56 protein-coding genes (2 of these 56 cut by a window edge) are annotated in these 56,354 nt (G+C 59.4%); 31 read left to right on the forward strand and 25 right to left on the reverse strand.

Translation table 11 applies throughout. The annotated features are described in order from the left end of the window. Positions 1 to 643, reverse strand: partial view of a fimbrial protein gene (locus ATE40_RS04855; RefSeq protein WP_060421857.1) — the 5' portion only. 176 nt of this gene lie to the left of the window's left edge; only the first 643 of its 819 coding nucleotides appear in the window; its start codon is at positions 641 to 643; its stop codon lies off the left edge, out of view. A 233-nt stretch (positions 644 to 876) separates the two neighbouring features. Next, a complete protein-coding gene (locus ATE40_RS04860; RefSeq protein ID WP_019454607.1) occupies positions 877 to 1,206 on the reverse strand; it encodes a hypothetical protein in 330 nt (109 codons plus the stop codon). A 665-nt stretch (positions 1,207 to 1,871) separates the two neighbouring features. Between ATE40_RS04860 and ATE40_RS04865 the strand changes: the two genes are divergently transcribed. The 9 genes from ATE40_RS04865 (at position 1,872) to ATE40_RS04905 (ending at position 10,250) form a co-directional block, all read left to right on the forward strand. Beyond that, positions 1,872 to 2,393 (forward strand): fimbrial protein, encoded by a 522-nt coding sequence (locus tag ATE40_RS04865; protein WP_019454606.1) that lies wholly within the window; start codon positions 1,872 to 1,874, stop codon positions 2,391 to 2,393. Between the two features lie 78 nt (positions 2,394 to 2,471). Next, on the forward strand, positions 2,472 to 3,008 hold the full coding sequence (locus tag ATE40_RS04870) for a fimbrial protein (protein ID WP_019454605.1): 537 nt from the start codon (positions 2,472 to 2,474) through the stop codon (positions 3,006 to 3,008). A 46-nt stretch (positions 3,009 to 3,054) separates the two neighbouring features. After that, positions 3,055 to 5,589, forward strand: a complete 2,535-nt coding sequence (locus ATE40_RS04875; RefSeq protein ID WP_084799120.1) for an outer membrane usher protein — start codon at positions 3,055 to 3,057, stop codon at positions 5,587 to 5,589. Between the two features lie 81 nt (positions 5,590 to 5,670). Then, entirely contained in the window at positions 5,671 to 6,435 is a 765-nt protein-coding gene (locus tag ATE40_RS04880; protein ID WP_063919096.1) for a fimbria/pilus periplasmic chaperone, read from the forward strand. 74 nt (positions 6,436 to 6,509) lie between these two features. Next, complete coding sequence (locus ATE40_RS04885) at positions 6,510 to 7,148, forward strand: fimbrial protein (protein ID WP_019454602.1); 639 nt, start codon at positions 6,510 to 6,512, stop codon at positions 7,146 to 7,148. A 50-nt stretch (positions 7,149 to 7,198) separates the two neighbouring features. After that, positions 7,199 to 7,753 (forward strand): fimbrial protein, encoded by a 555-nt coding sequence (locus ATE40_RS04890; protein ID WP_063919097.1) that lies wholly within the window; start codon positions 7,199 to 7,201, stop codon positions 7,751 to 7,753. Between the two features lie 24 nt (positions 7,754 to 7,777). Then, the gene (locus ATE40_RS04895; RefSeq protein WP_019454600.1) at positions 7,778 to 8,200 is read left to right on the forward strand and encodes a hypothetical protein; all 423 of its coding nucleotides are present in this window, start codon (positions 7,778 to 7,780) and stop codon (positions 8,198 to 8,200) included. Next, positions 8,197 to 9,588, forward strand: coding sequence for an FKBP-type peptidyl-prolyl cis-trans isomerase N-terminal domain-containing protein (locus ATE40_RS04900; RefSeq protein WP_019454599.1), 1,392 nt, complete (start codon positions 8,197 to 8,199; stop codon positions 9,586 to 9,588). Before ATE40_RS04895 ends, ATE40_RS04900 begins: the two co-directional genes overlap by 4 nt. Beyond that, positions 9,585 to 10,250: a response regulator transcription factor gene (locus tag ATE40_RS04905; RefSeq protein WP_063919098.1), complete on the forward strand. Its 666-nt coding sequence runs from the start codon at positions 9,585 to 9,587 to the stop codon at positions 10,248 to 10,250. Before ATE40_RS04900 ends, ATE40_RS04905 begins: the two co-directional genes overlap by 4 nt. 55 nt (positions 10,251 to 10,305) lie before the next feature. Here the strand turns inward: ATE40_RS04905 and ATE40_RS04910 are convergent, their stop codons facing one another. From ATE40_RS04910 to deoC, 4 genes are all read right to left on the reverse strand, one after another. Further along, on the reverse strand, positions 10,306 to 11,673 hold the full coding sequence (locus ATE40_RS04910; protein ID WP_063919099.1) for an L-serine ammonia-lyase: 1,368 nt from the start codon (positions 11,671 to 11,673) through the stop codon (positions 10,306 to 10,308). Between the two features lie 93 nt (positions 11,674 to 11,766). After that, a complete protein-coding gene (locus ATE40_RS04915) occupies positions 11,767 to 13,065 on the reverse strand; it encodes an HAAAP family serine/threonine permease (RefSeq protein ID WP_004938697.1) in 1,299 nt (432 codons plus the stop codon). 980 nt (positions 13,066 to 14,045) lie between these two features. Then, positions 14,046 to 14,810, reverse strand: a complete 765-nt coding sequence (gene deoR, locus ATE40_RS04920; RefSeq protein ID WP_019454597.1) for a DNA-binding transcriptional repressor DeoR — start codon at positions 14,808 to 14,810, stop codon at positions 14,046 to 14,048. Between the two features lie 152 nt (positions 14,811 to 14,962). Then, positions 14,963 to 15,643: a deoxyribose-phosphate aldolase gene (gene deoC / locus ATE40_RS04925; RefSeq protein WP_019454596.1), complete on the reverse strand. Its 681-nt coding sequence runs from the start codon at positions 15,641 to 15,643 to the stop codon at positions 14,963 to 14,965. A gap of 216 nt (positions 15,644 to 15,859) precedes the next feature. On the opposite strand from deoC, the gene ATE40_RS04930 reads away from it, so the two are divergent. Next, complete coding sequence (locus tag ATE40_RS04930; protein WP_019454595.1) at positions 15,860 to 16,696, forward strand: aldose epimerase family protein; 837 nt, start codon at positions 15,860 to 15,862, stop codon at positions 16,694 to 16,696. A 39-nt stretch (positions 16,697 to 16,735) separates the two neighbouring features. On the opposite strand, the gene ybjG is transcribed toward ATE40_RS04930, so the two are convergent. Further along, the gene (gene ybjG, locus ATE40_RS04935; protein WP_025159691.1) at positions 16,736 to 17,341 is read right to left on the reverse strand and encodes an undecaprenyl-diphosphate phosphatase; all 606 of its coding nucleotides are present in this window, start codon (positions 17,339 to 17,341) and stop codon (positions 16,736 to 16,738) included. A 5-nt stretch (positions 17,342 to 17,346) separates the two neighbouring features. Beyond that, positions 17,347 to 18,081, reverse strand: coding sequence for a phosphatase PAP2 family protein (locus tag ATE40_RS04940; protein WP_063919100.1), 735 nt, complete (start codon positions 18,079 to 18,081; stop codon positions 17,347 to 17,349). A gap of 145 nt (positions 18,082 to 18,226) precedes the next feature. Here ATE40_RS04940 and ATE40_RS04945 point away from each other — a divergent pair, with 145 nt between their 5' ends. The 6 genes from ATE40_RS04945 (at position 18,227) to ATE40_RS24985 (ending at position 23,613) form a co-directional block, all read left to right on the forward strand. Continuing rightward, positions 18,227 to 19,072, forward strand: a complete 846-nt coding sequence (locus tag ATE40_RS04945; RefSeq protein WP_063919101.1) for a 5'-methylthioadenosine/S-adenosylhomocysteine nucleosidase — start codon at positions 18,227 to 18,229, stop codon at positions 19,070 to 19,072. Positions 19,073 to 19,213: 141 nt separating this feature from the next. Further along, entirely contained in the window at positions 19,214 to 19,726 is a 513-nt protein-coding gene (gene eco / locus ATE40_RS04950) for a serine protease inhibitor ecotin (protein ID WP_004938683.1), read from the forward strand. Positions 19,727 to 20,140: 414 nt separating this feature from the next. After that, the gene (locus ATE40_RS04955) at positions 20,141 to 21,622 is read left to right on the forward strand and encodes a Tle-like phospholipase domain-containing protein (protein WP_063919102.1); all 1,482 of its coding nucleotides are present in this window, start codon (positions 20,141 to 20,143) and stop codon (positions 21,620 to 21,622) included. Further along, the gene (locus ATE40_RS04960) at positions 21,619 to 22,392 is read left to right on the forward strand and encodes an ankyrin repeat domain-containing protein (RefSeq protein WP_063919103.1); all 774 of its coding nucleotides are present in this window, start codon (positions 21,619 to 21,621) and stop codon (positions 22,390 to 22,392) included. The genes ATE40_RS04955 and ATE40_RS04960 overlap by 4 nt, the downstream gene beginning before the upstream one ends. Positions 22,393 to 22,481: 89 nt before the next feature. Next, positions 22,482 to 23,225, forward strand: a complete 744-nt coding sequence (locus tag ATE40_RS04965; protein WP_063919104.1) for an ankyrin repeat domain-containing protein — start codon at positions 22,482 to 22,484, stop codon at positions 23,223 to 23,225. Positions 23,226 to 23,478: 253 nt separating this feature from the next. Continuing rightward, positions 23,479 to 23,613 (forward strand): hypothetical protein, encoded by a 135-nt coding sequence (locus ATE40_RS24985; RefSeq protein ID WP_258165302.1) that lies wholly within the window; start codon positions 23,479 to 23,481, stop codon positions 23,611 to 23,613. Positions 23,614 to 23,701: 88 nt separating this feature from the next. On the opposite strand, the gene ATE40_RS04970 is transcribed toward ATE40_RS24985, so the two are convergent. Further along, positions 23,702 to 25,390, reverse strand: coding sequence for an aspartate:alanine antiporter (locus ATE40_RS04970; RefSeq protein WP_004938680.1), 1,689 nt, complete (start codon positions 25,388 to 25,390; stop codon positions 23,702 to 23,704). A gap of 294 nt (positions 25,391 to 25,684) precedes the next feature. Here ATE40_RS04970 and ATE40_RS04975 point away from each other — a divergent pair, with 294 nt between their 5' ends. After that, positions 25,685 to 26,074, forward strand: a complete 390-nt coding sequence (locus ATE40_RS04975) for an inner membrane protein YbjM (protein WP_063919105.1) — start codon at positions 25,685 to 25,687, stop codon at positions 26,072 to 26,074. Positions 26,075 to 26,113: 39 nt separating this feature from the next. Here the strand turns inward: ATE40_RS04975 and ATE40_RS04980 are convergent, their stop codons facing one another. Next, a complete protein-coding gene (locus tag ATE40_RS04980) occupies positions 26,114 to 26,377 on the reverse strand; it encodes a GrxA family glutaredoxin (RefSeq protein WP_004938676.1) in 264 nt (87 codons plus the stop codon). Between the two features lie 231 nt (positions 26,378 to 26,608). Here ATE40_RS04980 and ATE40_RS04985 point away from each other — a divergent pair, with 231 nt between their 5' ends. The 9 genes from ATE40_RS04985 (at position 26,609) to rlmC (ending at position 34,883) form a co-directional block, all read left to right on the forward strand. Then, entirely contained in the window at positions 26,609 to 26,923 is a 315-nt protein-coding gene (locus tag ATE40_RS04985) for a YbjC family protein (RefSeq protein WP_063919106.1), read from the forward strand. Positions 26,924 to 26,979: 56 nt separating this feature from the next. Further along, entirely contained in the window at positions 26,980 to 27,882 is a 903-nt protein-coding gene (gene rimK / locus ATE40_RS04990) for a 30S ribosomal protein S6--L-glutamate ligase (protein ID WP_063919107.1), read from the forward strand. 135 nt (positions 27,883 to 28,017) lie between these two features. Continuing rightward, positions 28,018 to 28,497 (forward strand): type III secretion system chaperone family protein, encoded by a 480-nt coding sequence (locus ATE40_RS04995; protein ID WP_019454584.1) that lies wholly within the window; start codon positions 28,018 to 28,020, stop codon positions 28,495 to 28,497. 407 nt (positions 28,498 to 28,904) lie between these two features. After that, complete coding sequence (gene potF / locus ATE40_RS05000; RefSeq protein ID WP_019454583.1) at positions 28,905 to 30,014, forward strand: spermidine/putrescine ABC transporter substrate-binding protein PotF; 1,110 nt, start codon at positions 28,905 to 28,907, stop codon at positions 30,012 to 30,014. A gap of 122 nt (positions 30,015 to 30,136) precedes the next feature. Beyond that, a complete protein-coding gene (gene potG / locus ATE40_RS05005; protein WP_063919108.1) occupies positions 30,137 to 31,270 on the forward strand; it encodes a putrescine ABC transporter ATP-binding subunit PotG in 1,134 nt (377 codons plus the stop codon). A gap of 24 nt (positions 31,271 to 31,294) precedes the next feature. After that, the gene (gene potH, locus ATE40_RS05010) at positions 31,295 to 32,257 is read left to right on the forward strand and encodes a putrescine ABC transporter permease PotH (protein ID WP_019454581.1); all 963 of its coding nucleotides are present in this window, start codon (positions 31,295 to 31,297) and stop codon (positions 32,255 to 32,257) included. After that, positions 32,254 to 33,099, forward strand: coding sequence for a putrescine ABC transporter permease PotI (gene potI / locus ATE40_RS05015; RefSeq protein WP_019454580.1), 846 nt, complete (start codon positions 32,254 to 32,256; stop codon positions 33,097 to 33,099). Before potH ends, potI begins: the two co-directional genes overlap by 4 nt. Positions 33,100 to 33,203: 104 nt before the next feature. Further along, entirely contained in the window at positions 33,204 to 33,683 is a 480-nt protein-coding gene (locus ATE40_RS05020) for a YbjO family protein (RefSeq protein ID WP_025159686.1), read from the forward strand. Between the two features lie 69 nt (positions 33,684 to 33,752). Further along, complete coding sequence (gene rlmC, locus ATE40_RS05025) at positions 33,753 to 34,883, forward strand: 23S rRNA (uracil(747)-C(5))-methyltransferase RlmC (protein ID WP_025159685.1); 1,131 nt, start codon at positions 33,753 to 33,755, stop codon at positions 34,881 to 34,883. A gap of 31 nt (positions 34,884 to 34,914) precedes the next feature. On the opposite strand, the gene artJ (ATE40_RS05030) is transcribed toward rlmC, so the two are convergent. The 6 genes from artJ (ATE40_RS05030) to ATE40_RS05055 form a co-directional block, all read right to left on the reverse strand. Next, the gene (gene artJ / locus ATE40_RS05030; RefSeq protein WP_015377297.1) at positions 34,915 to 35,649 is read right to left on the reverse strand and encodes an arginine ABC transporter substrate-binding protein; all 735 of its coding nucleotides are present in this window, start codon (positions 35,647 to 35,649) and stop codon (positions 34,915 to 34,917) included. A 198-nt stretch (positions 35,650 to 35,847) separates the two neighbouring features. Then, on the reverse strand, positions 35,848 to 36,516 hold the full coding sequence (gene artM, locus ATE40_RS05035) for an arginine ABC transporter permease ArtM (RefSeq protein ID WP_019454577.1): 669 nt from the start codon (positions 36,514 to 36,516) through the stop codon (positions 35,848 to 35,850). Further along, positions 36,516 to 37,232: an arginine ABC transporter permease ArtQ gene (gene artQ, locus ATE40_RS05040; protein WP_025159684.1), complete on the reverse strand. Its 717-nt coding sequence runs from the start codon at positions 37,230 to 37,232 to the stop codon at positions 36,516 to 36,518. The genes artM and artQ overlap by 1 nt, the downstream gene beginning before the upstream one ends. A 9-nt stretch (positions 37,233 to 37,241) precedes the next feature. Next, on the reverse strand, positions 37,242 to 37,973 hold the full coding sequence (artJ, locus tag ATE40_RS05045) for an arginine ABC transporter substrate-binding protein (protein WP_063919109.1): 732 nt from the start codon (positions 37,971 to 37,973) through the stop codon (positions 37,242 to 37,244). Between the two features lie 32 nt (positions 37,974 to 38,005). Continuing rightward, positions 38,006 to 38,734 carry an arginine ABC transporter ATP-binding protein ArtP gene (artP, locus tag ATE40_RS05050; RefSeq protein WP_139285539.1) on the reverse strand — a complete coding sequence of 243 codons (729 nt, stop codon included), beginning with the start codon at positions 38,732 to 38,734 and terminating at the stop codon, positions 38,006 to 38,008. Positions 38,735 to 38,996: 262 nt separating this feature from the next. Next, entirely contained in the window at positions 38,997 to 39,539 is a 543-nt protein-coding gene (locus ATE40_RS05055) for a lipoprotein (RefSeq protein ID WP_019454574.1), read from the reverse strand. Between the two features lie 159 nt (positions 39,540 to 39,698). On the opposite strand from ATE40_RS05055, the gene ATE40_RS05060 reads away from it, so the two are divergent. After that, positions 39,699 to 40,022: a heavy metal-binding domain-containing protein gene (locus ATE40_RS05060; protein ID WP_004928400.1), complete on the forward strand. Its 324-nt coding sequence runs from the start codon at positions 39,699 to 39,701 to the stop codon at positions 40,020 to 40,022. Positions 40,023 to 40,071: 49 nt separating this feature from the next. Here the strand turns inward: ATE40_RS05060 and ATE40_RS05065 are convergent, their stop codons facing one another. After that, on the reverse strand, positions 40,072 to 41,598 hold the full coding sequence (locus ATE40_RS05065; RefSeq protein WP_063919111.1) for a DUF3300 domain-containing protein: 1,527 nt from the start codon (positions 41,596 to 41,598) through the stop codon (positions 40,072 to 40,074). Positions 41,599 to 41,785: 187 nt separating this feature from the next. Between ATE40_RS05065 and ATE40_RS05070 the strand changes: the two genes are divergently transcribed. Beyond that, positions 41,786 to 42,622: an N-acetylmuramoyl-L-alanine amidase gene (locus tag ATE40_RS05070; RefSeq protein ID WP_063919112.1), complete on the forward strand. Its 837-nt coding sequence runs from the start codon at positions 41,786 to 41,788 to the stop codon at positions 42,620 to 42,622. Here ATE40_RS05070 and ATE40_RS05075 read toward each other — a convergent pair whose 3' ends face one another. Next, positions 42,623 to 43,633 carry an NAD-dependent epimerase/dehydratase family protein gene (locus ATE40_RS05075; protein ID WP_004928393.1) on the reverse strand — a complete coding sequence of 337 codons (1,011 nt, stop codon included), beginning with the start codon at positions 43,631 to 43,633 and terminating at the stop codon, positions 42,623 to 42,625. Positions 43,634 to 43,791: 158 nt separating this feature from the next. Next, complete coding sequence (locus ATE40_RS05080; protein ID WP_063919113.1) at positions 43,792 to 45,231, reverse strand: DUF2867 domain-containing protein; 1,440 nt, start codon at positions 45,229 to 45,231, stop codon at positions 43,792 to 43,794. Positions 45,232 to 45,381: 150 nt separating this feature from the next. Between ATE40_RS05080 and ATE40_RS05085 the strand changes: the two genes are divergently transcribed. After that, positions 45,382 to 45,729, forward strand: coding sequence for a DUF1294 domain-containing protein (locus tag ATE40_RS05085; RefSeq protein ID WP_019454570.1), 348 nt, complete (start codon positions 45,382 to 45,384; stop codon positions 45,727 to 45,729). 28 nt (positions 45,730 to 45,757) lie between these two features. On the opposite strand, the gene ltaE is transcribed toward ATE40_RS05085, so the two are convergent. The 5 genes from ltaE to ATE40_RS05110 all read right to left on the reverse strand — a co-directional run bounded on the left by ltaE (position 45,758) and on the right by ATE40_RS05110 (position 52,554). Next, positions 45,758 to 46,774 (reverse strand): low-specificity L-threonine aldolase, encoded by a 1,017-nt coding sequence (gene ltaE / locus ATE40_RS05090; protein ID WP_063919114.1) that lies wholly within the window; start codon positions 46,772 to 46,774, stop codon positions 45,758 to 45,760. A 75-nt stretch (positions 46,775 to 46,849) separates the two neighbouring features. Further along, positions 46,850 to 48,571, reverse strand: a complete 1,722-nt coding sequence (gene poxB, locus ATE40_RS05095; protein WP_063919115.1) for a ubiquinone-dependent pyruvate dehydrogenase — start codon at positions 48,569 to 48,571, stop codon at positions 46,850 to 46,852. Positions 48,572 to 48,770: 199 nt separating this feature from the next. Continuing rightward, complete coding sequence (hcr, locus tag ATE40_RS05100; RefSeq protein ID WP_025159682.1) at positions 48,771 to 49,772, reverse strand: NADH oxidoreductase; 1,002 nt, start codon at positions 49,770 to 49,772, stop codon at positions 48,771 to 48,773. Between the two features lie 55 nt (positions 49,773 to 49,827). Beyond that, positions 49,828 to 51,477: a hydroxylamine reductase gene (gene hcp / locus ATE40_RS05105; RefSeq protein ID WP_063919116.1), complete on the reverse strand. Its 1,650-nt coding sequence runs from the start codon at positions 51,475 to 51,477 to the stop codon at positions 49,828 to 49,830. A gap of 180 nt (positions 51,478 to 51,657) precedes the next feature. Next, on the reverse strand, positions 51,658 to 52,554 hold the full coding sequence (locus tag ATE40_RS05110) for a LysO family transporter (protein WP_019454565.1): 897 nt from the start codon (positions 52,552 to 52,554) through the stop codon (positions 51,658 to 51,660). A gap of 187 nt (positions 52,555 to 52,741) precedes the next feature. Between ATE40_RS05110 and ATE40_RS05115 the strand changes: the two genes are divergently transcribed. Beyond that, the gene (locus tag ATE40_RS05115) at positions 52,742 to 54,400 is read left to right on the forward strand and encodes an ATP-dependent endonuclease (protein WP_019454564.1); all 1,659 of its coding nucleotides are present in this window, start codon (positions 52,742 to 52,744) and stop codon (positions 54,398 to 54,400) included. A gap of 14 nt (positions 54,401 to 54,414) precedes the next feature. Here ATE40_RS05115 and ATE40_RS05120 read toward each other — a convergent pair whose 3' ends face one another. Next, positions 54,415 to 55,368 carry a VirK/YbjX family protein gene (locus ATE40_RS05120; protein WP_019454563.1) on the reverse strand — a complete coding sequence of 318 codons (954 nt, stop codon included), beginning with the start codon at positions 55,366 to 55,368 and terminating at the stop codon, positions 54,415 to 54,417. Positions 55,369 to 55,562: 194 nt separating this feature from the next. On the opposite strand from ATE40_RS05120, the gene macA reads away from it, so the two are divergent. Further along, on the forward strand, positions 55,563 to 56,354 hold the 5' portion of the coding sequence (gene macA, locus ATE40_RS05125) for a macrolide transporter subunit MacA (protein WP_063919117.1). It continues 324 nt past the right edge of the window; 792 of the gene's 1,116 nt are visible here — the first part of the coding sequence; its start codon is at positions 55,563 to 55,565; the stop codon falls past the right edge of the window.

Genomic DNA, 56,354 nt, shown 5'->3' on the forward strand with positions numbered 1-56,354 from the left:
CCACGCCGACGTTGGGGTTGCTGGTCTTGATAAAATCGCTGGAGAAACCGCTGGCGTCGCTGACCATGCGGATCAGAATATCCTGCGTCGCGCTCTGATCGTCGCATTGGTAGCTGAGCGCTTTGTCCTGTTTTATCTGGGCATCGCTGGCGCTCTGGGTCAGAAAGTCCTGGCGGATCTGGCCGAAGTCGACGTTAATTTGCTGACCGTTGTTGATGGTGCAGCTGGTGGTGACGAAGTAAGCGTCATTGTCGGCGATCAGGCGCCAGCGATAAACGCCGCACTGTGGGCAGCCAGGCTGATCGTTGGTCTGAATAAAGTTGATTTGGCCGATGACGTCGCCCTTATTCACCTTGATGTCCGGCGTTGGGAAACGGTTCAACACGATATAGACCCGGATGGCGACCGACTGGGTCTGTAACCCGGTAAGGCTGAGTACGCTGATACCTGATGGCACCGGAGAGTTGTAATCGCTGCCGTTGATGGTGGTACCGCTGCCGATGGTGCCAAAAATCGCACTGTTCATCGACAGCGCCGGACTGTCGGTTTTGAGATAGTCATACCAGCTCGCGACGTCGTTTTTACAGGTGACCTGGCTGACGTTGACGATTTCGTTTTTGCCATAAGAAAGCTGTGGCCCGATGCGTACCCGGACGTCAACCGGCGTGGTCGAGCCCCCGGGTGGAATCAGTCCGCCATCGGACGTGCGGCAGGTAAATGCGTTGGCATTGCCAAGCAGCAGGAAGAAAGATAATGCCAGGCAGCAGCGTAAAAATAGCAGGGCTGTTTTTATCACGATAATATCCCAATATATATAAATAGTGTGCGGCGTTACTCCGCAATGAAATATTGCCAATCAGGCCGGCTACGCCATATTTATTCCGTTAAAGAAGAATGGGGTGTATCTCTGTTGGATCTGTCGTCGTTATCACCGCTCAACAATGCGGTGGGATACCACCTCAATGAGTTGTTGATGGAACCGTCCGTCACAATCACTTTTTGCCGGGCGACAAGATCCAGCAGCAGCCGCCGAGCCCGGTAAACACCGACGTTGACGGCATTGGCCAGTTGCCGCGTCGACAGCCATTGCTGCTGTGGCGGCAGCCCGGCGACGGGGCACTTGCGGGGTGACTGTGCGAATAATGTTTGCAGCAGATCATGCTGCAATTGCCGTATTTCCTTTTGTTTCGGAGATAACGCTTCCATAGCACTTCCTCTGTATTCCGATTGCCGTATTCCTAAGAAAAAACAAACTTTCGCTGCCTACCAACAACGAGGTAAAACGCGAACAAAGAAAATTCCTATCTATTTATCAGGATTGAAAAAAAAGGCGTTGCCCGCCCCGTTTTTACCTATGCCTAGGCAGGGGTGGCGTCACGCTGAAACCTAAAATTTTGGTTTATTATATTCACAAAGCGCCACTTTGCGATCTGATTACTTGGGAATCAGAGAAAAACAGGATATTGCTCTATAAAAGTATCTTTTACGATCTATGAGCCTAAAAATAACAGTAAATTAACTTCAATTAGGAAATAAATTGCGAATGTTCGCCTTGATCAAAAAAAGCCTTTTTTTGCTGAGAGGCATTTGCCAGAATATTCATCGCCGAACAAGAAGGGCGGATTAGAAAGTATTGGCCTCGACTTGTTGTGATTTCGTTTATTTTTGAATGGCGATCTCATTAATGAGTGGGCTGCTGCGAACTTGCCGTTATCGACGAGTTTATTGTCGGTTTCCTTGGGTTTTGGCAGTTAACCAACCAGCAAGATGCTAAAGAATCAGGGCTGCGCACATATAAGCGCGAGCGGGTTTCCTGTTGCTCTTTTTCTTGATTGGAATATGCATTTTTTCTTATAAGGAATATAGGTTCTATGAAACTTAACAAAATCATGATGGCTGCAGTGATTGCATTTGGCGCAAGTTCTTTTGCACAGGCAGCCGATCAGGGACACGGTAAGGTCACCTTCACGGGCTCTATTATTGATGCGCCATGCTCTATTGCGCCTGAGTCGATCGATCAGACCGTAGATCTGGGCCAGGTTTCCAACGTGGCGTTGAAAAACGGCGGCAAATCCAACCCGCGTCCGTTTGAAATCAAACTGGAGCAGTGCGACATCACCACGCTGAAAACCGTTAAAACCACCTTCAGCGGCGTAGCGTCGTCTACCGACAAGGATCTGCTGGGTATCGCGGGCACCGCCAGCGGCGCCGGCGTCGCTATCACTTACGGTGGTCAGCCGATCAAACTGGGTGAGGCAACGACCGCGCAAACCCTGAACACCGGCAACAACACCCTGCATTTCGCTGCCTACCTGCAGGGCGAAGGCGCTTCCGCCGCCATCGTTCCGGGCGACTTCACTGCCGTAGCCGATTTCACCCTGGCTTATCAGTAAGTGAGTCTGAAGGCTTAATCAACCAGGCATGGGGTGCGCCGCATGCCTGGTGAATCTCCCTGTCAAAGGAATGTCGCGATGTTTTTACCAAGGAATCGAGCGGGTGCCGTTCTTTTGGCGTCGTTGGCGTTTGCGCCCGGCTATGCAACTTCCGCCGCGCAGGGGTGGGGCAAAGTCAACATGCACGGCGCCATTATCGACACCGCCTGCGCCATTGCCGCCGGCAGCCGCGATCAGACGATCGATATGGACACTATTCCTCTCGGGCAGATCATTCGTGACGGCCAGGGGATGACCAAACCTTTCAGTATCGAATTGGTCAATTGCATTTTGGAACGGCCGGAAAACAAGCCTGATTGGAAATTCTTTCAGGTCACATTTGATGGTTATGCGGAAGGCGCTCTGTTTGGCGTACAGGGCGATGCGCGCGGCATCGCATTAAAGATAAAAGACAGCAGCGGCACGGTGGTTATTCCAGGGAAACCTTTGCCGATGGAGGGAGTAATACCGGGAAACCGAGTGCTGAATTATTCCATGACGTTGATGCCGAATCACCAGCCGTTGAAGGTGGGAGCGTATTTTTCCACAGTGCGTTTTAAGCTGGATTATTTTTGATTTTTTCTCGTACTGACGGTTAATTCGTTATTGAAAGGACTTTATTATGCTTTCACCGGCAGGGAAGTTATTTCGTCTTCAGGCCTTGGGGCTTTGCGTTGCCCTTTCTCTGGGAAATCCCATCGCGTTGGTTTATGCCGCCGACGTTATTCAATTCAATACCGACGTATTGGACATCAACGATCGTAAAAATATCGATCTGAGCCAATTCACGCGCAGCGGCTACATCATGCCGGGCGTTTATACCATGGTGGTGCACGTCAATAAGAACGATCTGGCGGAACAGCCGGTGACGTTTATGGCGCCCGAGAACGATCCTAAAGGCAGCGAAGCCTGTCTTTCGCCGGAGCTGGTCAACCAACTGGGGCTGAAAGAAAAGCTGCTGGGCTCGCTGAACTGGACGCACGGCGGCCGCTGTCTCGATGCCTCCAGCTTGTCTGGCATGGAGGCGCGCGGCGATCTTGCCAGCTCCTCGCTGTATCTCAACATTCCTCAGGCCTATCTGGAGTACAGCTCGGAAAACTGGGATCCGCCTTCGCGTTGGGATGACGGTATTCCCGGGCTGCTGTTTGACTATAACGTCAACGCCCAAACGCAAAAACATCAGAAAGGCGGCAGCAGTTACAGCCTGAGCGGCAACGGCACCGGCGGCGCCAACCTGGGTGCCTGGCGTCTGCGCGCCGACTGGCAGGCCAACCTTAACCATCAGACCGGCTCATCTGAGCCGACCGACAAACAGTTCGACTGGAGCCGCTATTACGCCTACCGGGCGATCCCGGCGCTGCGTTCGCGGTTGACGATGGGTGAGGATTACCTGAACTCCGACATTTTCGACAGCTTGCGCTTTACCGGTGTCAGTCTGCGATCCGACGACAGCATGTTGCCGCCCAACCTGCGCGGCTATGCGCCGGAAGTGACGGGCGTGGCGAAGACCAACGCCAAGGTAGTGGTCAGCCAGCAGGGGCGCGTGCTGTATGAAACGCAGGTGGCGGCGGGGCCGTTCCGCATTCAGGACATCAACGATGCGGTTTCCGGCGAGCTGGACGTGCGCGTCGAAGAGCAAGACGGCAGCGTGCAGGAGTTCAAGATGAACACCGCCAACATCCCTTATCTGACGCGGCCGGGTACGGTGCGCTACAAGCTGGCGACGGGCAAGCCCTCGGAGTGGGGCCACCATCTGCGCGGGCCGATGTTCGGCACCGGCGAGTTCTCCTGGGGGATCAGCAACGGCTGGTCGCTGTACGGCGGGGGCATCGCCGGCGGCGATTACAACGCACTGTCGCTGGGGATTGGGCGCGATCTGATGGCGCTGGGGGCGCTGTCGTTCGACGCCACGCAGTCACGTGCGCGTTTGCCGCAGGATGGCACGTTGACCGGCGGTTCGTACCGGCTGAGCTATTCGAAGAACTTCGATGAATACGACAGCCAGGTCACCTTCGCCGGTTACCGCTTCTCCCAGGAAGACTTCATGAGCATGGGAGACTACCTGGATGCGCGTTACGAGGGCGGCCGCAGCGGCAAGAGCAAGGAGATGTACACCATCACCTTCAACAAGCAGTTCCGCGAGCTGGGGCTCAGTACCTATCTCAACTACAGCCACCAAACCTACTGGGATCGGGCGCCGAACGATCGTTACAACCTGATGGTATCGCGCTACTTCGACATCGGCGATTTCAAGAACGTCAGCGTGTCGCTGTCGGCCTATCGCAATCGCTACAACGAGCGCAACGACGACGGGATGTATCTGTCGCTGTCGCTGCCCTGGGGCAGCGCGGGCACGCTCAGTTACAACATGACGCTCGATCGCGAAGAGAACGCCCACCGGGTCGGTTACTACAACCGGGTCGATGAACACAACAACTATCAGATCAGCGCGGGCGCCGCACGCAGCGGGGCGACGGCCAGCGGTTATTACAGCCATCAGGGTGACATGGCGCAGATCAACGCCAACGCCAGCTATCAGGCCGGTCGCTACAGCGCCGTCGGCATCGGCGCGCAGGGCGGCCTGACGATGGCGGCGGAAGGGGCGGTGCTGCACCGCGTCAATACGCCGGGCGGCACGCGCCTGCTGCTCGATACCGAAGGCGTCGCCGGCGTACCGGTGCGCGGCTACGGCAGTACGGTGCTGACCAACCGTTACGGCAAGGCGGTGGTGGCGGATGTAAACAGCTACTACCGCAACAAGGCCAGCATCGATCTCAACAGCCTGAGCGACAACGTCGAGGCGACGCGCTCCGTGGTGCAGGCCACGTTGACCGAGGGGGCCATCGGCTACCGCAAGTTCGAGGTAATTGCCGGCGAGAAGGCGATGGCGATCGTCAAACTGGCGGATGGCAGCGAACCGCCGTTCGGCGCCACGGTGCTGAATGCCCGCAAACAGGAGACCGGCATCATCAATGACGGCGGCAGCGTTTACCTGTCCGGCCTCAACCCCGGCGAGCGCATGAGTGTGCACTGGAACGGCGCGGCGCAGTGTGAAATCCAGCTGCCGGCGCCGCTGCCGGCCGAAATGCTGATGAACACGTTGCTGCTGCCTTGCCGTCCTCTCGCCGGCAACAAGCCGGCGGCTGACGCCAACTGACATACACCCGGCGGAGTGCGCTCCGCCGCTAAACCGCCGGGGCGGGCTTGTCCGCCGCCGGCCGACTGGAACCGTGAAGACATGATGAATCTGACTATGACCAGAAAAACCGTTTTCCTTGTGGGCCCGCTCGCCGCCGCGTTGATGGCCGGCGTGGTCAGCCTGCCCGCTCAGGCGGCTATTGCGCTGGATCGCACGCGTGTGATTTTCGACGGCGACCTGAAAACGGTCAGTCTCAACATCAGTAACCAGAACAAACAGTTGCCGTATTTGGCGCAGGGATGGATCGAAGACGATCGCGGCAACAAGATCCAAAGCCCCTTCACCGTGCTGCCTCCGGTGCAACGGGTAGAGCCGGGCAAACCGAGCCAGGTGAAGATCCAATCGTTGCCGGCGGCGCGTCAGCTGCCGCAGGACCGGGAGACGCTGTATTACTTCAACCTGCGGGAAATCCCGCCGCGCAGCAATAAGCCGAACACGCTGCAGATAGCGTTGCAGACCCGCATCAAAATGTTTTATCGCCCGGCGGCGCTCGCCCCGAAGAAGAATGCGGCGCCGTGGCAGGAGCAGCTGACGCTGACCCGGCAGGGTGACAAGTATGTGGTGAATAACCCGACCCCTTATTACGTGACGATCGTTGAGGCGAGCGCCGGCAAGGGCGGCAAAGGGGCGGCCGGCTTTGAACCGTTGATGGTGGCGCCGAAGGCCAGCGCCCCGCTGAACGTGCCTGCCGCGAGCCTCGGCAACGGTCCGTCGCTGGCGTACATCAACGATTACGGCGGGCGGCCGCAGTTGAACTTCCGCTGCGCCGGCAGTGCCTGCCAGGTCGTGCCGGTCGCCAAATGACGAGCCGCGCGCAAGCAGGGAAGACCGAGTCATGAACACAGCGGAGTGAACGAATCATGCAACGAAAGATCCCCATGCTGTTGGGAAAGGCCTATGAACGTCATCAGCGACGCACTATCGGCCTGACGGTGTTGGCCGCGCTGATGGTACCGCTGACGGCGGGCACGATGCTGATGCTGATGCCGCCGGCCCGCGCGGTGGACAACTGGGACGTGGAGGGCGCGAACGGCACGCTCCACGTTTACGGTGCCTTGACGGAAAGCGCCTGCAGTCTGGAAATGACCACCGCTCGTCAGGAAGTGTGGCTGGGGGAGACGGGAACGGCGCACTTCCAGCGCCCGGGCGATCGCGGCACGCCGGTGGCGTTCGAGTTGACGCTGAAAGACTGTCTGCGCGCGCCGGCGAGCAGCCGTGACGCCTGGACTGGGGTGTTGGCCTGGAGCGGCAGCCAGCCTGCGGTATCCGTGGCGTTTGCCGCGCCGACGGATGACGACGCGCCGGGGTTGATCAGGGTTGCCGGCGTCACCGGGTTGGGGTTGCAGCTGGCGGATGCCAGCGGCCTGCCGGTGCGCCTTGGTGCACGTAACAAACCGGTATTGCTGACGCCAGGGCAGAACACCCTGACGTATACGGTGACGCCGGTACGCACCCCGGCGACGCTGAGCGCCGGCGCCTACCGCGCGGCGATCGATTTCCGCCTTTATTACGATTAATACGCCGCTTGCGCCGGACCGGCGCAAGCATAACCAAAGGGAGTGGCGTTATGCGCGCGACAGAGACGAACCGGCGCCGGAGCGCGCTGTTGGGGGCCAGCATGGTCATGGCGGCCAGCGTGATGGCTCAGCCGGCGGCCGCGGCGGAAAACATGCGCTTTCACGGTACGCTGGTGGCTGAGCCGTGCGTCATTCAGCCGGGAGATGAGGATATCCAACTGGATTTCGGCACCATCGTCGACAAATACCTGTATCTGAACACCCGCACCCATAGCCAAACCTTCGCGTTGCACCTGACCGAGTGCGATCTCAGCCTGGGCAATACGGTAGCCATCACGTTTACCGGCACCGAGAACATCAAGCTGCCCGGCCTGTTGGCGCTGGATGCCGGCAGCCTGGCCTCGGGGATCGGCATCGGGCTGGAGGACAGCAGCGGCAAGGCGCTGCCGCTCAATCGCGCCAGCGATAAATTCCGCCTGAATGCCGGCAACACCACGCTTACGCTGCAGGCCTATGTGCAGGGGGAGCCGGAAGCCATCCAAACGAAGTCCATCGGCCGCGGCACCTTCAGCGCGGTGGCCACTTTTACGTTGGAATACGAATAAGCGTCTACAAGGACAAAAAACGCAATGATGATTAAGCCCCTCAATCGCGCCCTGCGCCTGGGTTTGCTGTGCCTATTGGCGCTGAGCGCCGCCGCCTGTCAAAGCCAAAAGTCGGGCAAGCCCGCCGTGAACGCCAAAAATCAGACTGTGCAAGCGCCGTCGGAAGAGGCTTTGCGCAAGCAGCGTGAGGCCGAGCAGCTGCAGCAGTGCCAGCAGCAACTGGGCGCATTGCGCGCGATCGACGAGAAACAGTATCAGCGCTATAAGCAGGCCTTCGACAGCCTGATGAGCGGCGCTTCGCAGTACGCCAGCCTGCGCGCCCGGGTAAACGGCGACACGCAGGAGACGGTGGATGCGCTGTATCGCTACAAGGTCAGCTATCTGTGCGCCGGGGTGAATCAGGCGGTGTTGAGTGGCTTGGCGGATCGCGGGGAGCAGGTTAAATGAGGCTGCGTCTGCTGGGCTGCGCCGTTTTGCTATTCACCGGCGTCGCGCAGGCGGACGACGGCGTGCCGGCGCTGCTGCAGTTTGCCGAGCAGTATCAACGGCAGAACACCGAACCGGCGAGCGAAGAAAAAGCGGCGCCGGCCGAACGCGAATCGGGGCAAAAAAAGCGTGAACCCGCGAAGCGCCCGTCGGACAACAATAAGCCAGCCTCACCGGCTAAAGCTTTTACGCTGAGCCAGGAATCATTGGTGCGCGATCAACAGCTGGCGCGCCAGCGAATGGAACTGACGATGCTGCGTCAGGAACTCGCTGCGCTGCGGGAGAGGCAAGCGACGCCATCCACCGCGACGCTGCCCGACACGTCATTGCTTCGGCAGTGGATCGCCGGGTTGGGCGCCGCCTGGCGCGGCTCACCCGATGCGCAGCGCGCCGAAGCGCTGCTGCGTCAGGCGACGCAGGAAACCGCCCAAACCCAAGCGGCGGCGGCGCAGGCCGAACGGCGCGCTGCCGAGCTGGAGTCTGCGGCACAGGCATCGGCACAGACGCTTGCACAACGCCAACGCGAGCACCAGGAGGAGCTGCACGCTTTGCGCGCCGCGTTGGAAGCGAGTGAGCAGAAGCGGGCCGGAGAGCAGAAGGTGACCCAGCAGACGCGCGAAGCGCTGTTGGCGCTGCGTAAGCGGCTGCAATGGGAGATAACGCCGGAGCAGTTGAAGGATGAAAGGAAGCGCTTGTCCTATGCGGCGGGCAGTGCGCTGGGGCGGGATATTCAGGGGGTAATGACGGAGCGCCAAGGTTGGGGCGTACCGGTGGATCGCGACAGCCTGTTGGCGGGCGTCATCGATAGCGTGTCGGGGCGTTTACAGCTGCCGCCGAATGAACTGACTGCGTTGACGGCGCAGGCGGACGCCGCCGCGGTGGCCGCGCGCGAGAAACGCGTTAACGAGCAGCAGCGGCGTGATGAAGATTATCTGGCGCAGTTCCGTCAACAAAAGGGCGTAAAGCCATCGGCGATGGGCTTCTGGTATCGGGTGGATTACGCCGGGGAGGGCGCGCTGGCGCCAACGGCGGTGGTCGATGTGGTCGTGAAAGAGACGTTGACCGACGGTACGGTGATCCAGGATATGGAACTGAGCGGCAAGGTGCTGTCGCAACCGCTTTCCGAGTATCCGCCGCTGTTCCGGGAGGCGATAAGTCATCTGCACAACCACGGATCGCTGACGATGGTCGTGCCGCCCGCGCTGGCCTACGGCGAAACCGGCTATCCGCCGAAAGTGCCCCCCAACGCCACCATGGTTTATGAATTGCGTATCGACAACAGTCAGGCGCCGGCAAAGGGCGTCCAGGCGGTTAAACGGGGAGCCGGAACGGCGGGAGGGCAGGGATGAACACGATGATAAAAATCGCGCTATTTGATGAGAATCGTTACTTCAGCGCCGGTTGGCAAGAGGCGCTGGCGCTGCATTTCAGCACTTACGGCAAGCGCATGCTGTTATTGGATGCGCAGCAGGTTCACGAAGCCGATCTGGTGTTCTGCTATTTTCCTCCCGGCGTGCAAAGCTGTTTTTGTCACTTCTCGGAGGCGCAGCCTGCGGGGCGAAAAACGCTGTATTTCTCGTTGCGAACGCCGGAAGGACGGCATAAACGCACCGTCGGCAACCGATGCGCGCTGGAGGCCGGTATCATCTACCACGATATGCCGCTGGTATCGGCGCTGTATCAGGTGAGCGCCGAACTGGAGCGGCACCGCAAATGGCCGAGCAGGCTGAGCTGTGGCACGAACTGCGTATGCCAACACCGGGGCCTGACGCTGCGCGAACAGGAGATCATGCGCTGTATGACGCGGGAAATGGGGGTAACGCAAATCGCACGGCTGCTGGACATCAGCGTGAAAACCGTCAGCAACCACAAGATGAGCGTGATGCGCAAGATGGGGTTCCGGCGTAATGCCGAGCTTTACGGTTGGCTGCGGCACAGCGCGCGCCCTGGCGCCGTGGGGGCTCGAGCCGGCACAGCGCCGGGCGTTGCGGCAGGGAAGGGGCGGCATTGAGATGGCGCCGGCCAAATCGGGCCGGCCGGCGCTGTTAAGAGCCTCGCTGTCGCGATCAGTTGCAGGCCACGACCTTGATCGCCAGACCGCCCTGTGACGTTTCACGGTATTTGGCGTTCATGTCTTTACCGGTCTCGTACATGGTTTCGATCACCTTATCCAGGCAAACCCGAGGCTCGCTGGTGCGGCGCATCGCCATGCGCGCGGCGTTGACCGCCTTGACGGCGGAAATGGCGTTGCGTTCAATGCATGGCACCTGAACCTGGCCGGCGAGCGGATCGCAGGTCAGCCCCAAATGGTGTTCCATGGCGATCTCCGCCGCGATGCATACCTGCGCCGGGCTGCCGCCCAGCAGCTCGGTCAATCCCGCCGCCGCCATCGAACAGGCCACGCCGACTTCCCCCTGACAGCCCACTTCGGCGCCGGAGATCGAGGCGTTCATTTTGTACAATGCGCCAATCACGCCGGACGCCAGGAAGTAGCGGGTGTAGGAGTTGGCGTTCACCGGGCGGATGAACTTGTCGTAGTAAGCCAGCACCGCAGGGATGATGCCACACGCGCCGTTGGTCGGGGCGGTGACCACGCGGCCGCCGGCGGCGTTCTCTTCGTTGACCGCCAACGCGAACATGTTGATCCAATCGACCACGTTCATCGGGTCGATATTGTTCTTGTCTCCGGTCACCAGAATGCGGCGCAGCGCGGCGGCGCGGCGCGGCACTTTCATCGGGCCGGGCAGCAGACCTTCTGTATTGATGCCGCGCTCGATACCGGCGCTCATCACCTGCCAGACGTCGGCGAAGTGCGCGTCGATATCCGCCTTGCTGCGCAGCGCCAGCTCGTTCTGCATCACCAGGCCGGACAACGACAGCCCGGTCTCTTTACAATGTTGCTGCAGATCGTGCGCCGATTTGAACGGGTAGGGCACCGGCGTTGCACCTTCGGCAGACTGGCCAAAGTGTTCTTCGTCGACGATGAAACCGCCGCCGATCGAGTAATAGGTTTTGCTGTGCAGCAGGCGCTCACCTGCAAAGGCGCGGATGCGCATGCCGTTTTCATGCAGCGGCAGATTGTCGCTGTGGAAGTTCATGCCGCCGTGCAGCGGGAAATCCACCTCGTGGTGGCCGTTGGCCAACGTCAGGCGGTCGCGTTGTTCGACGTCGCGGATAAAGCCCGGAATGCTGTCGATGTCCACATCGTGCGGCAGGTTGCCGGCCAGGCCCATAATGATGGCGATGTCGGTGTGGTGACCTTTGCCGGTCAACGACAGCGAACCGTACACGTCGACCACCACGCGGGTGGTGTCCTGCAGCTGCTGGTGGGCGATCAGATCGTCGACGAACTGTTTGCCGGCCTTCATCGGGCCGACGGTGTGGGAGCTGGATGGGCCGATGCCAATTTTGAAAATATCGAAAACGCTGACCATGGTCTCGCCTCCTTCTTCAGGTTTCAGGCGGTTAATACGGGAAATGGGGGCAGTGCGGGAGGGCCGGCGCGCAGCGGCGCCGGCCGGACGTGATTAGCCGAGCAGGCTGAACACGATTGCAGAGATGGCGATCAAACCCATCACAACCACGAACACGTTGCTGATGTGGCCGCTGTACTTGCGCATGGCAGGCACTTTACGGATGGCGTACATCGGCATCAGGAACAGCAGCATGGCGATGATTGGGCCGCCCAGGGTTTCGATCATGCCCAGGATGCTTGGGTTCAAAGTAGCGACGATCCAGGTGGTCACCAGCATGAAGATGGCGGTCATGCGGTTCAGCTTGGCGGTGCTGACAGTTTTGCCGCGGCTCTTCATCGATTTGGCGACCAGGCCGTTGAAGCCTTCACGGGCGCCCAAGTAGTGGCCCAGGAACGATTTGGTGATGGCGACGAAGGCGATAACCGGCGCGATGTACTCGATCATCGGGTTGTTAAAGTGGTTAGCCAGGTAAGACAGAATCGAGATGTTCTGCGCCTTGGCTTCCGCCAGGTTTTCCGGCGTCAGGCTCAGCACGCAGCTGAACACGAAGAACATCACGGTCAGCACCATCATGATGTGCGCGTAAGCCAGAATGCGTGAGCATTTCTTCTCGGCGTCTGCGCCGTACTCTTCGCGTTTGGCGACGGCGAAGGCGGAGATGATCGGCGAGTGGTTGAAGGAGAACACCATTACCGGGATCGCCAGCCACAGGGTCATGATCAGGCCGTGACCCATGCCGGTACCGCTGCCGGACAGCGACACGTTTTCGAAGATGGCGCCGGTCCAGTTAGGGATAAGATAGACGGCCAGCAGCATCAGCACCGCGACAAACGGGAAGACCAGGATGCTCATGGTTTTCACGATGGCTTGCTCGCCGAAGCGCACGATGGTCATCAGGCCGACGATCAGAATCAGCGACAGGATGGCGCGCGGCGGCGAGGTCATGCCCAACTGGTGGGTGATGAAGCTGTCGACGGTGTTGGTGATCGCCACGCTGTAAACCAGCAGAATAGGGTAGATGGCGAAGAAGTACAGCAGGGTAATCAGTTTACCGGCGGTGATGCCGAAGTGCTCTTCCACCACGGCGGTGATGTCTTCACCAGGATTTTTGCCGGACAGCACGAAACGGCACAGGCCGCGGTGGGCAAAGAAAGTCATCGGGAAAGCGATGATGGCCATGATGATAAGAGGAATCAAACCGCCGATGCCGGCGTTGATTGGCAAGAACAGAACGCCTGCGCCGATGGCGGTGCCGTACAGGCCCAACATCCACATGGTATCCGTTTTACGCCAGGTACTGCTGGAGCCCGAGGCCGCAGAGGCAATTGTGCCGGTCTGTGTAGTGTCCATAAATATCTCCGAAGTGAACACGAATTTAAAATTAAAAGGCAAAACTTAAGGTTAAACCGTCAAACGTCCTATTCAGGCAACGCTTGCGGTAAGAATCAGGTGTTGCTTGCGGGGATGTTTTGGCGTCCCCCTGGTTGTTTATTGCGTTCATTACCAAGGCACAGCGCCGGGTAATTCACTAAAGACTTTTCACCGTCACGGGGTGATAAAAGTCGTTACCGCTGCCGACAGGTCTTTGCCTGTCGATTTTTGTTGGCGGCAAGATAACGATTTACAGTAGAAACAACCGTGATCCTGCTCTCAAATGCGCAATATGTGCAGTTATCCGCTTTTTAATCGATTTTTCGCGCATTTGTTGCACATTTGTGTAAGATTTTGTGCTGAGAACGCTCTCATAAAAATTTCTGCGATTATGCGGTTTGTACAATAATTGGCCGTATAAAGCGCTGTGCTCAGCAGCAAGCCGAGCAATATATTTTATGCGTGGTTTTGGATCTAGCGAAAAACCCGGATTAAGCAGTTTTAGTGACGCAGATCACATTGTGTTTTTAAGTAAAATATTGTCTATATTTTTGTTTTTAAATGTTTTTATTTAAAAATCACCGCTAATAACGAAGGGAAATTACTTACGTGGTTAGCGGATAAAAATGCGTAACCATTCATCATATAAATAACAGATAACTAACAGCTATTGGCGATATTTGCTGCAATCGCTTAAACCGCTGTTTAATTAAACAATCCGGCCTTTGGCGTTATTTATCATATAAAAGCCATAAATAGTCGTTAATTCACCCAGCCGACGGCGGGTTTAGCCTGCCAGAAAATAATCACTCGGGTGACCTGTTGCATTTTATTAACCTGATGTTGCGTGCGGATAAGCGAAAAACGCGAATCGATTGCGCATTATTTGTTCATTTTCGGGCGGGGAAAAGGGTGTGTTTCAGCGGTGCGCCGCCGGCATTGGCGGCGCTGAAGGCGTGTTAATAGCGGGCAGCGATGGCGTTATCGTTGAAGAACGCCATGAAGTCGGCGTCCGGTTGGCGATCGGTGATCACCCGATCGAACTGCGTCAATGGGCCGATGCAGGCCGGTTTGGTTTTGCCGAACTTGCTGTGATCCGCCACCAGGATCTTTTGCTGTGCCATCGCCATGGCGCGATGTTTCATCTCCAGTTCGTCGAAGTTGAAGCAGGTGGCGCCGTGCTGCAGGCTGAGGCCAGCGGCGGAGATAAAGGCGATGTTCGGGCAGATGTGATCGAACTCGTTGCGACCGCCGACGCTGGAAAAGATGTAGTTGTTCGGTTTGAACTCGCCGCCGCACAGGATCACCTTGCAGTTCGGTTTGTCCTGCAGCGCCAGGAAGGTGTTCAGCGAATGGCACACGGCGGTGAAAGTCAGTTCGTCAGCAATGGCGTCGATGATCGCCGGGGTGGTGGTGCCGCAGTCGAAAAACACCGTGTCGTTTTCATTGATCAGCGGCGCCGCCAGCAGGCCGATGCGTCGCTTTTCCGTCACCTGTTTGGCTTTTTGATCGGAAACGAAGTAGTTGGTTACGCCGTTGCTGCGCGGATCGGCCACCACGTAACCGCCCAGCAGCACCACTGCGGCCGGCTCGGCGCTCAGATCGCGGCGAATGGTCATCTCCGAGACCCCCAGCAGCACGGCGGCTTCTTTCAGGTGGATCTTGTCAGCGCGTTTTAACGCCTGAACTAGCCGGTTGATACGTTCTTCGCGCCGCGTTTCCATAGATCCGTCTTCCCACAGGTTGTAGAGGTAAAAGGCGTGCCGCCGTTTCCGGCGTTGAACACAACAATGCGGGCCAATATCGGGCCGCGTCAGCCGCCCGTATTGTCCCGCATCGAATGGTATAGGCTGCGCCCGTCAAGGCGCGCCGACGATCAGTAGCTGCCTGCCGCCGCCTGAGCGCCGGAGACGATGGCGACGCCGGAGCTGGTGCCGATACGCGTGGCGCCGGCTTTGATCATCTTCTCGGCGGTAGCGCGATCGCGCACGGCGCCGGAGGCTTTCACGCCCATTTCGCTGCCCACAGTCTCGCGCATCAGTTTGACGTGCTCTTCCCGAGCGCCGCCGGTGCTGAAGCCGGTGGAGGTTTTAACGAAGGCCACATCGAGTTCGCGACACATTTCACAAACCTGGACGATCTGCGCATCGCTGAGCAGGCAAGTCTCCAATATTACCTTCAACGGGATCGCCGCGCAAACCTCGCGCACGGCGGCGATGTCGGCTTTCACTTCGTCCAGCAGGCCGCTCTTCAGCCAGCCGACGTTGATCACCATGTCGATCTCTTGTGCGCCGGCGGCGATCGCCGCTTTGGCTTCAAAGGCTTTGGCGACGGTCAGGCCGGCACCCAGCGGGAAACCGATCACCGAGCAGACTTTTACGGTGCTTTCTTGCAGCAGCTGGGCTGCCAGCGGCACGTAGCCGGAGTTGACGCATACCGCATAGAAGTTGTGCTGCTGCGCTTCTTCGCACAGTTTGGCGATCTGCAGTTCGGTAGCGTCCATTGCCAGCAGGGTGTGGTCAACGTAGCTGGCGTAATCGATGTTTTCGGTGGTCATCGCGATTCCTTAGTGAGGTTAAGACAGTAAGCTGGATGAAATATGTGAAAATAATAACATTCCGATGTCGATAAACCTAGCGATGTTTCAAAAATGTCGACCCGATCGTCGCTATCAGGCTGTTATGCGTATAACTTAAAGGCGGGCCATTTGTTATTAAAATAACATTTCAGGTGTGCTCGCGGTCTGAGCGGGCGAAACGTTGAGGGAAAAAAGATGAAGATCAATATCGATCTAGCTCCTGAAGCTTTCGGAACACAGCGGCAGGAACTGTTCCGCAATGCGGACTTCGCGGTGAGCGCGCAACGCTGTACTGCTCGTGGGCCGACGCTGACATTGGCGAATCGCCGTGGCGCGCTGACGGTCTTGCCCTATCAAGGCCTTGCGATCTGGGACGCCGAGTTTGACGGCTACTCGCTGAAGTCGGGCCGGCGCAGCGTGCGGGGCGGTGGAAGAAAACGCGATGATACCGCCGCGTTCTGCCCCGCCTGGCCTCATCAGGACGGTGCGCCGCTCCAGATGCAACGCGTGTGGCTGCAGCTGGCGGGCGACGAGCTGACGCTGCGCGGCGAGGGGGAGCGGCCGGGCGCATGCTGGCGCATTAGCCCGGCGTTGCGTTTAGCGGCGCAGAGTGCGCAGTTCACCATTGAGATGCAGGTCACCAACCTGGCCGATCGGCCGCAGCCGCTGCAGTATGTGTGCCGTCTCAATTACGATTGCATTCCCGATGCGGTGTTCCGCCAGAATCTGCCGACGCCGGCTCTGTTGGGCGATGCGCTCGGGCGGGAGCTGCTGTGCTCCGACGATCTGTCGCGCTACGTGGATCAGGCCGAGTTCTTCATGCTGGCGCCGCAAGGCCGGCGCTATGTGACGCGCTTCGCCACCGGGCAATTCAACTATGGTCTTCGACGCATCGCCGTTCAGGGCAACCGGCAGTTGCTCTCCTTTATACAGCCGGCGAACTGTCGCCCGAATGCGCCGGAAGGAGAGGCGGGGGTGATGTTGGGAGCGGGAAAAACGCGGGCGTTCTGCGTGACCACCGGCGTGGTGTGAAAGAGACAGGGGCAGTAATACCCCTGTCATGTTGTGCGATTACTCTTTTACCCAGCCGCGGCGAATGGCGAAGGCGAATAGGAAACGATACAGGCGCGACAGCTTGTCGGCGATGACATCGCCGAACAGATTCCACACCAGTTGGGCAAACAAGCAGCCGACCATGCCGAGCAGGAAACCGCCGACCATATCCAGCGGCCAGTGCACGCCGAGGTAAACGCGCGACCAGGCGATGCCGGCGGCGACGATCATCAGCAGCACGCCGGACCAGACGCGGTGCCAGAACAGGAACGCCAGCGCAAAGGTAAAGATGGCGGTGCCGTGATCGCTCGGGAACGAGCTGTCCGGTGCGTGCGGCAGGAAGGTATAGCCGACGCCGGCGACGAACGGACGCTCATGCGGCAGCAGCGCACCGATGGTGGCGGCGGCGAGCATGGCGAACAGCAGCGCGATAGTGGTTTTCGCCACCACCTGGCGTTGCGATACCAGCTGGCTTTGCGGCCCCCACAGCCACAGGCCGACGATCAGCAGCGGCACGATGATGATCAGGTCGCGCGCCAAAAAGGTGGCGAAATCGATCATCCATTCAGGAGACGCCGGGGTCGCATTGATCCAGGCGAAAAGAAAATGGTTCAACTGTTCCATAACCGTTACCTCGTCTTGCGGCGCCAATAGCCGCTAACCGTCCAATAAATAGCCAACTGGCTTAACCAAACCCACCAACCTGCCCACAGGTTATGGGTAAGAAAATGTGCGCCGCGCATGATCTGGCCAAAGCCCATCAACATGCCGAGCGCAATGCCGCCGCACCAGCACCACCATGCCAGGCGCGGACGTTGCGGATAAAACAGGAAAAACAACGCCATGATCGCGAAACCACTCGAGGCGTGCCCGCCGGGGAAACAGCGGCCGGGGCCCGGCAGCGCCGGCTGCGCGCCAAACAGCGGGAAGGACATCGCCTTACCGCCGTATTCGATCAGATCCCACGGGCAGGAGTGCGCGCTGGTGGCCTTGAGAATACCCACCACCAGAGGACCGATGCCGATAAGCAGCATGGTCACGATCAGGCGCGCGCTGCGGCGATAGATACCCCAAAACAGCGTCAGCACCGCCCCAACAATCACAATCTGCTTCAACAGACGGTGGTTGATCAGATCCAGCCAATAATTGTTTTGCCACGGGAAATGCCCGCTGGCGGCATCGAACCAATAGTTGCTGATCGCCCAGTCCAGCTGTTCGTTGCGGGAGAGCCACAGGAACACCAGGCCGCTGAGCAGCAGGCCAAAAGCCTGCCAACGGTAAAAGGATGTCGACAGGGAGTAAAGGGCGGTTGTCTTAATTTGCGGTGCCGTTGAGGATTGATTTAATGACGATTCTGGATTCACGCGCAGGCTCGGTGACAGGATTGAATGACGCCACTGTAATAATTCTGTCTTAAGAAAACCTTAGTCCGCCGGTAAGAAAACCCTATCCGACGCTACCGCCTTCGGCTAAGGTAATCGTTTGCTTTTTCGGGATGAGAGTGTGGTGATGAAGAATAAAGCGCGTATCTTACTGTTGGCGGCCGCCGGTGCGGCCTTTTCTCCGCTGAGCTTTGGCCAACCTGCGGCCACCGGGCCGATCGTGGTGCAGGGCGCAATGCCAGTGGAAGCGGAACGTTTCGCCCAGCGGCTGGAGAACCCGCGTGAGGAGCAGATCGGCGGCTGGCGCTTTTGGCACGGCACCGTAGACGGCTACCCGGTGGTGGTGTCGGAGACCCTGAAGGGCATGTCCAATGCGGCGGCGGCCACGGCGATCGCCGTCACGCAGTTCCATCCGGTGGCGATCATCAACCAGGGCACTGCCGGCGGTCACGATCCGGCCCTTAAGGTGTATGACATCGTGCTGGGCAAATATTCGGTCAATCTTGGGGCGTTCAAAACGCCGGCCAAGGCGTTGGGGGATGGCAGCGACTCGCGGGAGTGGCAGCCGATGGATCTGTTGGCTTCCAAGGGCAGCGCCGGTGAGGACCAAAAGGCGCAAAGCCTGCGTCAGTTTCCCGCCGACCCCAAACTGCTGGCGATTGCGCAAAGCGTTAAGAGCGATTACCGACAGGGCAAAGTAGTGGAAGGGGTGATCGGTTCGGCCGACGTGTGGAACAGCGAGCTGGATCGCATTCGCTATTTCCATGACAGCTACCGGACGTCGGTCGAAGAGATGGAGACCGCCTCCGCTGCGCAGATTGCCGCCGAGTTCAAGGTGCCGTTCGTCGGCATTCGCGTGTTGTCCAACAACATCACCAATCAGGGCAAATACGATCCGCAAACCGGGCTGGCGTGCCAGGATTACGTCTATCAGGTGGTGAAGGCCTATATCGCCCAACTGAAGACACACTGAGCCATTGCTCCAGATAATCGACGATACCAGGCGATTGTCACTATTTATCGCCTATTGTAAAGAAGATTAAACCTGTGGCGAGCTTGGCGGTAGTGTATTAGTTTATAGGCGGATTATTTGACAAAAAGTGTAGGGATAAACATGAACAAGGCATCCGTTGTATTTTCCGGCCTGCTGATGGCCGTTTCCGCCAGCGCCATGGCGGCTACCTCTGGCGATGATGCGGATATCAGCAAACAGCCGCTGGAAAAGGTCGCGCCTTACCCGAAAGCCGAGAAAGGCATGAACCGCCAGGTGATCTACCTGCCGAAGCAAGAGCACGAAGAGAACTATAAGGTCGAGCTGCTGATCGGCAAGACGCTGGAAGTGGACTGCAACCGCCATATGATTGGCGGCACCCTGGAGACCAAAACGTTGTCTGGCTGGGGCTACGACTACCTGGTGCTGGAGAAGCTGTCCGAGCCGGCCTCGACCATGATGGCCTGCCCGGATAACACCAAGACCAAGAAATTCATCGCCGCTAACCTGGGCGACGCCGCGATGCAGCGCTACAACAGCCGCCTGCCGATCGTGGTGTATGCGCCGAAAGACGCGGAAGTGAAATACCGCATCTGGAAAGCGGAAGACACCGTAAGCCAGGCCGAGCAGAAATAACCGCCGCCTGACGCCGCTCCGCTAACCATCCCCGGTTGGCGGAGCCTTTCTCCTCCCTGTCTCCTTATCATTCCCGCATCGTTGACACTCGACTGATTGCTTTCGGACGTGGCTTTTAGCCGCGACCTGACAACGAAATACGCAAGTGAATACCTCTTCACAAGGGCGCTGGAAGCACGCTGCTGCACGGATGGGAGAAGATGCGTGCGTATAGAAATAGAGCAAAGAAATCTTTACTGAATTGTGATAATTTTGCCCATACCCTATTTAGGAATGACACAGAAGATAAGGATATCCAATGCGTTATCGTTCGCTAACGCTCGACGAGTACCGTAACAACTGCACACCTGCCGAGTTGCACAATGATGGTGAGCCTGTGCCGACCACGGAACCCTACGAGTGGGCAGGCACCGTATGAAACTGATTCATTTCTCCTCTGAACACACGGCGCCGGAAAGCTTTTGCCGGATACTCAACCCGACAGCAGCGCGGCATGAGCTGGAACGGCATTATCTGTTCGGCGGCGCGGCCGGCATTTCGATAAGCAGCCGGTATCCGATTACCCGCAATACTCAATCCGGTATTGGCGTCACCGGTTATCGTGAGGATGCGGCGGTGAAGCGCAGCGTTCTCGATGATATCAACCGGGGCGGCTTGCTGGCGATTGATGAGGGAATGGGCGCCTGGACGCCGACGAAATATGCCTTTTACGTCGATGCGGAAGGCCGATTACAGCGCTATCCAGGCAGCTCTCTTCCCGCCTTTTATCCTACCGGGCGCGTGATAGCCCGCTATGAAGAAATGGTCAGCCGCTATGGCCACCGGGCAAAACCGACGGTCCTGCCGGCGAGGCAGAATACGACCCGCAATCCCCCGCTGCAACAAGCCATCGCGACCGCAGTGGCAACCGTTGCCGCCACGGTGCAGGCTATCCGTCCGATGACCAAGGCAGAACGCTGGCAAGAACGCCAGTATCTGATAGGGCGAGGCAACCGCAGCATTTATCTGGATGCGCGCATGGCGGCACAGCGCCTGGCGGAGAACAACGTTGCCGTCGAAAAGGCGAAACTGGCTGAGAATGTTTACAAGACCACTAACCCGCTCAAGGAGACGATCGATATCCCCGAAGGCTGGAAGGATATCAGTAACAATGATGGGGCGCTGGGTAAACTTGGTTTAAGCAAAGATATGCTCTATGACGATGAGGATACACCGGGCTTTCTGGCTCGGGTTTATCAGCCAGATGAGAGGGTCTTTGGTAAAGCGATGAATCCGACGGTAGTGTTCCGCGGATCGCGTGCGCCCGAGTTTCCGGAGGGAATAAGCAAGGCTGCCCAGAAAGCGTTATTGAACGGCGATTTGTCAGGGATTAAAAACCTGAGTGACTGGTCAAATAACGGCGCTCAGGGGTTGGGGTTTAATTCTGAATACTACAAACAAGCCGTTATAATTGGCGATAAAATTTCGAAAGTATCAAATATTGACGTTGCAGGTCATTCATTAGGCGGTGGCATGGCTTCTGCGACTTCCATGGCCAGCGGCAAACCGGCTTGGACGTTTAATGCAGCAGGCCTGAATGCGGGAACCGTCGAAAAATACGGTGGTTCGATAATAGGCAGCGCCGATAATATTCAGGCGTATCGCGTAAAAGGGGAGTTGTTGACCAAGCTGCAGGAAGTTGATTTGTGGGAGGATGCTAAAGACCTCAAATTTTATCCGCCTGCGGTGATGGCGAAAGAACGGCTGTCCATGTTGGCGCCTGACGCAGTGGGAGTAAAACACACGCTTCCCGGTGGAACAGGCTCACTGCTGGACAAGCACGGTATAGACCAGGCGATACAATGCATTGAAAATGAAAAAGACGATGACATTGCCACAATCAAGGGAAGAATATGAAAAAAATCATACTCATTATCACGATGGTAGTGTCTACGCTCATCATGCAGGGGTGCAAACAAGGTATGGATTTACAACCACAGGATTATTTTGAAGGGACGCAGCTAGACATCGCCAACATCATCTACGAGGGTGACAGGCAAAAGCTGGATAAGGTTTTACCGACGGTAAGTAAAGAAACGTTAAACCGGCCGGGCAAGGCGGAGATGACGTTGCTATTCTGGGCGATAAATAACGCTATCTTTGACAAGAACACGCCAGAGCGACTCAAGATCATTACGGATCTGGTCAAGGCGGGGGCAGACCCATTGCAGCCAAGGCCGGAAGGGAGAAGTAGTCCCGCTGAGTATGTTATGAAAGCAGATAAGGGAATCTGGATAAAATCTATGTTAGATGGAGGGCTATCTCCTAATGCAAAAGATAAAATTAACAATAAACCCATTATATTTAAAAGTATTCTCGCGAAGAATACAGAGACATTAGAGGTCATGTTGGATTATGGTGCGGATATAAATGTAAGGAATTCATTGGGTGATACGCTACTCATCGATGCTTTAGATTATCGCTCCTATGACCACGTCATTCTTCTATTAGAAAAAGGCGCCGATAGCGATATAAGAGGCAACTCGGGTTGGACGATGGGCAATCAACTGCAACGGCTGATTAATAGAAGTCAGGACGGCAGCGAGGCGAAAGCGTCTCTTGAGCGCATCAAAGACGAACTAATTAAGCGTGGTGGGAAATGGCCGCCTGCTCCTGTCAGTCAATAAGCCGTTCTCAGTATCCCAAGGGTGTAGAGGGATACTGATACGGTAATAAAGCAAAGTTGGTCCGTGGTTATGTTAAAAATGGAGATGGCATGAGGCACAGCGCTCTTATCATTATCATGTTGCTGTCGATGCTCATGATGCAGGGATGCGAACAAGGTAGGGATCTACAGCCACAAGATTATTTTGAAGGGACACAGTTGGCTATCGCAAAAGTTATCTACGAAGGCGAGAGACAGAAGCTGAATGCGATGTTACCGACGGTAAGCAAAGAGACGTTAAACCGGCCGGGCAAGGCGGAGATGACGTTGCTATTCTGGGCGATAAATAACGCTATCTTTGACAAGAACACGCCAGAGCGGCTCAAGATCATTACGGATCTGGTCAAGGCGGGAGCAGACCCACTGCAGCCAAGAGCTGAGGGGGGGAGTAGCCCAGCTGAATTTGTTATGAAGGCGAATAAAGGCGTATGGATACAAGCTATGTTAGAGGGCGGACTTTCTCCAAATGCCAGGGATAAGGTTCATAATCAGCCCATTATATTTGAAAGTTTTGATGCGGCGAACACCGAAACATTAAAGATGTTAATTGCATACCAAGTTGATGTTGACATCAAAGGCGCGATGAACAGAACGCCATTAATTAATGCGTTGTATAACAGTTGCCCAGATCACATTGAGGTTCTTTTGGCTCATGGGGCTAATCCGTTAGCCGAAGATGACTTTAATGACAGCTTCCTCTCTCTGATTTCTGCGGAGATAGATAAAGGGGATAAGAGCAATGCGTATATAAAAAAGCTAATTAAAATTAAAGAAAAAGTAAAACAGGTGAATTAGTTCGCCTCGGCTCTCATGGGGGACAATGCTGGTCTTCTTCCGGTGCAGTACCATGACGTGATGACATACAGGAAGATGACGGGATGAGCCACCAAAGAGCACCCAGCCGACAGCGACGAGAGCGCTGTTGTTAAGTACCGTTTGTGACGCCATCTCTTTGAACAGTGGCGAACCCACAAGCAGCGTTTCTATGTTGAAACTTGCACATTGATGGGGATGCTGGCGTAAGCGACACCCAGAGGCAGGATGCTTTATGTCTGACGACGAGGCAGCGACAGCAGGTATGTGGGCTGTTTCAGGCAACAAAAAACCCGATAATCTTGAACCTAAAAGGCGGGATTATCGGGCTCCACAAAATGGGGACATCAAAGAAAAGCAGTGGCACTAATTCAGACTGCGGCCCCAAACGAAAGTTCTGACCGGCGACAAAAAAATCAAAATATTTTTATCGCCGATCCATCTCTCCCGCTAATCGATCAGCCGAGTATGCCCGGCCATAGCACCACGATGAGTGAACCCGCCAGCGTTAACAGCACGTTAGCGATGGCGTAGGTGCCGGCGTAGCCCAACGCCGGGATGTTGCTGCGCGCGGTATCGCTGATAATTTCCATCGCCGGCGCGCAGGTGCGGGCACCCATGATGGCGCCAAACAGCAGGGCGCGGTTCATGCGCAGTACGTAGGCGCCGAACAAGAAGCAGATAATCACCGGCACCAGGCTGACGATCAGCCCGGCGATCAGCATCTGGCCGCCGACCGCGCCCAGGCTGTGGCCGATGCCCGCGCCGGCGCTCAGGCCCACGCCCGCCATAAACACCATCAGGCCGAACTCTTTCACCATGTTCAGCGCGCCCTGCGGAATGTAGCCGAAGGTCGGGTGGTTGGCGCGCAGGAAGCCGAGCATGATGCCGGACATCAGCAGGCCGGCGGCGTTGCCGATGCCGAACGAGAAGTTGCTGAACTGAATGGTGATCTGGCCGATCAGCAGGCCGATGATGAAGAAGGCGCAGAACGCCAGCAGGTCGGTCACCTGGCTGTGGATCGAGATAAAGCCAATCTTCTCCGCCACGCTCTTCACCCGGCGCGCGTCGCCGCTCACCTGCAGTACGTCGCCTTTGTTGAGCACGATGCTGTCGTCGATCGGCATTTCGATCTGGCTGCGGATCACGCGGTTGAGGAAGCAGCCGTGGTCGGTCAGCTTCAGCTGGCTCAGGCGCTTGTTCACCGCGTTGCTGTTCTTCACCACGATCTCTTCGGTGACGATGCGCATGTCGAGCAGATCGCGATCGAACACTTCCTTGCCGTTGCGGAAGCTCGGGTCCAGCCGCGCGTGGGCGTCCGGGTAGCCGACCAGCGAAATCTCATCGCCCACCTGCAGCACCGCGTCGCCGTCCGGGTTGGCCAGAATGCCGTTGCGGCGGATGCGTTCGATGTAGCAGCCGGTCTGGCGATAGATGCCCAGCTCGCGCAGGTTCTTGCCGTCGGCCCAGGCCACCAGCTCGGGGCCGACGCGGTAGGCGCGGATCACCGGCAGGTAGACCTTGCGTTGGCTGTCGGTGTCCAGGCCGCGCTCGCGGGCGATCTGTTGGGCGGAGGTGGACAGATCCTGGTGCTGCAGCTTCGGCAGATAACGCGCGCCGAAGATCAGGCTGACCAGACCGATCAGGTAGGTGAGGGCATAGCCGAGGCTCAGATGATCCTGCGCCGCCAGCAGCGCCGGGCCGTTGACGATGGTGTTGCGCAGCGTATCGCCGGCGCCCACCAGCACTGGGGTCGAGGTCATCGAGCCGGCCAACATGCCGGCGGTCAGGCCGATGTCCCAGTGGAACAGCTTGCCGAGACCGATGGCGATCACCATCGCCGAGCCGACCATCACCAGCGCCAGCATCAGGTAATTTTTACCGTCGCGGAAGAAAATCGAGAAAAAGTTGGGCCCGGCTTCCACGCCGACGCAGAAAATAAACAGCATGAAGCCGAGATTCAGCGCCTCGGTGTTAATGGCGAAGTGTTGCTGGCCGAGCAGCAGCGAAACCACCAAAACGCCAATGGAATTACCGAGTTGGACGGAGCCCAGACGGAGTTTACCGAGGCACAGCCCCAGTGCGAGTACCACGAACAGTAACAGAATGTAGTTACCGTTTAACAAACTAGCGACGTTTATGTTCACGGAGGATAACTTATTGTTTACCAGTAAGTGCTTGATATAGATAACTATAAGAGATAAATTCAGCCTTAAAACGACGTCATAAATCACCACCAGCGTAAGGCGAAGCGAACCATCGTTCGGCGGCGTTCATTCTAGACGCTATGACCGATGACAGCCAGCACAGAAAGCTGATTTCCTGCGCCGCCGTGCGCATTTAACTCTCTTTTGACCAAGGAAAAAATTCGGTTCAGCGTCACCGCACGGGTGACCGGACTGATTTCTATTGATGCAGTAATTGGGCGGGGGAGAATTCGCATGACGAGTTATAGATATTGGCTGGGCATTCTCAGCTGTTTTCTGTTGTTCAGCCTGGTGTTTCTCGGCCAGCAAACCGGCCTGTTCGGCAGCACGGATCATGAGCACCACGGCGAAACCGGCCTGCTGCTGTTCGTTATCCCCGGTGCGATCGCCAGCTATCTGTCGAGCCGCAAGCGGCTGCTTTGCCCGCTGCTGGGCGCGCTGTATGCATTGCCACTGTGCCTGGTGATCCGCCACTTCTGGCTGACGCCGTCCTCTTCGTTCTGGCAGGAGCTGGCTTACGCCACCAGCGCGGTGTTCTGGTGCGTGTTTGGCGCGATGCTGATGCTGTTCGCCCTCGGTCTGTTGCAGGCGCTGCAACAGCTGCACCGGCGGCAGCGGCAATAAAAAAAGGCGCGTTAAGCGCCTTTTTCGTCGTTCAAGAACTTACTGGAACAGGTTCAGGTGTTCTTTCGCGTAAGCTTCGAAATCAGTGCAACCGCCGATGTGCTTCTCATCCAGGAAGATCTGCGGCACGGTTTCAACCGGTTTGCCGACGGTTTTTTCCAGATCGGCCTTAGTGATGCCTTCCGCGTGGATGTCAACGTAACGGAAGTTGAAATCGTCGCGTTCTTCAGTCAGTTTTTCCGCCAGCTCTTTAGCGCGGACACAATAAGGACAGCCAGGACGCCCGAAGATTACTGCAAACATGCAACGCTCCTTAGATTGGATTTTCAATAAATTATTCGCGATCGCAACGACATCCCGTCACCGAAAAAGTCATTACCCGCATCAGATGGCGCCTACTATGCCCGTTGAAGCCATGAAAAAAAAGCAGGAATTACCTGTTAATCTGATTCATGTAACCAATTAGTCCACCGGGGCTGTCGCCGTTGACGGGAATTCACTACACTGGGGGCAGACCTTCTGGAGAAGAAAAATATGCGTTCATTCGGAGACTTACCGCGTCCGGTGCTGGTGTTGGAAGGGCTGGGCATCGTGATGTTGGTGCTGGCCTACCTCAGCATTCATGGCCACCTGCAGTTGCCGGGCTGGCTGGCGTCGCAGCAGGCGGTGGTCGGCATGATTTTCCTCGGCGTGGCGCTGATGGTGCCGGCGGCGGCGTTTCTGGTATGGCGCGTGGTGCAGGGCTTCGGGCCACTGATGCGCGGCGGCCTGCCGCCGGAAAACGATCGCCGCAGGCCGCATGATACGGACGCATCGAAAAAACATCAGGACAGCGATCCGCGCGCCTGAACGCCGCGGCCGCTAACCCGCCTGCGGGGCAGGCGTTGGCCTTTTTGGAGTGACGAGTGAAAATTGCCATTCTTTCTCGCGACGGAACGCTGTACTCATGCAAGCGGCTGCGTGAAGCGGCGGAAGATCGCGGGCACAGCATCGATATCATCGATCCGCTCTCCTGTTATATGAACATCAATCCGGCGGCGCCGACCATCCACTACCGCGGCCGCCAGCTGGAGCGCTATGACGCGGTGATCCCGCGCATCGGCTCCGCCATCACCTTTTACGGCACCGCAGTGCTGCGCCAGTTCGAGCTGCTCGGCAGCTATCCGTTAAACGAATCCGTAGCCATTACCCGTGCCCGCGACAAATTGCGCTCGCTGCAGTTGCTGGCGCGGCAGGGCATCGATCTGCCGATCACCGGCTTCGCCCATTCACCGGACGATACCGGCGATCTCATTGAGCTGGTCGGCGGTGCGCCGCTGGTGGTCAAGCTGGTGGAAGGCACGCAGGGCATCGGGGTGGTGCTGGCGGAAACCCGGCAGGCGGCGGAAAGCGTGATCGACGCCTTTCGCGGGCTGAATGCCCACATTCTGGTGCAGGAGTACGTGCGCGAGGCGCAGGGGCGAGACGTGCGCTGCCTGGTGGTAGGCGGCCGGGTGGTGGCCGCCATCGAGCGCCAGGCCAAGCCGGGCGAATTTCGTTCCAACCTGCACCGCGGCGGCACCGCGCGCAAAGTGACCATCACCGCCAGGGAGCGGGCGATCGCGGTCAAAGCGGCGAGCACGCTGGGGCTGGACGTCGCCGGGGTGGATATCCTGCGCGCCGAGCGCGGCCCGCTGGTGATGGAGGTCAATGCTTCACCGGGGCTGGAAGGGGTAGAAACCACCACTGGGCTGGACATCGCCGGCATGATGATCGACTACATCGAGCAGCGCGGTCGGCCGGGATTCCGCCTGAAATCGGGCGGTTGACGGGGTGGGCGGCGCGCTTTTCCCGCCGTGCAATATCTGAAATAGTGAATTAAGCCGCATTGATCGTGGCGTATCGGGTGAATATTCCGTAAGCTATGCGCCTTTTCACGTTTTGAATATTGTGAGGCTGGCTATATGGATTCACTCATTGTCCCCGATTTGGCGCTGTTGCGGCGCTGGCTGGATCAGTCGGGCATTTCTTTCTTTGAGTGCGATTCCTGCCAGGCGCTGCACCTGCCGCACATGCAGAACTTCGACGGCGTGTTCGACGCCAAGATTGATCTGGTGGACAACGTCATTCTGTTCTCCGCGTTGGCCGAGGTGAAGCCGACCGCGCTGATCCCGCTGGTGGCGGATCTGAGCCAGATCAACGCCAGTTCGCTCACTATCAAGGCGTTTGTCGACATTCAGGACGACAACCTGCCGAAGCTGATCGTCTGCCAGTCGCTGAGCGTGGCGGTCGGCGTCACCTACGAGCAGTTCACCCACTTCATGCAACAGGGCGAAGAGCAGGTCTCGATGGTGATCCTCGAAGCACGGGCGAACGATCTGCTGTTTATGGGGGACGAAGAAGAGATCCCCGCTGGCGCCGTACGCCAGCCAATGCTGCACTGATCCTCGCCGTACATTAAGCATGCCGCTGTTTCCGGCGGCATGCTGCCGTTATTTCCCTCCGCAATAAGATATTCTGCACTTTGGCCTTTGCCGCCCGATCTTTCTCGCCGTTTACGCCGCTAATGGCGTATCACATAGAGAAAAACTGCATAAAAAATCGATAAAAGGCGTTTTTTCCTCCAGGGGCTGGCGGGTTCAGGCCGCAGCGGCTATGCTGCTGATTCTGCTAAGGGCTTGCGATTTCCCTTGTGACCACGCGAGCAGGGCAGTGCAAAAAGGCGTATGCAATCATATGCATAGCCATTCAGTTCGCGGTTGCAACGATTGCGCTCAATCAGGAAAGGTTTTGTATCGCTGCAGATACAAGTTCAATTCTATGATTCACCCTGTTTTGGAGGAAGTTACGGATGGTCACCCAACGTAAAAAGTGGTTATCGGGTGTGGTTGCCGGCCTGCTGATGGCCGCGTCCGTCACGGCGTCAGCCGAAGAGAAAACGCTGCACGTGTATAACTGGTCCGACTATATCGCGCCGGATACCCTGGCCAAATTCCAAAAGGAAACCGGTATCAAGGTGGTGTACGACGTCTTTGACTCCAACGAAGTGTTGGAAGGCAAACTCATGGCGGGCAGCACCGGTTACGATTTGGTCGTCCCTTCATCCAACTTCCTCGAGCGTCAGTCGCAGGCCGGCATCTTCGAGCCGCTCGACAAGAGCAAGATCCCCAACTACAAAAATCTCGATCCCGAGATGCTGAAGCTGGTGGCGCATAACGACAAAGACAACAAATACGGTATTCCGTACATGATGGTGACCACCGGCATCGGCTATAACGTCGATAAGGTGAAAGCGGCGCTGGGCAAAGACGCGCCGGTCAACAGTTGGGATCTGATCTTCAAGCCGGAAAACCTCGAGAAGCTCAAGAGCTGCGGCGTTTCCTTCCTCGATGCGCCGAGCGAGGTCTACGCCACGGTGCTGCATTACCTGGGCAAGGATCCCAACAGCACCAACGCGGCGGACTACACCGGCGCGGCCAACGATCTGCTGCTGAAGCTGCGGCCTAACATTCGCTATTTCCACTCTTCGCAGTACATCAACGATCTGGCGAACGGCGACATCTGCGTGGCCATTGGCTGGTCCGGCGACGTGATGCAGGCGGCCAACCGTGCCAAAGAGGCGAAAAACGGCGTGAACGTCGCCTACGCAATCCCGAAAGAGGGCGCATTGACCTATTTTGACATGTTCGCCATGCCGGCGGACGCCAAGAATAAGGACGCCGCCTATCAGTTCCTGAACTTCCTGCTGAAGCCGGACGTGATGGCGGACATCAGCAACCATGTTTACTACGCCAACGCCGTGAAGGACGCGACGCCGCTGGTGAGCGCCGAAGTGCGCGATAACCCGAACGTCTATCCGCCGGCCGACATCCGCGCCAAGCTGTTCACGCTCAACGTGCAGTCGCCGAAGCTGGATCGTGTCATTACCCGCGCATGGACTAAAGTTAAAAGCGGGAAGTGATGATGGGGAATATCCCCTGAATATCGGTAAACCGGCAGGCGGGCACCCCCCGCCTGCATCGCCGTTTTGGGCCACGGCGCGCGCCGTGGTGTTGTAGCGCTTTACGCCGGAGAGCACCCCGATTGAACGACGCCATTCCTCGTCCTCAAACCAAGTCGCAGAAGGTTTTCACCCCTCTGCTGGAAATTCGTAACCTCACCAAAACGTTCGACGGGCAGAACGCGGTCGAAGACGTCAGCCTCACCATCTATAAAGGCGAGATCTTTGCGTTGCTCGGCCCGTCCGGCTGCGGCAAGTCCACCTTGCTGCGCATGCTGGCCGGCTTTGAGCAGCCGTCGGAAGGGCAGATCGTGCTCGACGGGCAGGACATGTCGCATGTGCCGCCGTACCAGCGGCCGATCAACATGATGTTCCAATCCTATGCGCTGTTCCCGCACATGACGGTGGAGCAGAACATCGCCTTCGGCCTGAAGCAGGACAAAATGCCGCGGGCGGAGATCGCCGAGCGGGTGGCGGAAATGCTGGCGCTGGTGCACATGCAAGAGTTCGCCAAACGCAAGCCGCACCAGCTTTCCGGCGGCCAGCGGCAGCGGGTGGCGCTGGCGCGCAGCCTGGCCAAGCGGCCGAAGCTGCTGTTGCTGGATGAGCCGATGGGCGCATTGGACAAGAAGCTGCGCGATCGCATGCAGCTGGAAGTGACCGACATTCTGGAGCGTGTCGGCGTAACCTGCGTGATGGTAACCCACGATCAGGAGGAGGCGATGACCATGGCGGGGCGCATCGCCATCATGAACCGCGGCAAGTTCGTGCAGATCGGTGAACCGGAAGAGATCTACGAGCATCCGAACAGCCGCTTCAGCGCCGAATTCATCGGCTCGGTCAACGTCTTCGACTGTGTGCTGCTGGAGCGCCACGACGACGCGCTGATCCTGCAAAGCCCCGGGTTGCGCCATGCGATCAAGGTCGATCCGGACGCTTCGGTGGTGGACGGCGTGCCGATCCAGGTGGCGCTGCGGCCGGAAAAGATCCTGCTGTGCGAACAGGTGCCGGAAGACGGCTGCAACTTCGCGGTGGGGGAAGTGGCGCACATTTCTTACCTGGGCGATCTGTCCATCTACCACGTGAAATTGCACAGCGGCCAGATCATCAGCGCCCAGCTGCAAAACGGCCACCGTTTTCGCAAAGGGATGCCTACCTGGGGCGATGAAGTGCGTTTGTGTTGGGAAACCGACAGCTGCGTAGTGTTGACGGTGTAGTGGAGCCGGTGAGGAGTAACCCGTATGACCCTGCTTTCTGAACGCACGCCGGAACCGCCGGCCAAAACGCCCGGCGGCCTCAAGGCGCTGTTCCACCGCCTGCTGATGGCCCACGGCCGCAAGCTGGTGATCGCACTGCCGTATTTATGGCTGACGCTGCTGTTTATGCTGCCGTTCCTGATCGTGTTCAAGATCAGCCTGGCGGATCTGGCGCTGGCGGTGCCGCCCTACACCGAGCTGCTGAGCTGGGCGGACGGCAAGTTGAACATCGCGCTTAACTTCGCCAACTACCTGCAGCTGACCGACGATCCGCTGTATATCGACGCCTACCTGCAGTCGCTGCGCGTGGCGGCGGTCTCGACGTTGTGCTGCCTGATCATCGGCTATCCGCTGGCCTGGGCGGTGGCCCACAGCAAGGCCTCGACCCGCAATATTCTGCTGCTGCTGGTGATCCTGCCTTCCTGGACCTCGTTCCTGATCCGCGTTTACGCCTGGATGGGCATTCTGAAAAACAACGGCACGCTGAATAACTTCCTGATGTGGTTAGGGGTGATCGATCAGCCGCTGGTGATCCTGCACACCAATCTGGCGGTGTATATCGGCATTGTCTATTCCTACCTGCCGTTTATGGTGTTGCCGATCTACACGGCGCTGATCCGGCTGGATTACTCGCTGGTGGAGGCATCGCTGGATTTGGGCGCCCGGCCGCTGAAAACCTTCTTCAGCGTGATCGTGCCGCTGACGCGCGGCGGCATCATCGCCGGTTCGATGCTGGTGTTCATTCCGGCGGTGGGCGAGTTCGTGATCCCGGAACTGCTCGGCGGGCCAGACAGCATCATGATCGGCCGCGTGCTGTGGCAGGAGTTCTTCAATAACCGCGACTGGCCGGTGGCCTCGGCGGTCGCCACCGTCATGCTGGTGCTGCTGATCGTGCCAATTTTGTGGTTCCACAAGCATCAGAACAAGGAAATGGGGGGGCAGGAATGAACAACTTGCCGGTAGTGCGTTCACCGTGGCGCATCGCCATCCTGACGATCGGCTTTACCTTCCTGTATGCGCCGATGCTGATGTTGGTGATCTACTCTTTTAACAGCTCCAAGCTGGTGACGGTGTGGGCCGGCTGGTCCACGCGCTGGTATACCGAACTGTTCCACGATTCGGCGATGATTAGCGCGGTGGGGCTTAGCCTGACCATCGCCGCCGCTTCCGCTACCGCTGCGGTGGTATTGGGCGCTATTGCCGCCGTGGTGATGGTGCGTTTCGGCCGCTTTCGCGGTTCAACCGGCTTCGCGTTTATGCTGACCGCGCCGCTGGTCATGCCGGACGTGATCACCGGCCTGTCGCTGCTGCTGCTGTTCGTGGCGATGGGGCACGCTTTCGGTTGGCCGTCGGAACGCGGCATGTTCACCATCTGGCTGGCGCATGTCACCTTCTGTACCGCTTACGTAGCGGTGGTCATCAGCTCGCGCCTGCGTGAGGTGGATCGCTCAATTGAAGAGGCGGCGATGGATCTGGGGGCGACGCCGCTGAAGGTGTTCTTCGTCATCACCTTGCCGATGATCGCGCCGGCGCTGATCTCCGGCTGGATGCTGGCGTTCACCCTGTCGCTGGATGACCTGGTGATCGCCAGCTTCGTCTCCGGCCCGGGCGCCACCACGCTGCCGATGCTGGTGTTCTCCAGCGTGCGCATGGGGGTGAACCCGGAAATTAACGCGTTGGCCAGTTTGATCCTGCTGGTGGTGGGCATTATCGGCCTGATCGCCTGGTGGTTTATGGCGCGCTCGGAAAAACAACGATCGCGCGAATTGCAGCGGGCGGCCCGTAGCTGAATCGTAACAAACCTGCTATTTTTGCAATCAATAAGTATTGCAACTAACTACCTGACTTTACATGCGCCACCTGTATTGGTGGCGCGTCGTAGCGGAACACGGATATGTCAGACATGCTGAAAAGCGGGCAGGGAATGAGATCGACTGCAGATGCGCCGGTGCCGGTGATGGTGGCGGGTACTGCCATGGTCGCGATCAAGTGCATCAGCGTGGTGCTGTTGTTGGGCGAACTGGGTGTCGATGGCGCGCAGGAGTTCGTCAACACCAGCGCGCAGGCGTGGGATTCCACCTTTATCTTTCTAGCCGGCCTGATGCTGCTGTGCCTGCAAATCAGCTGCGGTTTTGCGGTGATGCGCGGTCGCAACTGGGGGCGCTGGGCTTATGTGGCCTGCCAGTGCATCGTGGTGCTTTACCTGCTGTTGGCCACCATCGGCAGCGTCTTCCCCGAGGTATTCACCGTGGAAGGGGAAACCAGCGGCCAAATCCTGCACGTTCTGATCCTGCAAAAAATCCCCGACGTGGTGATCCTGGCGCTGCTGTTCGTTCCTGCCGCCAGCCGCCGCTTCTTCGCCGCGCGCAAGTGAGATTTTAGGCGCGCGGAGTGGTAAACTCTGCGCCCTTAATTCGTCATCCTGAACTTCACGGTAACCTTCATGCATTGCGCTTTGTATACGGCGGGCACCTGCCGTTCCTGTCAGTGGCTGGAAAAGCCCTATCCGCAACAACTGGCCGACAAACAGCATCACCTGCAATCGCTGCTGGCCGGGCGCGACGTCGCGCAGTGGCTGCAGCCGGCGGCGGGGGAGCTGAGCGCATTTCGCAATAAGGCCAAGATGGTGGTCAGCGGCAGCGTAGAGCGCCCGCTGCTCGGCATGCTGCATCGCGACGGCACGCCGGTCGATCTAAGCGACTGCCCGCTGTACCCCGCCGGCTTTGCGCCGATGTTTGCGGTACTGAAAAGCTTTATCGCCCGGGCGGGCCTGACGCCGTATAACGTGGCGCGTAAACGCGGCGAGCTGAAATACCTGTTGTTGACCGAAAGCACGTTAGACGGCGGCGTGATGCTGCGCTTCGTGTTGCGCTCGGAAACCAAACTGGCGCAGCTGCGCGCCGCGCTGCCGTGGCTGCAGCAGCAGTTGCCGCAGCTCAAGGTGATCTCCGCCAATATTCAGCCGGTGCATATGGCGATCATGGAAGGGGAGCGCGAGATTGCGCTGACCGAACAGCAGGCGCTGGAGGAACAGTTCAATCAGGTGCCGCTGTTCATCCGTCCGCAAAGTTTCTTCCAGACCAACCCGCAGGTGGCCGCCGAGCTCTATGCCACCGCCCGCGACTGGGTGCGCGCACTGGGCATCGACAGCATGTGGGATCTGTTTTGCGGCGTCGGCGGTTTCGGCTTGCACTGCGCGCAGCCGCAAACGCGCCTGACCGGCATCGAAATCAGCGCGGAAGCGATCGCCTGCGCGCGCCAATCGGCGCAGCGGTTGGGGTTGCAGCACGTTGATTTTCAGGCCCTCGATTCCACCCGCTTCGCCACCGCCGAAGGCCAGGTGCCGCAGCTGGTGCTGGTCAACCCGCCGCGGCGCGGCATCGGCCAGGCACTGTGCGATTATTTGAGCCGGATGGCACCGGAATATATTCTCTATTCCAGCTGCAACGCCGAGAGCATGGCGAAAGATATCGAGATGTTGCCGGGCTACCGCATCGAACGGGTGCAGCTGTTCGACATGTTCCCGCATACCGCGCACTACGAAGTGCTGACGCTGCTGGTGCGGCGTTTATAAAACATAAGGCCCGGCTAACCGGGCCTTATGCTTACTGCGGGAACCACTTGTCGTTGATGGCCTTATAGGTGCCGTCGGCCTTGATGGCGTCCAGCGCGGCGTTCAGCTTGGCCAGCAGCGCCTGGTTGTCCGGGCGCACCGCGATGCCGAGACCGGTGCCGAAGTACTGCGCATCGGTGATGTGTTCGCCGACCGGCGCCAGCTGCGGATTGGTTTTCAGCCACTCGTTCACCACGGCGGTGTCGCCGAACACGCCGTCGATGCGGCCGTTTTTCAGCTCCAGAATGGCGTTCTGGTAGCTGTCGTAAGAGACGGTGTTAATCTCCGGGTGCTTGTCCTGCATGTATTTCTGGTGGGTGGTGCCGTTTTCCATGCCGAGCTTTTTGCCTTTCAGATCCGCCAGCGAGCTGAACTTGCCTTTTTGCGCGATCACGATCGCCGAGTTGGCGTAGTAAGGCTGGGTGAAGGCGACCTGTTTGCTGCGCTCCGGCGTGATATCCATGCCGGAAATCACCGCATCGTATTTCTTGAATTTCAGCGCGGCGATCAGGCTGTCGAACGCCTGGTTGGTGAAGGTGCACTGCGCCTGCATCTGTTTGCACAACGCGTTGGCCAGATCGATATCGAAACCGACGATCTGGTTATTGGCGTCCAGCGATTCGAACGGCGGGTAGGTGGCGGAGGCGGCGAAGCGGATGGTTTCGGCCGCGGTGGCGTTAAAGGTCATCCCGGCCAACATCGTCGCGGCAAGCAGCAGTTTTTTCATGCGTAGAGCTCCTGTCTGGATCCTGAAAGTGATTATTCGCTATCGTTTGTTTTTACTGGTAATCGCCAGAGGTTTTTACATGTGCGTCTGCTGATAACCCTGCCATTGAGTGAATTAAAATGCAATATAAATGATTAAATATTGCCATGGGGATAAAAAAAGCCCCGCTCAGTGGCGGGGCTTAGGGGGGAGGTGGCCTCAGTTACGGCGCTCAAACGCCAGCGCGCGGCGTTCCACCAGGCGCATCAGCAGCGTCAGCAGGCCGTTGACGCACAGGTACACCAGGCCGGCGGCGCCGAACACCATCACGTCGTAGGTGCGGCCGTACATCAGCTGACTGTAGCCCATCACTTCCATCAGCGTGATGGTGTAAGCCAGCGAGGTGCTTTTGAACACCAGCACCACTTCGTTGGAGTAAGACGACAGCGCGCGTTTGAAGGCGAACGGCAACAGAATGCGCAAGGTCTGCCGGCGCGACATGCCCAGCGCCTCGCACGACTGCCACTGCCCGGCGGGAATGGCGCGCACCGCGCCGTAGAACAGCTGCGTGGTATAGGCCGCGCTATTCAGCGCCAGCGCAATCATCGCGCACAGCCAGGGCTGCGACAGCAAGTTCCACAGCCACGGGTAGTCGCGGATCGCCGGAAACTGCCCGGGGCCGTAGTAGATCAGGAAGATCTGCACCAGCAGCGGCGTGCCGGTGAACAGCGTTACATAGGCTTTGACCAGCGGCGTCAGGATCGGCGTTTTCAGCGTCAGGATCACCGTCAGCAGCAGCGACAGCGCCAGCGCGACGATCAACGCGGCGACGGTCAGCGTCAGGCTGGTGTGCAACCCCTTGAGGATTTCCGGCAAGTATTCAAACATCAGACCGGCCCCCGCTCAAAGCGCGTGGCGCGCAGCTCAATGCGTTTGATGACGTATTGGCTGAACAGCGTCACCAGCAGGTAGATGGCCGCCGCGATCACATACCAGGTAAAAGGCTCCTGGGTGCGGGTGGCGATGCTCTTGGTTTGCAGCATCAGATCGTTCACGCTGATCAGTGACACCAGCGCGGTGTCTTTCAGCAGCACCAGCCACTGATTGCCGAGGCCGGGCAGGGCGTGGCGCCACATCTGCGGCATGATCAGGCGGAAGAAGATCGCCGCCTTGCCGAGCCCCAGCGCCTGGCCGGATTCCCATTGCCCCTGCGGTACCGCTTTGAGCGCGCCGCGCAGCGTCTGCGAGGCGTAGGCGGAATAGAGCAGGGCCAGAGCGATCACCCCGCACAGGAACGGGCTGACTTCGAAATTGTCGATCGCCAACTGAATCGGCAGCTGGAACAGACCGAGGTTGAGGGTAAAGCCGTCGGAGAGCATCAGCAGCAGCTGCGACGAGCCGAAATAGATAAACAGCACCACCAGGATTTCCGGCAGGCCGCGCAACACGGTCACCCAGGCGGTGCCGAGCCAGCTGACCGCTTTCCAGCGGGACGATTCCCATACGGCGAACAGCATCGCCAGAATCAGCCCGAGGATCAGGGCGCAAACGGCAAGGCCGACGGTCATGCCGGCGGCGCTTGCTAAAGGTTGTAATTCATTCATTTGGGCGTATTACTGCTGGAACCATTTTTTGTAGATGGTTTCATAGGTCCCATCCTGCTTGATCTTGTCCAGAGCGGCGTTGAACTTGCCCTGCAGATCGGTGTTCTTCTGGCGCACCGCGATGCCAAGGCCGGTGCCGAAGTAATCTTTGTCGGTCACTTTAGCGCCCACTGCCGCTAGCGCGTCATTCTGCTTCAGCCACTCGTTGACCACTGCCGTATCGCCGAACACCGCATCAACGCGGCCGTTCTTCAGATCCAAAATGGCGTTCTGGTAGCTGTCGTAAGGCACGGTGGTGATTTCCGGGTGCTTGTCGGTCAGGTATTTCTGGTGGGTGGTGCCGTTTTGCACGCCCACTTTTTTGCCTTTCAGCGCCGCCACGTCGGCGATTTTGCCTTTCTGCGCGATGAACAGCGCCGAGTTATCGTAGTAAGGCTTGGTGAACAGCACCTGCTTCTCACGCTCCGGCGTAATGTCCATACCGGCCATCACCGCATCGAAACGCTTGAACTTCAGGCTCGGGATCAGGCTGTCGAACGCCTGGTTGGTGAAGGTGCACTCGGCCTGCATTTCTTTGCACAGCGCGTTGGCCAGATCGACATCAAAACCCTGAATCTTGTTGCCGGCGTCAATAAATTCAAACGGAGGATAGGAGGCTTCGGTAGCGAAACGGATAGTTTCGGCTGCGGAGGCGGAAACGCTGATGCCAACCAGAACGGCGGCGATTATTAGTTTTTTCATCGCAAACTCCCCAAATTACAGCAAGTTAATTGTTAGTGTGATAAGTAATTAGCAAACTCGGTGGTCCGCGGCTGCGTGAAGTGGCTGCTGTCGCCTTGCTCCACTACGTGGCCGTTTTCCATGTACACCACGCGGCTGGCGGTTTTGCGCGCCACTTCCACTTCGTGGGTGACGATCACCTGAGTGATGCCGGTGCCGGCCAGTTCGCGAATGATGCTGACGATCTGGGCGGTGATTTCCGGATCCAGCGCCGCGGTCGGTTCATCGAACAGCAGCACCTGCGGTTCCATCATCAGGGCGCGGGCGATCGCCACGCGCTGCTGCTGGCCGCCGGAAAGGTGCAGCGGGAAGCGATCGGCGAAGTCGGTCAGGCGCAGACGCTTGAGCAGCTTGTCGGCGCGCTCCATCGCCTGAGCCTTGGTCAGCCCCAGCACGCGACAAGGCGCTTCGATCAGGTTCTGCACCACGGTGAGGTGAGGCCACAGGTTGTATTGCTGGAACACCATGCCGACATTTTGACGCAGTTCGCGAATGGCTTTCTCGCCCGGCGCCTGCCTGAAATCGAATTGGTTGCCGGCGATCTGCAATTGGCCCGAACGCGGCATTTCCAGCAGGTTCAGCACCCGCAGCAATGAACTTTTCCCGGCGCCGCTTGGGCCAAGCAGCACCAGGGTTTCCCCGGCTGGACAATCCAGCGTGATGTCAAACAGCGCCTGGTGAGCGCCGTAATAGCAATTGATACCGTTAAGTTGAATACTCATGCGCCAGAATTGAATAGACATTGATGCCGCAAATGTTAACTTCCACAGAATACTTATGCAATCTTTGTGCGTTAAAATTTATGAGTGTGCGGCGGGACAGTAAAAGATTAGCACAAGATACCGCGACTCAAGCCGAGGGAGGGGATTTGTGGCGCAGGCTGTGAGATCGGTAGCGAAATTTTTTCTATTGGACGAAATTTGAGCGGCTGGCGGCAGCGGGGATGACCGACGCGGCAAGCCCGCGTCGGCCGGGGAAGGCGGGTTACTGGTTTTCCAGCACCTGACGCACGCTGCCGTTGGTGGCGTGCGCTGGAACATTCAGGTAGCGAATATCATCAACCACCCAGCAGGTGCCTTCGCGCACCATCAGCACTTCGTCCTGCCAGTTCACGGTGCTGTTGGCGTCTTTCTGGTAGCTCAGGTCAACGCGCAGCGGGATATTCTTCGCATCGGTGTTAGGAATGGTCGAGGCGCTGGCGACGGATGCGCTGCTCGGCCCCTGTGCATTGCCGGAGAATAGATCGCCGGTTATCTGATGTTTACCCGGATTCTGGCCGGCGCTGACCAGATCCTGATACAGCACTTTGCTCAGATAAGGTTGCAGCTGCGCCAGGCGGTTGCTGTCCGGCAGGCCGGTGCCCTGCTGGATGCGCAGGTCATAGAACTTTTGTGCGACCGTATCCGGGCCGCCTTCCACACAGCTGCCGCTGCGGGTGCCGATATCCTTGTATGCCGGTTCCACCGTGGTACAGGCACTCAGCAACAGCGCTAAGGGTAAAACAGCCGCAATCGTTTTTGTTTTCATCTTATTACCTTATGTGAAAGTCTCTACCATGAAGACCGATAGCTTACAGTATAAATGCGTTTTTTGGCCTTGCATTCGTACTGCGTGCCATTGATTAAGCGAACATAACGCCAATCTTCTGGTCATAGATACGTTGAATTAATCAAACAAGGAATTCTGATGCAGCTTTCAACTACCCCGACCCTGGAAGGGTTCACCATTACCGAATACTGCGGCGTCGTCACCGGTGAAGCGATTCTCGGCGCCAACATTTTCCGTGATTTTTTCGCCGGCGTGCGCGACATCGTCGGCGGCCGTTCGGGCGCGTATGAGAAAGAGCTGCGCAAGGCGCGCCTGATCGCGTTCGAAGAGCTGGAAGATCAGGCGAAAGAGCTGGGCGCCAACGCGGTGGTGGGTATTGATATCGATTATGAAACCGTTGGCAAAGACGGCAGCATGCTGATGGTGACCGTCAGCGGCACCGCGGTGAAAGTCAGTCGCTAACGCTATTCTCCGCGCCCCGGCCGTTCCGCCGGGGCGACATCCCGTTGGTTTATCCCTCTTTATGCGGCGGCTCGACGATCGGGCGATGTTCCTGCGGCTTTACCGGTGCAGATTCCTGGCGATGCGGCATCTGTTGAACGGTCGGCTGATGAACCTGCGGCGCCGGTGCCGGATGCGGCATGACGCGCTCTTGCGGCACCGGCGCTGGGCGAACCACCGCCGGATGCAGCGTTGCGGCCGGCTCACGCACTACCGGCTGCACGACGTGCGGCGCCGCCTGAACCTGTGGCCGCACGGTGGATTGATGCACTGGCGCGGCGGTCTGCATCGGATGCGTCTGTACCGGCGCTGAATGCACGGCCATCGGTTGCTGCGCGTGAGGCGCTGCCGGCGCGGCATGCGTGAACGTCGGCATGCTCATCGGTTGCTGCACATGGGGCGCGTTGACCGGTTGTTGCACGTGTGGGGCGGCAGCCACCGGCTGAGTATGCGCAAAGTTCGGCATGGTCATCGGCGCGTGGGCCGCAGGCGCGACGCGCGGCTGTTGCGGCGCAGCGTTAGGCACCGGTTGGCTGAAACGCGGCGTCGGCGCGGCGGTGGTATTGTAGTTGTTCACCGTGCTGGTGGTGCTGCGATTCACATTGTTCACGTTGTTATATTGGTTGATGTTGGTGACGCGATTCACCACGGTGGTGGAATGCGACACGTAGGGCGCATTGCGGTAGACCACCGGCTGGCGCCGATCGTCCCAGCGCATATCCCAGTTGTGCCAGCCGCTATTGTGTTGGTTGAGCAAAGAGGCGACCGCGATGCCAACGCCGAAGCTGATCACGCCGGCTGCCAGCATATCGCCGCCGCTGTAACCTGAAGGCTGATATTGATAGCTTGGATAAGCTTGGATCGGCGTGCCGTAGGCCTCCCAGGGATCGTAATGCGGAACGTAAACCGTATCCGGTTGGCTGGGCTCGATGACGATGGTTTCGCCCGGCGCCGCCACCACGCTCTGGCGATAGGACTGCTGCTCAACGTAACGGGTCGTCGGCGCTACGACGATGCGCTGCTGTGGGGTGTTTTTCAACGTGCCCTGGCTGGCCGCTCGTTGACGCATCACCTGAATGGCGTTCATCACGTCCGTAGGATCGTTGAGGTAGGCGCTGCCCAGAGCGGTGGTCCAGGGGATGTTTTTCGCCATCTGATCGAGCACGTCGGGGAATTGCACCAGGCCGCGCACGCTGGGATCCCAGGGTTGAGCATCCGCCGCCGAGCTGAGCGCCGCCGGTTGCAGCCCGCGGTTTTGCGCCAGCCAGGCATCCGCAGCGCTGATTTGGTCAGGATAGCCCGCGCCGGCCAACACTTGCGCCAGCAGCTTGTCGGGGAACAGCGCCACCGGGCTGACCAACTGGTACAGCTGGTCTGCGGTCAGTGGCGTATAGGCCGGCGCACTGGCACTGGCGGCGGGAGCGGCAGGGGGCGGAGTGCCCCCACCCATCGCGCCGGCGACTTTTTGCTGATCGCAGCCGCTGAGCGGCAGCATGGCGGCACAGAGCAACCAGGACAGATAGCGTGGTGTGAACATGTTCGACTCCGCTCTTTCAGCGTAGATGATACTTTGAGACTATCATGGGCGTGAGAGCTCGCCAGTTGGGAGAAACACTCGCTTGCACATCGGCGCTTTCTGTCATTATTTCTCGATTAGCGTGATGATTGGATACAGGTTAATCGCGTCGCGTTACACCTTTCACGGACACAAATCAGGAGGATAAGTGAAAATTTGGCCAGGGATCATCGCCGCCGCGCTGTTGGCGGGGTGCCAAAATCCGCAGCAGGACACGCTCGTCGATCGCGGCGCTTACCAACTCGAGACGCTGCACCAGGCGCAGGGCGCCGATCAGCGCATTCGTTTTTTGGTGATGCACTACACGGCGGAAGACTTCCATTCATCGCTGAAAACGCTGACCGACGAACACGTCAGCGCGCACTACCTGTTGCCGGCGCATCCGCAGCGCGAACACGGCAAACCGACGGTGTATCGGCTGGTGCCGGAAGCGATGCGTGCCTGGCATGCCGGCGCCAGCGCCTGGCGCGGCCGCAGCAGCCTCAACGACACCTCGATCGGCATCGAAATCGTCAACAAGGGGTTCACCCGCGGCATGCTGTTGACCCATTGGCAGCCTTATACGGCGGAGCAGATCGCCGTGCTGATCCCGCTGAGCCGCGACATCATCCAACGCTATGGCATCCAGCCGCAGGACGTGGTGGGGCACAGCGACATCGCACCGCAGCGCAAACAGGATCCCGGCCCGCTGTTCCCTTGGCGACAGCTGGCGCAGGCCGGCATCGGCGCCTGGCCGGACGAACGAGACGTGCAGCGTTTGCTGGCGGGGCGCGATCGCCATGCCCCGGTGCCGATGGCGCCGCTGCTCGATAGGCTGGCGCGTTACGGCTACGCGGTTGATTCGTCATGGGATGCGCGGCAGCAGCGCAATGTGCTGGCGGCGTTTCAGATGCATTTCCGGCCCGACGATGTTCGCGGTGAGCCGGATGCAGAGAGTGAAGCGATTATCGATGCGCTGCTGTTGAAGTATGGCGCGTGGCGTTGATTACAGGCCGTGCAGTTTGCCGTGATCTTTCAGCCAGCGGGCGGTGCGCGCGATGCCCTCTTCCAGCGAGACGATCGGCTGATAGCCCAGCTCTTGTTGCGCACGGGTGGTATCGAGCGTGAGGTCGAAGTTGAGTTTGGCGACGCCGTAGTGGGTCAGCACCGGCTCCTTTTCGCTTTTGCTGCCCAGACGCTCCATGCCGCGCGCCATCATGTCGAGCATCGGATAGGGCACGGAGCGAATGCGGCATTTCATGCCCAGATCGTCGATCAGCTGCTGCACCACGGTGCGCAGCGGGCGCGGCTGCTGGTTGGTGATGTTGTAGGCGCGGCCGGACGGCGTATCTTCTTTTAACGTCGCCAGCCACATGGCGTGCACCGCATTCTCCAGATAGGTCATGTCCACCATCGCCGCGCCGCCGCGCGGCAGCAGCAGGTTGCCGTAGCGTTTGATCATCTGCAGCAGCCGCGGCAGCATCACCTTGTCGTGCGGCCCGAACAACCCCTGCGGGCGCAGAATGGTGAAATGGGTTTGTGGATTGGACAACGCCAGTTGCTGGATCACCTGCTCGCCGGCGGCCTTGCTGCGCGCGAACTCATTGGCGTAGCGCTGCGGGCGGAAATCTTCGGTCACGTTGCGGTGATGGTGGTAATCGAAATAGATCGCCGGGGAAGAGATGTGAATGAACTGCGCTACGCCGTAGGCTGCCGCCCATTCACCAAGGCGGCGAGTGGCGCGCACGTTAGCCAGTTCGAAGGCTTCTTCGGTGCCCCAGGGCGAGGTAAAGCTGGAGCAGTGCCACAGCACGTCGACGTCCGCCAGCATCGCCTTGGCCTGCGAAGAGATCAGGTTGGTGAGATCGGCATGAATGAACTCCGCGCCCATTTTTTCCAGCAGGCCGCCCATCGCCTGGTTGCGACCGGTGGCGCGCACTTTGATGCCCTGGCGGCGCAGATATTCAACGGCGTTACGGCCTAATCCACTGGTTGCACCGGTGACCAATACCTTCATAACGGACTCTATTCTCACCCAAAATCGGAAGACCGGCGGGCGCTTGCGGCGCTCCCAGCAAATAAGATGCCATTCTTCCGTGATTTCGTGCGCTATGCAATCGGAAAGCCCCGAAGCACAGCGGCAAACTGTGCGGTTGATCGACAAATGAGCGCCGTTCAGCGGCGTTGGCGGTCCAGGCCCTCGGCAAGCTCGGCGATGCGTTTCGCCATGCCGCGAAAAATAAACAGATGCGCGGGCATCATGGCGAACCAATACAGCAGCCCGCTGAAGCCGGCCGGGTGCCACCAGGCACGCACGTCCAGCGTGCGGCGATCGCCGTGATCGGTGATGGTGAGGCTTAGCCGCCCCAGGCCGGGCGCCTTCATGCCAAACAGCAGCGCCAGCTGCCGCAGCGGCTTCAGGGTAATCACTTTCCAGCCGTCGATTTCGTCGCCCAGCGCCAGGGCCGCGCGCGCCGGGCGGCCATAGACCACGCCGTTGCCGATCATGTCGTCCATGCGCGCGCGGATCCGCCACAGGATATTGGCGTAGAAATAGCCTTCTTCTCCTCCCAGCTGCTGCACCGTTTGCCACAGGGCCTGGCTGGAGGCGGCGGTATCCAGCGAGCAACCGGCCTGTTTGGGGTAGTAGCCGTAGCCGGGGCGCCAGCGCGCCTGCGCCGCCGGATCGTAGCCCCAGTCGGCGGAGTCGACCACTTCCAGCTCGCGCTGCAGCGTGGTGGTGACCGCCTGATCAAAGGTGTGCAGCCGTTGTGGGATCAGGGCCTGCAATGGCCGGCCATCGGCGGGCAGATCGTGCTTCAGTCCCTGGATCAGCGCGCGGGCGATCGGCGTCGGCACCGAGGTGATCAGGCTGATGAACCACACCGAAATCAGCCGCGTCGGCAAGGGGATCGGGATCAGCCAGCGCCGTTTGCCGCTGATGGCGATAAAGCGTTTGAACATGTCCTGATAGCTGAGGTATTCCGGCCCGGCGACGTCGAAGATGCGGTGTTCCTGCGCCGGATGCGCCAGCAGATCGGCCAGATAAACCAGCAGGTTCTCCAGCGCCACCGGCGACGATTTCGAACGCACCCAGCGCGGCGGCGTCAGCACCGGCAGGTTATAGACCATATCGCGCATCACTTCGAACGCCGCCGAGCCGGGGCCAACGATGATGCCGGCGCGCAGCTCGGTGACCGGTACGCCGCTTTGGCGCAGGATCTCTCCGGTCAGGCGGCGTGCCGCCAGGTGCGGCGAACTGTCGTCGTTCGGCTGCAGCGCGCCAAGGAAGATCACCTGCTTGACGCAGGCATTGCGCAGTGCGTCGCGCAGATTTTCCGCCGCCTGACGTTCCTTTTCGATAAAGTCGTCGCCGTCGCCCATCGCGTGCACCAGATAGTACAGCGTATCTATCTCCCACAGCGCCGCGCTCAGGGTTTCCGGGCGGTACAGATCGGCATACAGGCAGTTGACCTGTGGCCAGTTCTGCTCCTGCAGCCACTCGATGCGCCGCGCGGCGGCGGTAATCTGGTGCCCTTGTTCGATCAGGTGCGGGATCAGGTTCTGGCCTATATAGCCACTGGCTCCAAGAACCAGTACGCGTTGGGGTGTCATCGTGCCGCCTTGTGCGGTGAAAGAGTCGCAGAACGACAGGATGCCAAATTCAGGGTTTAAATGCACTTTCTGTATGGGTATAAGCCGGTTGCATCCGCCGTAGCGCAGGTTCACACTACGCGCCCCTTATCGAATGAAAAACCGGATGCCATGAAACTCAATGTGATTTGTTACGCCCTGCTGGGCCTGGCGCTGATCGCCAGCCTGTTCTCGCCGCATCCGGTGTGGATGTGGCTGCTGTCGGCCAATCTGCTGACGTTTCTGATCTATGGCGGCGATAAGCTGGCGGCGCGCAAGGGGTGGCGGCGGGTGCCGGAGGCGACGCTGTTGCTGTTCGGCGCGCTGGGCGGGTGGTTGGGCGCACTGGCGGCGCAGCAGCTGTTTCGCCACAAGACCCAGAAACAGCCGTTTAAAACCTGGTTTATTCTCAGCGTGGCGCTCAACCTGGCGGCGGTGCTGGGGCTGTGGTATTGGGTTTACGGCCGCTGGATTTTCTGATGCGGGGCGCGCCGTGCGCCCCGAAGGATCAGGCGTGCTGCTGCAGGAACTCCCGCCACAGCTCGACCACCCGCTGCAGGTCCTGGCGGCTGACGTCGAGGTGGGTCAGAATGCGCGTCAGCGGGCCGCTGCTGATCAGCACGCCGCGTTCGCGCATCCACGGGCCGAATTTGGCCGCCAGCTCAGGAGATTGGCGCAGATACAGCACGTTGGTCTGCGCGCCGGGTTCGGCGATCTCCACGCCGATCTGCCGCAGCTGTTGCTCCAGCCAGGCCGCGTTGTCATGGTCTTCGCGCAGCCGCGCGACGTTATGCTCCAAGGCGTAAAGACCGGCCGCCGCCAGAATGCCGGCCTGACGCAGCCCGCCGCCGGTCATTTTGCGCCAGCGCAGCGCGCGTTGAATGAAGGTTTCGCTGCCGCACAGCAGCGATCCGACCGGCGCGCCTAATCCCTTCGACAGGCAAATGGTGAAGGTGTCGCAGTATTGTACGATCTCTTTCAGCGGCAGGTTCAGCGCTACGGCGGCGTTGAAGATGCGCGCGCCGTCGATATGCAGCGCCAGCTGGCGCTCGCGGGTAAACTGCCACGCCTGCTGCAGGTAGGCCTGCGGCAAGACTCTGCCGCTGATGGTGTTTTCCAGGCTCAGCAGCCGGGTGCGGGCGAAGTGGATGTCGTCGGGTTTAATGGCGGCGGCGAGCTTGTCCAGCGGCAGCGTGCCGTCCGCGTCGGCCTCGATCGGCTGCGGCTGGATGCTGCCCAGCACCGCCGCGCCGCCGGCTTCGTATTTATAGTTGTGCGCCTGCTGGCCGACCAGATACTCGTCGCCGCGCTGGCAGTGGCTCAGCAGCGCCACCAGATTGGCCTGGGTGCCGCTGGGCAGAAACAGCGCCGCTTCTTTGCCCGACAGGCGCACCGCCTCGGCCTCCAGTGCGTTGACCGTCGGGTCATCGCCGTAGACGTCGTCGCCGACCTCTGCCTGAGCCATCGCCTGGCGCATGGCGGCGCTGGGGCGGGTAACGGTGTCGCTGCGTAGATCGATAAGCATAGGGTTCCTGGAATGTAAGGGAGAGGAAAAGGGTACATGGCATCATATACCCTTTATTTTACCGGGGCAGCTTGCTTAACGCAGCCAGTTGGTTTTCGCCAGCTCGACCACTTCATCGCCGCGGCCGTTGATGATGGCGCGCAGCATGTACAGGCTGAAGCCTTTCGCCTGTTCGAACTTGATCTGCGGCGGCATCGCCAACTCTTGCTTGGCGGTGACCACGTCCAGCAGCGCCGGGCCGGGATGCGCCAACATCTCCTGCAGTGCGCCATCCAGTTCCGAGGCTTTTTCCACGCGGATGCCCTTGATGCCGGCGGCGTTGGCGATTGCCGCAAAGTCCGGGTTATGCAGATCGGTGCCATCGGTCAGGTAGCCGCCGGCCTTCATCTCCATCGCCACGAACCCCAGCACGCTGTTGTTGAACACCACGATCTTCACCGGCAGCTTGAGCTGCGCCAGCGACAGGAAGTCCCCCATCAGCATGGTGAAACCGCCGTCGCCGCACATGGCGATCACCTGTTTATCCGGCGCGGTGGCCTGGGCGCCGATCGCCTGCGGCATGGCGTTGGCCATCGAACCGTGGTTGAACGAACCGAGCAGGCGACGCTTGCCGTTCATTTTCACGTAGCGCGCGGCCCATACCGTCGGCGTGCCGACGTCGCAGGTGAAGATGGCGTCCTCGCTGGCGTAGTGGCTGAGCTGCTGCGCCAGATACTGCGGGTGGATCGGTTGGTCGTCGTTGGCGGTCGCCAGCCCGTCGAGATCCTGGCGCGCGTTGCGGTAGTGCTCCAGCGCCTTGTCGAGGAACGCCCGGTCGCGCTTCGGCTCCAGCTGCGGCAGCAGGGCGGTGAGCGTGGTGTGGATGTCGCCCACCAGCGCCATATTGACCGGGCAGTGCGCGCCGATGCTGCCGGGGTTGATGTCGATCTGAATGATGTTGGCGTTGGTGGGGTAGAACGCGCGATAGGGGAACTGGGTGCCGAGCAGCACCAGCGTGTCGGCGTTCATCATGGCGTGGTAGCCGGAGGAAAAGCCGATCAGCCCGGTCATGCCGACGCTGTAGGGGTTATCCCATTCGATATGTTCTTTGCCGCGCAGCGCATGCACTACCGGCGCCTGCAGCATTTCGGCCAGCTTAACCACTTCATCGTGCGCGCCGGCGCAGCCGCTGCCGCACATCAGGGTGATGTTCTTCGCCTTATTCAGCGTTTCCGCCAGCTTGTTCAGCTCGCTCATCGGCGGCTGCACCAGCGGCAGCGCCGGGGTATGCCAGGTCAGGGGCGCGTCTTCCGGCGCCATGCGCAGCGCCACGTCGCCCGGCAAGACCACCACCGAGACGCCGCGGTTGAGGATCGCCTTGCGCATGGCGATCTCCAGCACGCGCGGCAGCTGTTCCGGGTTGGAAACCAGTTCGCAATAGTGGCTGCATTCGCGGAACAGCTCCTGCGGATGCGTTTCCTGGAAGTAGCCGCTGCCGATTTCGCTGGAAGGGATATGCGCGGCGATCGCCAGCACCGGCACATGGTTGCGGTGGCAGTCGAACAGGCCGTTGATCAGGTGCAGGTTGCCGGGGCCGCAGGAACCGGCGCACACCGCCAACTGGCCGGTGAGCTGGGCTTCGGCGCCGGCGGCGAAGGCGGCCACCTCTTCATGGCGGGTGCCCAGCCATTCGATGGTGCCCATGCGGTGCAGGCTGTCGCTAAGGCCGTTGAGCGAATCGCCGGTCACGCCCCAAATGCGTTTTACGCCGGCTTGGTCCAGCGTTTTGGCGATCAGTGTGGCTACGGTTTGCTTCATGGTTCCCCCAAACATGGTTTGAAAAACAATGTGTACTCGATCCGGTGAGTGTCAGCAGAACAACTGCAAGCATAGCTTACCGGCGTTGGACGAGATGCGGTCAGGAAGGGTAAAGAGCGTAGGACGGAGGAAAGTGTAACCGGGCGGGGATGGGGGAACTTGCCGATAAATGCCCCATCGCGACGATGGGGCCAGGGGATCACGCCAGCGTGACATCGCCCTGCAGCTGGCAACTGCAGGCCAGCACGTAGCCCTGCGCTACCTCCTCCGCGCTCAGCGTCATGGTGCTGGTGGTGGTGTAGTCGCCTTCTAGGATACGGGTTTTGCACGAGCCGCACACCCCGGCGCGGCAGGCGGCGTTGACCGGCAGGGCGTTGGCCTCCATCGCCGCCAGCAGCGTGCTGCCGACCGGCACGCGGAACTCGCGCAGCGGGCGGGCGGCGCGCAGCGTCAGCCCTTCAGCCGCGTCGCTCTGCGCCGCCGGCGTGTGGAACTGCTCTTTATGGAAGCGCTCGGCCGGCACGCCGAGCTGACGGCACAGCTGCTCCACCTGGTCCATATAGGGCGCGGGGCCGCAGGTCATCACCGTGCGTTCGGCGATATCCGGCGCCGCCTGCCGCAGCGCCTGTTCATTGATGCGGCCGCTGAGGTATCCGGGTTGCAGATCCTGCTCGGCCATCAGCGTCAGGCGCAGCTGCGGATGGGCGGCGCACAGCGCGCGCCATTGATCGGCGAAGATCGTGTCGGCGGGAGTGCGCACGTTAAAGATCACGGCGATATCGCAGGCCGGGCGGTTAGCGGTCAGCCAGCGGCACATCGAGACGATCGGCGTCACGCCGCAGCCGGCGGCCAGCATCAGGTAACGATCGGCCGGGTGGCGTTCGCAGCTGAATTCGCCCTGCGCGTCGGACAGCCACAGGGTGTTGCCGGGCTTGACCTCTTGCGTCAGCCAGCGCGATCCGACGCCGTCCGGCAGGCAGCGCACGCTGATACTGAGAAAGCGGCTCTGGCCGGGCGAGGAGGAGAGCGTATAAGCGCGCAGCGTCTCCTCGCTGTTACGGATGCTGACCAGCGCAAACTGGCCGGCCTGGTAAGGGTAGAAAACGTCGCAGATCAGGTTCAGCGTCCAGACGTCGGCGGTTTCACGCTGGATGGAATGCACCTGCATGCGGTTCGGGCAAAGCGGAGTGGGTTGAGTCATCGGGCACCTCAAAAAGCAAAGGGGCCGGCGCAAGCGGCCCCATAACGTAACGGCATCAGGCGAGCAGCGCGGCGATATCCTGCTCGACGGTGGTGATCGGACGCAGGCCGAATTTCTCGTTGAGGATCGCCATCAGGTTATCGGTCAGGAAGCCCGGCGCGGTCGGGCCGGTGACGATGTTTTTCACCCCCAGCGACAGCAGCGTCAGCAGAATGACGATCGCCTTCTGTTCAAACCACGACAGCACCAGGCTGAGCGGCAGCTCGTTGACGCTGCAGCCGAGGGTGTCGGCCAGCTTGACCGCTAGCATGATGGCGGAGTAAGCGTCGTTGCACTGGCCGACGTCCAGCAGGCGCGGCAACCCCTCCAGCGTGCCGAAGTCCAGCTTGTTGAAGCGGTACTTGCCGCAGGCCAGTGTCATGATCAGGCAGTCTTGCGGCACGCTGCGGGCGAAGTCGGTGAAGTAGCTGCGTTCGTCGCGGCTGCCGTCGCAGCCGCCGACCAGGAAGACGTGGCGCAGTTTCTTTTGCGACACCAGGTCAATTACCGTGTCGGCGGCGTTAAGCAGTGTCTGGCGACCGAAGCCGACGGTGATCAGATGCTCAATCTCGGTATAAGGGAAGCCGTTCATGCCTTGCGCCTGGCGGATCACGGCGCCGAAGTCATCGCCTTCCAGATGGTTGACGCCCGGCCAACCGACGATGCTGCGGGTCCAGATGCGGTCGCCGTAATTGCCGACGTTAGGATCGATGATGCAGTTGGAGGTCATCACGATCGGGCCGGGGAATTTGGCGAACTCGGTCTGCTGGTTCTGCCAGCCGCTGCCGTAGTTGCCCACCAGGTGCTTGAATTTTTTCAGTTCCGGATAGCCGTGCGCCGGCAGCATTTCACCGTGGGTGTAGATGTTGACGTTTTGCCCTTCGGTTTGCTCGAGCAGCATGCGCAGATCTTTCAGATCGTGGCCGGAAATCAGAATGGCTTTCCCGGCTACCGGGCGCACGTTGACCGCGCTAGGCTGCGGATCGCCGTAGGCCTGGGTTTCACCGCGATCGAGGATCGCCATCACGTTGAAGTTCATCTTGCCGATGCCCATGGCGTTGTTCAGCAGGGTGTCGACGTCGCGCGGCCGGGTGCCGAGCCAGGCCATAAAGGCGTGGTAGTCGGCATAGAGTTGCTCGTCGAACTGGCCGAGCACGTGCGCGTGTTCCATATAGGCCGCTGCGCCTTTCAGGCCATACAGGCAAAGCATGCGCAAGCCGTGTACGTCGTCGCCCACCTCGGCTTTGTCGTCGTTGAGGGCAAACTGCGCCGCCTGTTGCAGCAGCGCAGGCATATCGTCACCGGCCAGCTGCAGCGCCGCCATCGGATGCTCGACGCGCACGCCGGCGTCCAGCAGCCGGCAACGGGCGGCCAGCGAGTCGCGCAGCAGCAGGGTTTCCCGCGCGTAGCCGATGATGCGCTGGGAGTCGAAGTTGACGTTGGTCAGAGTGGAGAAGAAGGCGCGCGGGGCGAAGCTGTCGATTTCGTGGTCGACGATGCCCAGCGAACGCGCCTGTAGCGCCCAGGCGGAGAGACCCTGCAGCGCCGCCACCAGCAGATCCTGCAGATCGGAGGTTTCCGCCGTTTTGCCGCACATGCCCTGAGCATACGAGCAGCCGTTGCCTGCCGGGGTACGAATGGTTTGTTCACATTGCACACAGAACATAGTCGCTTCCTTTTATTTTTAAAGTTGCATTTATAATGCTTGTTTAAAAGCATAGATCGGCGATTGGGGTTGCAAAAGGCTTTTGTGCGACTAGTGCGGGCAAGTTTGATTTAGCGCAATTTTGCCGTGCGGATGGGAATTATTACCTATTGGGGGCCGGTCGGCCCCCCGGGGAAAGGATCAGGAGAACAGAGCGATCAGCACCGGTGCCAGCAGGCTCAGCAGGAAGCCGTGCACGATGGCGGGCGGCACCATGTCCAGCCCGCCGCTGCGCTGCAGCACCGGCAGGGTGAAGTCCATCGAGGTGGCGCCGCACAGGCCGAGGGCGGTGGAGCGGCTGCGGCGCACCAGCGTCGGGATCAGCATGATCGCCACCAGCTCGCGCGCCAGATCGTTGAAGAACGCGGCGCTGCCCATCACCGGGCCGTAGGCGTCGGTGATCAGAATGCCGGACAGCGAGTACCAGCCGAAGCCGGAGGCCATCGCCAGCCCGGCCTTCACCGGTAACCCCAGCAGCTGAGCCGCCAGTGCGCCGCCGGCCAGCGATGCAACGGCCACCACCAGCGCCACCAGCGTGCCGCGGCGGTTGAGTATGATCTGGCGCAGCGTCATGCCGCTGTTGCGCAGCTGGATGCCAACCAATAGAAGCAGGAAGATCAGCGCATATTCGCTGCCTTTATGGGCGAACTGCAGCCATGACCACTGCGTCAGGCCGAGCAGGAAGCCGCCGAGCACCACGCCGCACAGCTTGAGCGACTCCAGCGCCATGTGCACGCGCGAAGGCAGTTTTTCCTGTTTATGGCTACTGCGCCACGGCATGCGCCGCTCCAGCAGCGCCAGCAGCAGCAGGTTGGCGCAGAGAATGCAGAAGAAGAACACCGCGCTGTACTGGAAGATCAACACCAGGTTGCTGCTGAGGTTTTCCATAAACGCCAGGCTGATGCCCATGAAAAACAGGATCACGTACACCATCCAGCTCAGCAGCCGGTTGATCAGCACCAGCAGCGGACGATGGCGCAAGGGTATGAGGTAACCGACAATCAGCGGTAACAGAATAATCAGCAGTCCTGAGTACATGGTGCAGCTTGTGTCCTTGAGTATTGAAGCGCGCCGAATGGCGGCGAGGAGCACACGCTAACCAAAAGCCCGGCCGGAGTAAAGCGGCAGATTTGACGTTGGTCGCTTGACCTGCAAGGGGTTTTTTGACCATGCTCTGTGAAAGTCACCTCATTGAAGAGCTGGCGACACGCACGGGAGGCGGCGGATGTTCTTGGAGCGTATCGAAATTGTAGGTTTTCGTGGCATTAATCGGCTGTCGCTGATGCTGGACGACAACACGCTGTTGCTTGGCGAAAACGCCTGGGGTAAATCCAGCCTGCTGGATGCGCTGACGCTGTTGCTGGCGCCGGAGCAGAAACTGTATCGTTTTGAAGCGCACGACTTCCATTTCCCGCCGGGTGAAGAGGCGGCCAAAGAGCGCCATCTGCAGGTGGTGTTCACCTTTTGCGAGAAAGACATCGGCCATGCGCACCTGCCGCGCTATCGCCATCTGACGCCGCTGTGGGTCAAGGGTGAAGATGGCCTGAGCCGTATTCATTACCGCTGCGAGGGCGAGCTGGCCGACGACGGCACGGTGTGTACCTGGCGCGGTTTTCTCGATGCCGACGGCAACGCCTTTCAACTGCACCATATTGAACAGCTGGCCCACGCCATCATCCGCATCCACCCGGTATTGCGCCTGCGTGACGCGCGTTTTATTCGCCGCTTGCGCCCCAGCAGCCTCGGCGATGAACGCAAACCTGATACGCAGGCGCTGGCGCAGCAACTGGATCAGCTGACGCGCGAGCTGGTGCGCAATCCGCAGAAGCTGACCAACAGCGAGCTGCGCCAGGGGCTGGCGGCCATGCAGCAGCTGCTGGAGCACTATTTCGCCGAGCAGAGTTCGCAGGTGGCGCGGCCGCGTCGTCGCGGCGGCGAACCGGAGCAGGACGCCTGGCGCGCGCTGGACGGCATCAACCGTATGGTGGCCGAACCGAACAGCCGCAGCATGCGCCTGATCCTGCTGGGGATGTTTTCCACCCTGTTGCAGGCCAAGGGCGACGTCAAGCTGGACCCGCACGCCCGGCCGCTGCTGCTGGTGGAGGACCCGGAAACTCGCCTGCATCCGATTATGCTGTCGGTGGCCTGGGGGCTACTCAATCAGCTGCCGTTGCAGCGCATCACCACCACCAACTCCAGCGAACTGGTGTCGCTGGTGCCGGTGGAACACGTATGCCGGCTGGTGCGCGAGTCGGGGCGGGTCGCGACCTATCGTCTCGGGCCGCGCGGGCTCAGCGCCGAAGACGGGCGGCGCATCGCGTTTCACATCCGTTTCAATCGGCCATCGTCGCTGTTCGCCCGCTGCTGGCTGCTGGTGGAGGGCGAGACCGAAGTGTGGCTGCTGAACGAGCTGGCGCGCCAGTGCGGCTACCATTTCGAGGCGGAAGGGGTGAGGGTCATCGAATTCGCCCAGTGCGGCCTGAAGCCGCTGCTGCGCTTCGCCCGCCGCATGGGCATCGAATGGCATGCGCTGGTGGACGGCGACGAGGCGGGTAAAAAGTACGCCAACACCGTGCGCAGCCTACTGGACAATCATGAAGACAACGAGCGCGATCGGCTGACCGCGCTGCCGGCGCCGGACATGGAGCACTTTATGTTCCGCGAAGGGTTCGGCCCGGTCTATCACCGGATGGCGTCGGTGCCGCTCAACGCGCAGATGCCGGTGCGCAAGGTGATCCTGAAAGCGGTCCACCACTCCTCGAAGCCGGATCTGGCGATCGAGGTTGCGATGCAGGCCGGCGAATGGGGCACCGATTCGGTGCCGCCGCTGCTGAAAAAAATGTTCTCACGGGTGATCTGGCTGGCGCGCGGCCGGGCGGACTGACGGCCCGCCGGGCGTTATCGGGCGCAGAAATGCGCCGCCAATCCCTGTTCCAGCTCGTCCAGCAACTGATAGCGGCGGCGATATTCGGCGCGTTTTTTGCTGGCAATCTCTTCGACCGGCTTGCGGGCGATGCGCTCGGGCAGCAGGAAATAGCCGCTATCGAGCGGTTTGGCACCCATTGACAGCCAAAACTGATCGTAATCGGCGTGCAGTTTGTCTTTCTTCTTACTTTGGTAACGCCAGTTTTGATAGATATGGGTGGCGTTGCCGACCGCCACGATCTGGCGGATGCCGAGGTGCCGCGCCAGCGTGCAGATGCCTTCCAGCACCAGCCGTTTGGGGAACAGGCCATGACACTCTTTGGTGGTGTGCTGGATCTCGGCGTGAGGCACGTCATGGTTCGCGCCCTGCAGGCCGCCGATGAACAGCGTCGGCTGCTGCTGATAATGCATCAGCGCGAAGGTGATCTCCGCCAGCATCACGCCGTTGGCGTTGCGCAGCAGCAGCGTGGCTTCCCCTTCCTTATTCAGCTTGTCGATCGCCGCCAGCTCCAGCGTGATCGGCACTTCGTTCTTGCCCATCGCGCTGGCCAGCACGAAAGGCTGTGGGCTGAGGTGGCCGAGACGCATCTTCAGCGGCATGCGCTGTACGATGAGATCGTAGTGATCGCGCAGGGCGAACAGACATTCGATCTTGCTCATGTTGGCCGCCAGGTACGGGCGATGCAGTTTGCACGGCAGGTTCGGCTGCGCGCTCAGGATCTCTTCCAGCAGCGGGTTGCTGGCCAGAGTGCTGAGCAGGCCGCTGGTGGTGCGCCAGTTGAGCAGCGAACGGCCGAGAAACTTCAGGCGAAACGAGGTTTTTTTCCAGGCATTGCTCGGCGCCTTCTCGCCATTGATCAGCGCCGTCATCAGTTGCCAGCCGTTAAGCGGCTGGGCGGAGGCGAGTGGGTAGCTGAGCTGTGACATGATGAAATCCTTGGCTGTGTTGAATGGCGCTATTTCATCAAGGCTTCACTAAACGGGAGTTCAATGCCGAACTGTAACCAAGCGTGTCTCCACATTGTGTTGAGCTAAGGTTTAGTTATTCCCTGCGGTGCATGCTAATTTAGCTCCGCCGCCGCAGTGGGCGGTCGATATTCACAAGCACAGGCAGGTCAATTTTGACAGGGTTTAAAGGACATAAACGCCGCTGGATACTTGCTCTGGCGGCGATCGCGGCGATTGCCGCGGCGGCCGTTTGGCACTTCCGCCATCCGGCGCCAATCGATTTCAAAACGGTGAAAGCCACTCAGCGCGATCTACAGCAGAACGTGTTGGCGACCGGTCAACTGGACGCGGTGCGCAAGGTTGATGTCGGCGCGCAGGTTAGCGGCCAGTTGGAAAAGCTGTATGTCGAGATCGGCGACAAGGTGAAGAAAGGCCAGTTGCTGGGGGTCATCGATCCGCAACAGGCGCAGAACAGCATTCGCGAAGGGGAAGCGACGCTGCGCGAACTGCATGCCCAACTGCTGCAGGCGCAGGCCGAGCAGCAGCTGGCGGCGGTCACGCTGCAACGCAACCAGGCGCTAGCCAAGCTGCAGGCGGTATCGCGCCAGGATCTGGATCAGGCGGCGACGCAGCTGGCGGTGAAGAAAGCGCAGGTGGGCACCATCAATGCGCAGATCGCCCGCAATCAGGCCAGCCTGGATACCGCCAAGATCAACCTCGCCTACACCCGCATCGAAGCGCCGATGGATGGCGACGTGGTGCAGATCACCACGCTGCAGGGCCAGACGGTGATCGCGGCGCAGCAGGCGCCGAATATTCTGACGCTGGCGGATCTCGGCACCATGCTGGTGAAAGCGCAGGTATCGGAGGCCGACGTCATTAACCTCAAGCCGGGCCAGCAGGCCTGGTTCACGGTGCTTGGCGATCCGACCCGGCGCTTCGACGGCGTGCTGAAAGACATTCAG

This window comes from Serratia surfactantfaciens (assembly GCF_001642805.2).
Taxonomy (GTDB): Bacteria; Pseudomonadota; Gammaproteobacteria; order Enterobacterales; family Enterobacteriaceae; genus Serratia; species Serratia surfactantfaciens.

Coding starts and splice junctions, on each gene's coding strand:
- ATE40_RS05115 (WP_019454564.1), top strand. CDS start 52,742: ATGTTCTTGGAGCGTATCGAAATTGTAGGTTTTCGTGGCATTAATCGG.
- ATE40_RS04860 (WP_019454607.1), bottom strand. CDS start 1,206: ATGGAAGCGTTATCTCCGAAACAAAAGGAAATACGGCAATTGCAGCAT.
- ATE40_RS05020 (WP_025159686.1), top strand. CDS start 33,204: ATGTCAGACATGCTGAAAAGCGGGCAGGGAATGAGATCGACTGCAGAT.
- ATE40_RS05110 (WP_019454565.1), bottom strand. CDS start 52,554: ATGTACTCAGGACTGCTGATTATTCTGTTACCGCTGATTGTCGGTTAC.
- poxB (WP_063919115.1), bottom strand. CDS start 48,571: ATGAAGCAAACCGTAGCCACACTGATCGCCAAAACGCTGGACCAAGCC.
- ATE40_RS04865 (WP_019454606.1), top strand. CDS start 1,872: ATGAAACTTAACAAAATCATGATGGCTGCAGTGATTGCATTTGGCGCA.
- ATE40_RS04960 (WP_063919103.1), top strand. CDS start 21,619: ATGAAAAAAATCATACTCATTATCACGATGGTAGTGTCTACGCTCATC.
- potI (WP_019454580.1), top strand. CDS start 32,254: ATGAACAACTTGCCGGTAGTGCGTTCACCGTGGCGCATCGCCATCCTG.
- ATE40_RS04915 (WP_004938697.1), bottom strand. CDS start 13,065: ATGGACACTACACAGACCGGCACAATTGCCTCTGCGGCCTCGGGCTCC.
- hcp (WP_063919116.1), bottom strand. CDS start 51,477: ATGTTCTGTGTGCAATGTGAACAAACCATTCGTACCCCGGCAGGCAAC.
- potF (WP_019454583.1), top strand. CDS start 28,905: ATGGTCACCCAACGTAAAAAGTGGTTATCGGGTGTGGTTGCCGGCCTG.
- potH (WP_019454581.1), top strand. CDS start 31,295: ATGACCCTGCTTTCTGAACGCACGCCGGAACCGCCGGCCAAAACGCCC.
- ATE40_RS05085 (WP_019454570.1), top strand. CDS start 45,382: ATGAAACTCAATGTGATTTGTTACGCCCTGCTGGGCCTGGCGCTGATC.
- artP (WP_139285539.1), bottom strand. CDS start 38,734: ATGAGTATTCAACTTAACGGTATCAATTGCTATTACGGCGCTCACCAG.
- ATE40_RS05075 (WP_004928393.1), bottom strand. CDS start 43,633: ATGAAGGTATTGGTCACCGGTGCAACCAGTGGATTAGGCCGTAACGCC.
- ATE40_RS04885 (WP_019454602.1), top strand. CDS start 6,510: ATGCTGTTGGGAAAGGCCTATGAACGTCATCAGCGACGCACTATCGGC.
- ybjG (WP_025159691.1), bottom strand. CDS start 17,341: ATGGAACAGTTGAACCATTTTCTTTTCGCCTGGATCAATGCGACCCCG.
- eco (WP_004938683.1), top strand. CDS start 19,214: ATGAACAAGGCATCCGTTGTATTTTCCGGCCTGCTGATGGCCGTTTCC.
- ATE40_RS05080 (WP_063919113.1), bottom strand. CDS start 45,231: ATGACACCCCAACGCGTACTGGTTCTTGGAGCCAGTGGCTATATAGGC.
- ATE40_RS05065 (WP_063919111.1), bottom strand. CDS start 41,598: ATGTTCACACCACGCTATCTGTCCTGGTTGCTCTGTGCCGCCATGCTG.
- ltaE (WP_063919114.1), bottom strand. CDS start 46,774: ATGCTTATCGATCTACGCAGCGACACCGTTACCCGCCCCAGCGCCGCC.
- ATE40_RS04870 (WP_019454605.1), top strand. CDS start 2,472: ATGTTTTTACCAAGGAATCGAGCGGGTGCCGTTCTTTTGGCGTCGTTG.
- deoR (WP_019454597.1), bottom strand. CDS start 14,810: ATGGAAACGCGGCGCGAAGAACGTATCAACCGGCTAGTTCAGGCGTTA.
- artJ (WP_063919109.1), bottom strand. CDS start 37,973: ATGAAAAAACTAATAATCGCCGCCGTTCTGGTTGGCATCAGCGTTTCC.
- ATE40_RS04890 (WP_063919097.1), top strand. CDS start 7,199: ATGCGCGCGACAGAGACGAACCGGCGCCGGAGCGCGCTGTTGGGGGCC.
- ATE40_RS04945 (WP_063919101.1), top strand. CDS start 18,227: ATGAAGAATAAAGCGCGTATCTTACTGTTGGCGGCCGCCGGTGCGGCC.
- rlmC (WP_025159685.1), top strand. CDS start 33,753: ATGCATTGCGCTTTGTATACGGCGGGCACCTGCCGTTCCTGTCAGTGG.
- ATE40_RS04910 (WP_063919099.1), bottom strand. CDS start 11,673: ATGGTCAGCGTTTTCGATATTTTCAAAATTGGCATCGGCCCATCCAGC.
- ATE40_RS04975 (WP_063919105.1), top strand. CDS start 25,685: ATGACGAGTTATAGATATTGGCTGGGCATTCTCAGCTGTTTTCTGTTG.
- ATE40_RS04955 (WP_063919102.1), top strand. CDS start 20,141: ATGAAACTGATTCATTTCTCCTCTGAACACACGGCGCCGGAAAGCTTT.
- ATE40_RS04895 (WP_019454600.1), top strand. CDS start 7,778: ATGATGATTAAGCCCCTCAATCGCGCCCTGCGCCTGGGTTTGCTGTGC.
- ATE40_RS04875 (WP_084799120.1), top strand. CDS start 3,055: ATGCTTTCACCGGCAGGGAAGTTATTTCGTCTTCAGGCCTTGGGGCTT.
- artJ (WP_015377297.1), bottom strand. CDS start 35,649: ATGAAAAAACTGCTGCTTGCCGCGACGATGTTGGCCGGGATGACCTTT.
- ATE40_RS24985 (WP_258165302.1), top strand. CDS start 23,479: ATGTCTGACGACGAGGCAGCGACAGCAGGTATGTGGGCTGTTTCAGGC.
- artQ (WP_025159684.1), bottom strand. CDS start 37,232: ATGAATGAATTACAACCTTTAGCAAGCGCCGCCGGCATGACCGTCGGC.
- hcr (WP_025159682.1), bottom strand. CDS start 49,772: ATGACTCAACCCACTCCGCTTTGCCCGAACCGCATGCAGGTGCATTCC.
- ATE40_RS04965 (WP_063919104.1), top strand. CDS start 22,482: ATGAGGCACAGCGCTCTTATCATTATCATGTTGCTGTCGATGCTCATG.
- ATE40_RS04905 (WP_063919098.1), top strand. CDS start 9,585: ATGAACACGATGATAAAAATCGCGCTATTTGATGAGAATCGTTACTTC.
- artM (WP_019454577.1), bottom strand. CDS start 36,516: ATGTTTGAATACTTGCCGGAAATCCTCAAGGGGTTGCACACCAGCCTG.
- ATE40_RS05060 (WP_004928400.1), top strand. CDS start 39,699: ATGCAGCTTTCAACTACCCCGACCCTGGAAGGGTTCACCATTACCGAA.
- ATE40_RS04880 (WP_063919096.1), top strand. CDS start 5,671: ATGATGAATCTGACTATGACCAGAAAAACCGTTTTCCTTGTGGGCCCG.
- ATE40_RS04980 (WP_004938676.1), bottom strand. CDS start 26,377: ATGTTTGCAGTAATCTTCGGGCGTCCTGGCTGTCCTTATTGTGTCCGC.
- ATE40_RS05120 (WP_019454563.1), bottom strand. CDS start 55,368: ATGTCACAGCTCAGCTACCCACTCGCCTCCGCCCAGCCGCTTAACGGC.
- deoC (WP_019454596.1), bottom strand. CDS start 15,643: ATGACCACCGAAAACATCGATTACGCCAGCTACGTTGACCACACCCTG.
- ATE40_RS04985 (WP_063919106.1), top strand. CDS start 26,609: ATGCGTTCATTCGGAGACTTACCGCGTCCGGTGCTGGTGTTGGAAGGG.
- ATE40_RS04930 (WP_019454595.1), top strand. CDS start 15,860: ATGAAGATCAATATCGATCTAGCTCCTGAAGCTTTCGGAACACAGCGG.
- ATE40_RS04900 (WP_019454599.1), top strand. CDS start 8,197: ATGAGGCTGCGTCTGCTGGGCTGCGCCGTTTTGCTATTCACCGGCGTC.
- ATE40_RS04995 (WP_019454584.1), top strand. CDS start 28,018: ATGGATTCACTCATTGTCCCCGATTTGGCGCTGTTGCGGCGCTGGCTG.
- ATE40_RS05055 (WP_019454574.1), bottom strand. CDS start 39,539: ATGAAAACAAAAACGATTGCGGCTGTTTTACCCTTAGCGCTGTTGCTG.